Source organism: Microcoleus sp. N9_A1 (assembly GCF_036701795.1).
GTDB lineage: Bacteria > Cyanobacteriota > Cyanobacteriia > Cyanobacteriales > Microcoleaceae > Microcoleus.
In genome coordinates, this window is sequence record NZ_JAUBRI010000015.1 from 1 (window position 1) to 57,671 (window position 57,671).

Annotated in this window: 38 protein-coding genes and 1 pseudogene; 23 read left to right on the plus strand and 16 right to left on the minus strand. The window is 45.7% G+C overall.

The annotated features are described in order from the left end of the window. Nucleotides 1-157: 157 nt before the first annotated feature. Nucleotides 158-370 (minus strand): annotated as a pseudogene (locus QUA58_RS09475) (IS4-like element ISSysp3 family transposase); the annotation flags it as partial. A gap of 514 nt (nt 371-884) precedes the next feature. Between QUA58_RS09475 and recO the strand changes: the two are divergent. The 5 genes from recO to QUA58_RS09500 all read left to right on the plus strand — a co-directional run bounded on the left by recO (nt 885) and on the right by QUA58_RS09500 (nt 6,471). Next, on the plus strand, nt 885-1,760 hold the full coding sequence (gene recO / locus QUA58_RS09480; RefSeq protein WP_333393804.1) for a DNA repair protein RecO: 876 nt from the start codon (nt 885-887) through the stop codon (nt 1,758-1,760). 231 nt (nt 1,761-1,991) lie between these two features. Further along, entirely contained in the window at nt 1,992-3,563 is a 1,572-nt protein-coding gene (locus tag QUA58_RS09485; protein WP_333393805.1) for an MFS transporter, read from the plus strand. Between the two features lie 25 nt (nt 3,564-3,588). Beyond that, nucleotides 3,589-4,815: a glycosyltransferase family 4 protein gene (locus tag QUA58_RS09490; protein ID WP_333393807.1), complete on the plus strand. Its 1,227-nt coding sequence runs from the start codon at nt 3,589-3,591 to the stop codon at nt 4,813-4,815. A 90-nt stretch (nt 4,816-4,905) separates the two neighbouring features. Next, complete coding sequence (locus QUA58_RS09495) at nt 4,906-5,334, plus strand: NUDIX hydrolase (protein WP_333076522.1); 429 nt, start codon at nt 4,906-4,908, stop codon at nt 5,332-5,334. A 225-nt stretch (nt 5,335-5,559) separates the two neighbouring features. Next, on the plus strand, nt 5,560-6,471 hold the full coding sequence (locus QUA58_RS09500; protein ID WP_333250697.1) for an NAD(P)H-dependent glycerol-3-phosphate dehydrogenase: 912 nt from the start codon (nt 5,560-5,562) through the stop codon (nt 6,469-6,471). 51 nt (nt 6,472-6,522) lie between these two features. Here the strand turns inward: QUA58_RS09500 and QUA58_RS09505 are convergent, their stop codons facing one another. From QUA58_RS09505 to QUA58_RS09550, 10 genes are all read right to left on the minus strand, one after another. Further along, nucleotides 6,523-6,801, minus strand: a complete 279-nt coding sequence (locus QUA58_RS09505) for a type II toxin-antitoxin system RelE family toxin (protein WP_015178374.1) — start codon at nt 6,799-6,801, stop codon at nt 6,523-6,525. Continuing rightward, the gene (locus QUA58_RS09510) at nt 6,788-7,057 is read right to left on the minus strand and encodes a type II toxin-antitoxin system Phd/YefM family antitoxin (RefSeq protein WP_333250698.1); all 270 of its coding nucleotides are present in this window, start codon (nt 7,055-7,057) and stop codon (nt 6,788-6,790) included. The genes QUA58_RS09505 and QUA58_RS09510 overlap by 14 nt, the downstream gene beginning before the upstream one ends. Before the next feature lie 161 nt (nt 7,058-7,218). Then, a complete protein-coding gene (locus QUA58_RS09515) occupies nt 7,219-7,524 on the minus strand; it encodes a small RNA NsiR4-regulated ssr1528 family protein (protein ID WP_333250700.1) in 306 nt (101 codons plus the stop codon). 271 nt (nt 7,525-7,795) lie between these two features. Then, complete coding sequence (locus tag QUA58_RS09520) at nt 7,796-11,020, minus strand: helicase-related protein (RefSeq protein ID WP_333393808.1); 3,225 nt, start codon at nt 11,018-11,020, stop codon at nt 7,796-7,798. A gap of 149 nt (nt 11,021-11,169) precedes the next feature. After that, on the minus strand, nt 11,170-13,995 hold the full coding sequence (locus tag QUA58_RS09525) for a DUF1156 domain-containing protein (protein ID WP_333393809.1): 2,826 nt from the start codon (nt 13,993-13,995) through the stop codon (nt 11,170-11,172). Nucleotides 13,996-14,456: 461 nt separating this feature from the next. Then, nucleotides 14,457-14,840, minus strand: a complete 384-nt coding sequence (locus QUA58_RS09530) for a hypothetical protein (RefSeq protein WP_333393810.1) — start codon at nt 14,838-14,840, stop codon at nt 14,457-14,459. A gap of 4 nt (nt 14,841-14,844) precedes the next feature. Continuing rightward, nucleotides 14,845-15,273 carry a DUF7680 family protein gene (locus QUA58_RS09535; RefSeq protein ID WP_333250707.1) on the minus strand — a complete coding sequence of 143 codons (429 nt, stop codon included), beginning with the start codon at nt 15,271-15,273 and terminating at the stop codon, nt 14,845-14,847. 312 nt (nt 15,274-15,585) lie between these two features. Next, nucleotides 15,586-18,897, minus strand: coding sequence for a DUF499 domain-containing protein (locus QUA58_RS09540; RefSeq protein WP_333393811.1), 3,312 nt, complete (start codon nt 18,895-18,897; stop codon nt 15,586-15,588). Between the two features lie 118 nt (nt 18,898-19,015). Then, the gene (locus QUA58_RS09545; RefSeq protein WP_333393813.1) at nt 19,016-19,981 is read right to left on the minus strand and encodes a threo-3-hydroxy-L-aspartate ammonia-lyase; all 966 of its coding nucleotides are present in this window, start codon (nt 19,979-19,981) and stop codon (nt 19,016-19,018) included. 618 nt (nt 19,982-20,599) lie between these two features. Continuing rightward, nucleotides 20,600-25,570 carry a cadherin-like domain-containing protein gene (locus QUA58_RS09550; protein ID WP_333393814.1) on the minus strand — a complete coding sequence of 1,657 codons (4,971 nt, stop codon included), beginning with the start codon at nt 25,568-25,570 and terminating at the stop codon, nt 20,600-20,602. Nucleotides 25,571-26,991: 1,421 nt separating this feature from the next. Here QUA58_RS09550 and QUA58_RS09555 point away from each other — a divergent pair. The 4 genes from QUA58_RS09555 to QUA58_RS09570 all read left to right on the plus strand — a co-directional run bounded on the left by QUA58_RS09555 (nt 26,992) and on the right by QUA58_RS09570 (nt 31,650). Next, a complete protein-coding gene (locus QUA58_RS09555; protein ID WP_333250716.1) occupies nt 26,992-27,246 on the plus strand; it encodes a hypothetical protein in 255 nt (84 codons plus the stop codon). A gap of 4 nt (nt 27,247-27,250) precedes the next feature. Further along, nucleotides 27,251-28,951 (plus strand): CHAT domain-containing protein, encoded by a 1,701-nt coding sequence (locus tag QUA58_RS09560; protein ID WP_333250718.1) that lies wholly within the window; start codon nt 27,251-27,253, stop codon nt 28,949-28,951. Between the two features lie 1,706 nt (nt 28,952-30,657). Further along, nucleotides 30,658-31,068, plus strand: a complete 411-nt coding sequence (locus tag QUA58_RS09565; protein ID WP_293126913.1) for an AbrB family transcriptional regulator — start codon at nt 30,658-30,660, stop codon at nt 31,066-31,068. A gap of 114 nt (nt 31,069-31,182) precedes the next feature. Further along, nucleotides 31,183-31,650, plus strand: a complete 468-nt coding sequence (locus QUA58_RS09570) for a regulatory protein RecX (protein ID WP_333250720.1) — start codon at nt 31,183-31,185, stop codon at nt 31,648-31,650. A gap of 101 nt (nt 31,651-31,751) precedes the next feature. Here QUA58_RS09570 and QUA58_RS09575 read toward each other — a convergent pair whose 3' ends face one another. The 3 genes from QUA58_RS09575 to QUA58_RS09585 all read right to left on the minus strand — a co-directional run bounded on the left by QUA58_RS09575 (nt 31,752) and on the right by QUA58_RS09585 (nt 33,103). After that, nucleotides 31,752-32,267 carry a DUF4385 domain-containing protein gene (locus QUA58_RS09575; protein WP_333250721.1) on the minus strand — a complete coding sequence of 172 codons (516 nt, stop codon included), beginning with the start codon at nt 32,265-32,267 and terminating at the stop codon, nt 31,752-31,754. Next, nucleotides 32,264-32,689 carry a DoxX family protein gene (locus QUA58_RS09580; RefSeq protein ID WP_333250723.1) on the minus strand — a complete coding sequence of 142 codons (426 nt, stop codon included), beginning with the start codon at nt 32,687-32,689 and terminating at the stop codon, nt 32,264-32,266. Before QUA58_RS09580 ends, QUA58_RS09575 begins: the two co-directional genes overlap by 4 nt. 291 nt (nt 32,690-32,980) lie before the next feature. Further along, nucleotides 32,981-33,103, minus strand: coding sequence for a hypothetical protein (locus tag QUA58_RS09585; protein WP_333250726.1), 123 nt, complete (start codon nt 33,101-33,103; stop codon nt 32,981-32,983). A gap of 453 nt (nt 33,104-33,556) precedes the next feature. Here QUA58_RS09585 and QUA58_RS09590 point away from each other — a divergent pair, with 453 nt between their 5' ends. The 6 genes from QUA58_RS09590 to QUA58_RS09615 all read left to right on the plus strand — a co-directional run bounded on the left by QUA58_RS09590 (nt 33,557) and on the right by QUA58_RS09615 (nt 37,319). Further along, complete coding sequence (locus QUA58_RS09590) at nt 33,557-34,048, plus strand: DUF4168 domain-containing protein (RefSeq protein ID WP_333250728.1); 492 nt, start codon at nt 33,557-33,559, stop codon at nt 34,046-34,048. A 261-nt stretch (nt 34,049-34,309) separates the two neighbouring features. Continuing rightward, the gene (gene ureE / locus QUA58_RS09595) at nt 34,310-34,747 is read left to right on the plus strand and encodes an urease accessory protein UreE (protein ID WP_333250730.1); all 438 of its coding nucleotides are present in this window, start codon (nt 34,310-34,312) and stop codon (nt 34,745-34,747) included. A gap of 260 nt (nt 34,748-35,007) precedes the next feature. Beyond that, nucleotides 35,008-35,721 carry an urease accessory protein UreF gene (locus QUA58_RS09600; protein WP_333393816.1) on the plus strand — a complete coding sequence of 238 codons (714 nt, stop codon included), beginning with the start codon at nt 35,008-35,010 and terminating at the stop codon, nt 35,719-35,721. A gap of 267 nt (nt 35,722-35,988) precedes the next feature. Continuing rightward, the gene (ureG, locus tag QUA58_RS09605) at nt 35,989-36,585 is read left to right on the plus strand and encodes an urease accessory protein UreG (RefSeq protein WP_333393817.1); all 597 of its coding nucleotides are present in this window, start codon (nt 35,989-35,991) and stop codon (nt 36,583-36,585) included. A gap of 55 nt (nt 36,586-36,640) precedes the next feature. Beyond that, entirely contained in the window at nt 36,641-37,090 is a 450-nt protein-coding gene (locus QUA58_RS09610) for a type II toxin-antitoxin system antitoxin SocA domain-containing protein (RefSeq protein ID WP_333393819.1), read from the plus strand. Next, nucleotides 37,074-37,319 carry a hypothetical protein gene (locus QUA58_RS09615; protein ID WP_333393821.1) on the plus strand — a complete coding sequence of 82 codons (246 nt, stop codon included), beginning with the start codon at nt 37,074-37,076 and terminating at the stop codon, nt 37,317-37,319. Before QUA58_RS09610 ends, QUA58_RS09615 begins: the two co-directional genes overlap by 17 nt. Before the next feature lie 207 nt (nt 37,320-37,526). Here QUA58_RS09615 and murG read toward each other — a convergent pair whose 3' ends face one another. Further along, complete coding sequence (gene murG, locus QUA58_RS09620) at nt 37,527-38,591, minus strand: undecaprenyldiphospho-muramoylpentapeptide beta-N-acetylglucosaminyltransferase (RefSeq protein WP_333393823.1); 1,065 nt, start codon at nt 38,589-38,591, stop codon at nt 37,527-37,529. 212 nt (nt 38,592-38,803) lie between these two features. Here murG and QUA58_RS09625 point away from each other — a divergent pair, with 212 nt between their 5' ends. From QUA58_RS09625 to QUA58_RS09660, 8 genes are all read left to right on the plus strand, one after another. Next, a complete protein-coding gene (locus QUA58_RS09625) occupies nt 38,804-39,751 on the plus strand; it encodes a nuclear transport factor 2 family protein (protein WP_333250740.1) in 948 nt (315 codons plus the stop codon). A gap of 310 nt (nt 39,752-40,061) precedes the next feature. Beyond that, nucleotides 40,062-40,844, plus strand: coding sequence for an SDR family oxidoreductase (locus QUA58_RS09630; protein ID WP_333250742.1), 783 nt, complete (start codon nt 40,062-40,064; stop codon nt 40,842-40,844). A gap of 201 nt (nt 40,845-41,045) precedes the next feature. Continuing rightward, a complete protein-coding gene (locus tag QUA58_RS09635; RefSeq protein ID WP_333250744.1) occupies nt 41,046-42,068 on the plus strand; it encodes a calcium-binding protein in 1,023 nt (340 codons plus the stop codon). Nucleotides 42,069-42,208: 140 nt separating this feature from the next. Continuing rightward, nucleotides 42,209-47,620, plus strand: coding sequence for a tetratricopeptide repeat protein (locus tag QUA58_RS09640; protein ID WP_333393825.1), 5,412 nt, complete (start codon nt 42,209-42,211; stop codon nt 47,618-47,620). A gap of 81 nt (nt 47,621-47,701) precedes the next feature. Further along, nucleotides 47,702-53,032 (plus strand): tetratricopeptide repeat protein, encoded by a 5,331-nt coding sequence (locus tag QUA58_RS09645; protein ID WP_333393827.1) that lies wholly within the window; start codon nt 47,702-47,704, stop codon nt 53,030-53,032. A 71-nt stretch (nt 53,033-53,103) separates the two neighbouring features. Further along, nucleotides 53,104-53,664 carry a hypothetical protein gene (locus QUA58_RS09650; RefSeq protein ID WP_333393828.1) on the plus strand — a complete coding sequence of 187 codons (561 nt, stop codon included), beginning with the start codon at nt 53,104-53,106 and terminating at the stop codon, nt 53,662-53,664. A gap of 139 nt (nt 53,665-53,803) precedes the next feature. Next, the gene (locus tag QUA58_RS09655) at nt 53,804-55,006 is read left to right on the plus strand and encodes a class I SAM-dependent methyltransferase (protein WP_333393829.1); all 1,203 of its coding nucleotides are present in this window, start codon (nt 53,804-53,806) and stop codon (nt 55,004-55,006) included. A 49-nt stretch (nt 55,007-55,055) separates the two neighbouring features. Beyond that, a complete protein-coding gene (locus QUA58_RS09660; protein WP_333393830.1) occupies nt 55,056-55,985 on the plus strand; it encodes a class I SAM-dependent methyltransferase in 930 nt (309 codons plus the stop codon). A 45-nt stretch (nt 55,986-56,030) separates the two neighbouring features. Here QUA58_RS09660 and QUA58_RS09665 read toward each other — a convergent pair whose 3' ends face one another. Next, nucleotides 56,031-57,011, minus strand: a complete 981-nt coding sequence (locus QUA58_RS09665; protein ID WP_333393831.1) for a glycosyltransferase family A protein — start codon at nt 57,009-57,011, stop codon at nt 56,031-56,033. Between the last annotated feature and the right edge of the window lie 660 nt (nt 57,012-57,671).

Consider the following 57,671-nt stretch of genomic DNA (forward strand, 5'->3'; position numbering starts at 1 on the left):
ATATTTGCTTGGCATTAAATCCATCAAGGTATAGACTAATGCTTGGGCGTAATTAAGGATGGTTAACATTAACTTATCACATTGTTTATACGCCCTTTATTTCACATTTGGGTACACAATGCAAGGGCTAATTGAGAATGGTGCAAGATCTCAGTTTTAACCTACCTTGATGAGACTGTAAGTTAATCTCACTCGTATCACTTATTGCCAGTACATGCTTCCGGGCCACCTGCTCTTGACAATGATCTGCTAAACTCCGCACTAGCTCTGATAATGTCACCTGCTCATTCTCCAAATAGCGATAGTAAGCAATTTGCTCGGCACGATTTCGGCTCATCTGCCGAATTATCACTGTCTGGTGTTGTTTCATTGACTCATACAATGCCGCCCCCTTTTTACCAACCTTGGATCTCCAAAGGCTGTTCTTCCGATTTGTTTTGCATGAATTAGGATGGGATTTTCCATGATTTATTTTGTTTCTAACTTCTCAAACCCAGTCTAGCTGGACTTGTGTGTACACGGTAGCCCTTATTAAGGGGGGCTAGGGGGGATCGGATTCTATGCAGCCTCATAAAAAATTGGTATAAGCTGTTCGGCATTTAAAGGAGGATAGTAGGGTGCGGAGCGTACATAAGCGTTTCCCATGTATAGTCAGTGTTCGCTTCGGGACGCACCTTACCTGGATCGTTAATGGTTTAAATGCTCCACAGCTTAATCTTTTAACTCAAGAACAGAGCGATCGATTGCATCCGTTATTGAATGAACTTTCACCACAACTTAATGCCTATCTTAACTTACTAAAACAAAAAGCTAAAGGTTAACAGTCAACGCTCAACAGCTAACAGTCAACAGTCAACAGTCAACAGTCAACAGTCAACTAACAAATGATTAGAACTTACAAAGCAACTGGAATCAATCTCAAGAGTGTGGCCATGGGCGAATCCGATCGCGTGCTGACAGTTTTGACGCGGGAATTCGGCTTAATTCGAGCTGTAGCACCGGGTGTTCGCAAACAACGATCGACCATTGGCGGTAGAAGCGAATTATTTGTCGTTAACGAATTGCTAATTGCCAAAGGCCGATCGCTCGATAAAATTACCCAAGCCGACACGGTACAATCCCATCCGGGTTTGAGCCGCAACCTCGGGAAACTAGCAGCCGCGCAATATCTGGCCGAATTGGCGATCGCCAGCGCCCTTTCCGATGAGCCCCAAGAAGACCTGTTTTGGTTGCTGGGCGAACATTTGAGCCGTTTGGAGCGTTTGTCCGATCGCACAGAAATCCAATCCGCCGCCGTGCTTGTCGCCCACCTCGCCCACGGCATTTTTCACTTGCTAGCCTTAGCCGGCCTCGCGCCCCAAGTCCAAGTCTGCTGCGCCACCAGACACCCGCTCATCCCAAATTTCACCGATCCGAACTGGCAAACCGGGTTTAGTATACCCTCTGGGGGAACCTTCAGCTTGTCCGAGCTAGCTAACCTAGAGGCAGAACTCTCTTCAGAAATCGGTAGCTTGTACAAATCCGCCTCCCGTTCCCGCCAAACGAATAGCAGCAAACACTTGACAAATTTCGAGATTAATGCTAAGGAATTAGCAGCGCTGCAACAGTTGGCTAGTCCAGAACTAGGAGAGGGGATTGCCGATCGAACAACTTGGGTATCAGTAGAAAATATTTTGCGGCAATATGCCCAGTATCATTTAGGTTGCACGATTCGCTCGGGAAGCTCGATCGATACCTACTTAGAGAGTTTTGAGTTTTAAATTTTGACTGTTGACTTAAAGAGGTGAAGGAACGATCGAACATCGCACCCCCAGCCTGCCGGATACCCGAACCAGCGGGCCATTTCAGGTAAATTCTCAAGATTGTTGCGACATCAGATAATAGATAGAGATAAAGTTACGAGATTATTAATAAACTTAGGGGTTAACACCTCAATTTCAAATTCCCATCCCCCCAACCTCCACCATCCCAGGCGAGCCACCCCAAATCCTATGATGCGACTGTCCGATTCTGATTTGACAATATCTGTTTTAGCTGTTACCGACCACAAAATGGAAGAACGAGAAAATTTTCCCGATTTTCGCTCGGAGCCCGTCTTGGCAGATCGACAATGGAGCAACGTCCCAGACCCAGAAATGGATAAATATCCCACAACGCCAGAAACAGAGTCAAGCAACGGCAAAAGCCAAGAACCCGAAGCAATCGGGCCGCTGGCAACAGCAGACCCAGCAGCCGGGAACTCGGAAGCATTAGCCGAAATTCCCGAAAAAGAAACGGGATTTCTGCCAGTGCTCAAAAACCCAAATTTTCTAGCATTGTGGAGTGGGCAAGTTTTCTCCCAACTAGCAGATAAAGTTTATCTCGTACTGACGATCGCCCTAGTGGCCAGCCGCTTTCAAGCCCCAGATCAAACCATCAGCAGATGGGTATCAGCAATCATGATCGCCTTTACCATACCCGCAGTGCTGTTCGGGGCCGCCGCGGGGGTGTATGTTGATCGGTGGTCGAAAAAAGCAGTGCTCGTAGCCACAAACCTGCTGCGGGGAGCCTTCGTTTTAACATTGCCCGTGCTGCTGTGGCTCTCTGACGGGTGGGAACTCGGTCAACTGCCGCTCGGATTCTGCTTGCTGCTGCTAGTGACATTCCTCGTTTCGACTCTAACTCAATTTTTCGCCCCAGCAGAACAGTCAGTGATTCCCCTAATTGTGGAACGCCGCCACCTGCTATCAGCAAACTCCCTCTACACCACAACCATGATGGGGTCGGTGATTATTGGCTTCGCAGTCGGAGAGCCCTTACTAGCTTTAGCCGACAACCTATTTACCAACCTGGGCGGCGGAATCGGAATCGGCAAAGAATTAGTAGTAGGCGGAAGTTACGCCTTTGCCGGAGTGCTGTTGCTGTCGATGAAAACAGGCGAAAAAAACGATGCCGAACACGAAGCGCCACACCCCCTAGCAGATTTAAAAGACGGGCTGCGTTACATCAACGACCAACCAAAAGTCCGCAATGCTTTAATTCAACTAATTATTCTATTTTCCATTTTTGCAGCCTTGGCAGTTCTAGCAGTTCGGCTGGCAGAAATCCTCCCCGGTATGAAAGCATCACAATTTGGCTTTTTACTGGCTGCGGTGGGCGTTGGCATGGCAGTTGGGGCGACGACAGTCGGCTATCTCGGCCACAAATTTTCTCATTCCCAACTGAGTTTAATCGGATCTATCGGCATGGCACTTGCTCTGATGGGCCTTTCTGCATTTACACACCATTTGTGGCTCTCGGTGCTGTTCATTACCCTGTTGGGTTTATTTGCCTCATTGGTGGGAGTGCCGATGCAGACTACAATTCAAGCAGAAACCCCAGAAGAAATGCGGGGAAAAGTCTTCGGGCTGCAAAACAATGCCACTAATATCGCTTTGAGTTTACCGTTGGCTTTGGCCGGTGTAGCCGAAACATTTCTGGGCTTGCCGACAGTATTTTTGGGTTTAGCAGGATTAGCGATGGCTGGGGGTGTCTTAACCTGGTATATTTTCCGTAGCAGTAATAGCAAAGTCGATCGAATCTAAAAATAACAAACTCTGATTTACTTGAATGCACATCGCTTGGCTAGGAAAAAAATCACCTTTTTGCGGTAACGTCACTTACTCCAGGGAAGTCACCAACGCACTATTAGACCGGGGATACCAGGTTAGTTTCCTGCACTTTGCCCAAGAAGCGGGCCCACTGGACAGGAACAATACGGGGTGGAGCATGGCAAATGGTTCGTGGGGAAAAGCAATTGCTCAAACCTCATATACCACTTCGCTCTCGCCCGCGAGTTGCAACGAAGTGTCTTTACCCTGTCACTACAAATCGCAAATTTATACGATTCCCACTCTCAAGTCCCGCACAGTGCTGATGAAATCTCTGCGGCGGCTCAAACCCGATGTTGTTCACGCTTCCCTGACGCTTTCGCCTCTAGACTTTTTGCTGCCGGAAATTTGTCAAGAATTGAATTTGCCTCTAGTGGCGACTTTTCACCCGCCGTTCGATCGCAAATTGCGAAATTTGACATCGGGAACCCAACACCTGATGTATCAACTGTACGCTCCGTTTTTGGCGAACTACGACTCGACGATCGTTTTTTCTCAGATTCAGCGGGATATATTGGTCAAGTTGGGAGTGCCGCAGGAACGGGTAGCCGTGATTCCCAACGGTGTGGATGCAGTTAAATATTCGCCCGGGCCTTCGGAGTTGAAGTCGGAATTAAAAGCAGATCGAATTTTTGTTTACCAAGGCCGCATTGCCCCGGAGAAAAATGTCGAAGCCCTGCTCAAGGCCTGGAAACAGTGCAATTTTGCCCCTGGGAACGTATTGGCGATCGTAGGCGACGGGCCCCTAGCCGCCTCGCTGCAACTGTCTTACGGCGAAGAGGATGGCATTGTGTGGCTCGGATTTGTCGCTGAGGAGGAACGCCGGATCGAAATTCTGCGGGGTGCAGACGTATTTATTTTGCCTTCTTTGGTGGAGGGACTGTCGCTGTCGTTGCTGGAGGCGATGGCTTGCGGTTTAGCTTGTTTGGCAACCGATGCCGGTGCTGACGGCGAGGCCTTGGAGGAAGGGGCGGGGATAGTTTTGAACACTCAGCGGGTACGGAGTCAGTTACAAACCTTGCTGCCGCTGTTTTGCGATCATCCTGAGTTGGGAATGCTGCTTGGTCAAAAAGCACGCCAACGGGCGATCGAGCGGTACACTCTCAGTCAGAATATTACTGAGTTGGAAAAGCTGTACTCTGAGGTTTTGCAAGGCCAGCGCGTACCACTTCGCGGTTTAGCATGATTCAGCAGGAAGAAGGAACTCCGAACCAGTTGAAATTAATCCGTGTATCCGTGTCAAAATCCGTGTCCTGCCTTCCTTCTTCCTTTGCAAATGACTTACAAAAATCCCGCTCCTACAGTTGATATTATCATCGAATTAGCCGATCGCCCGCATCGGCCGATCATACTCATCGAACGCCGCAATATTCCCTACGGCTGGGCAATTCCCGGCGGTTTTGTCGATTACGGGGAAGCGGTAGAAACGGCGGCAAAACGCGAAGCTTTAGAAGAAACAAGTTTGAATGTAGAATTAATTGAGCAATTTTACGTTTATTCCGACCCAAATCGCGACGCCCGCGAACACACTATCAGTATTGTATTTTTGGCTTCTGCAACGGGGGAACCTCAAGCTGCCGACGATGCTAAAAATTTACAGATTTTTGAATCTTGGCAGATTCCCCATCAATTATGTTTCGATCACGATCGCATTTTACGAGATTATTGGCGTTACCGTCATTATGGATTGCGTCCGCGTTTGTAGGAGGGGAGTTTTTGTTTCGTTCATCTCACATATTGCACCAATGTCACGAACAGGCAAGATGCCTGTTCCACAAAAAAAATTCAATCTTCTTGTGGAACGGGCTTCTAGCCCGTCACGAACAGGCAAGATGCCTGTTCCACAAAAAAAAATCAATCTTCTTGTGGAACGGGCTTCTAGCCCGTTCTTGAGAATGGTGTAACATCTGAGTTCATTAAACTAAATTCTATGGCAAGCTTGACAATATTAGGTGGAGGTGCTTGGGGTTCTGCCTTGGCTAATCTGGGAGGCAAAAAAGGCGATCGAGTTAATTGGTGGTCGCGTAGCAGTTCTTTTAGTCTAGAATCAGTTATAACTGGCGCAGATGTTGTTGTTTCGGCAGTTTCGATGAAAGGAGTTGGAGCAACGGTCGATCGGCTGCTGGCGTTAGAGTTAAGTCCCGGTACAATTATAGTTACTGTCACCAAAGGTTTAGATCCCGCGAGCACGCGCACTCCGTCTCAAATTTGGCAAAATGCCTTTCCTAACAATTCAATAGTCGTACTTTCCGGCCCCAATCTTTCCGAAGAAATTCAGCAGGGATTGCCGGCTGCAACGGTAGCGGCGAGTTTGGATTTAGCGGCGGCCAAGCAAGTGCAAAATATTTACAGTTCCGATATTTTTCGGGTTTATGTGAATGAAGATCCGCTGGGGACTGAGTTAGGTGGAACTTTGAAGAATGTATTTGCGATCGCCGCTGGTGTTTGCGACGGTTTACAATTAGGAACTAATGCTAAATCTGCTTTGCTGACTCGCGCTTTGCCGGAAATGATTCGGGTGGGAGTTCGTTTGGGAGCTCGCGCCGAAACTTTTTACGGTTTGTCTGGTTTGGGAGATTTACTCGCTACTTGCAACAGTCCTTTATCGCGCAATTATCGGGTTGGTTTCGGATTGGCTAAAGGCAAATCTTTGGAGCAAATTTTGCACGAATTGCAGAGCACTGCTGAGGGAGTAAATACTACCAATGTGTTGATTGATTTGGCTAATCGACGCGAGATAGAAGTTCCCGTTTCCCGTCAAGTTTACCGCTTGTTGAATGGGGAAATTACTCCCGAACAAGCAGTTTTGTCGCTGATGGAACGCACTTTGAAACCGGAGTAATATCAAAATAATTACCAGATATTTAGAGCAGCATCCCTGAGAAGGACTTTCTTAAAAAAGGCGCTCTAATTTTTTGTACACTTCATCATCGTTCCGCTTACCAACTAGAATAATTTCTACCAAATCTTCTTCGGGATTAAAGCTGTAAATAATCCGATATTCGCCACTATCTACCCGATAATAACCCGGATATCCGATTAATTGCTTGCTATCATTAGGTAAAGGATCGACATTCAGTGCTAACACTTTTTTAGCAATTTGAGCCGCTATTTTAGGTTGCAAACCCTTGAGAAAGTCGAGAACTGTTTGTAAACCATCAAGTTTCGCCATTTGCCAGTTGTGTTAGTGTTTCTACAAAGGTTTTAGTACCAACCATTTGAGACTGACTCAGGGCAGATTTTGCTGCTTTTCCTAAAAGCATATCTTCTAATTCCATCAGTCGCTCTATCAAGCGCTGATAGGCATCAGCGGACATAATTACGTGGCTGGGCTGCGATTTATCTGTGAGTAAAACTGGCTCCACAGCAGCTCGGTTAAAGACTGTCCCCTGTGGATTACATACTTCTGCGAGGGTGTAACTTTGCATGACAGATGTTATGAGCGTGGGTTATGTCTATTTTAGGCAAAATCGGCAGCAACAGGCAAGATGCCTGTTCCACAAAGAATTGATTTTCTTGTGAAACAGGTCAGAAAGCCGGTTCATAAAAGGCTTATTGAGAATGGTGCAAGATGTGGGATAAATACGATCTATTTACCGCCGTAGTAAAAAGCGATTTCTTTCTCTTTCAGCGGTGCAAAGTTTGCCGCAACCAGCATTTGATCGAGTTCCTCTTGTCCGATGTGTTTGACACCGATTCGGACAATGCGCGATCGCATGGTGTTTGATACGCCACTGCGCTGTCTCCCGGCTTCTAAGCCCATCACTTGCTCGTACAGGTCTAATTTTGCCTTGGGAATCGGAGTGCCGTCAAAATCGTTTCCAGAGGCGATCGCAACATCGATCGCATCTGCACCAGTTGTAGATTGAGCCGCTGAGTTTGTTTCTGAAGACATTGTGCAAATTAAATAAAAAGGACGATCTTGACAGTTGACAGTTGACAGTTGACAGTTGACAGTTGACTTCGGAGTGCGAAGTTTTTAGGCAGGGGATTTAAGCCCCTGCCTAAAAACAATCCACCTAAAGGTGGGGGCTTAAATCCCCTGTGCTTTGGTCATTAAAAGTAGTTTAGCCCTAAAAGTGTCAAAGTTGAGCACCAAACCCTAGCAATGCTCAAAAAAGGGTAAACTCGTGAAACAGGCTAAACAGTCCGCCCACAGTGTTCGATTAAGAACAGTTTGACATAAGGTCGATCGCACTTAGCATTTCTTCAAACAACGGATTCCCAAAACTCATAAATTGCAACGAAGCATTTTCCTCAAAGATATCCGGGTAAAATGTGAGACAATAATCGCGACTTTTATAGTTAAGCTGCCAAGTGCGATTTTCAGAGCGATCGAAGATAGCGCCAATCTGCTTTAAAATCAAAGAATTGACAAACAAATCTTCGATGGTTTCAGGAAACAGAGAAGTCGGCGGCAGAGGTTGACGGATTTCCTGCAAGTCTGATTCTACATCCATCGCGACCATTTCATCGAGGGCGGGACGCAAAGGCGGCGCGTCTAAAATGCGATCGAACTCTCGCAACAAAACACCCTCTTCTTCGGGATCTGCACTCATCACGGCCTGTTCGATGAAAGTTGGAACTGTTGCAAGAATTGGTTGCAAATTGCCGACAACGCTTTGAAAAGCATTGATGCGATCGCGCAATTTCCTATAAACCTTCGCCTCTACAGTGCCGTCGTAATAAAAATTGTGTATCCTGACTGTATCATAAATCTGTCCGATGCGATCGAGTCTGCCGATTCTCTGTTCCACTCGCATCGGATTCCAAGGCATATCATAATTGATTAAAACCCCGCAGGTTTGCAAATTTAGCCCTTCGGAAGCCGACTCGGTACAAAGTAAAATTTTGATGATTCCTTGAAGGAATTTGGCTTTGATTTGTTCCTTCGGAAAAGTTCGCCATTCCCCATTTTGGTACAACTCTCCCCCGCGCCCGGAATAGCAAGCAATTTGAGCACCATATAATTGTTGTAAAGCACTTCTGAGATAATCCATCGTGTCGGTGTATTGCGTAAACACGATCGCACTTTCGCGCTCATTCAGTTCTTGACGCAAGATTGTGATAAAGTGGGAAAGCTTGCTATCTTCCCCGGTATTCTCGAACCGATCGAGCAAATCGACTAAATATTTAATTTCTTCCGGGTCTGCTGGTGCAAAATAACCTTCCATACCTTCCAAAATCACATCATCCGCATCATCTAAATCCTGAAAATCATCCTCAGTAATGCTAATCCCTTCGAGGCGGCGCTGTAAGGATTCGCGGATGGCATAAAAGGAACTTGTCAGCCGTTTGCGGTAAAGAGTCATCAAAAATCCTAACGCCTTACGGTTGTCTTTTTGCGCTAAATTGTAAAAATGGCGGACGTAATTGCTGACGGCGAGATAAAGCGGCACTTCGCGGTTGTTTTCTAAAGTAATCGCATTATCTCTGACTTCGCGGTGGGGAATATCTCGTTCCAATAATCCCCGCTGATAGTATTGGCGTAAGGTGTCGCGGGTGTGGCGAAACATCAAATCTTTGAGGGGAGTATTCACTGTCAAATATTGGCGGGAGGCGGCGATAAAGGCTTCGTCATCAGCGATTTGTTGCGGGTTGACTCGCTGGTTTTTTTCCCAGACATCGCGCAACTTATAATATAACAATCGATCGCGCTTTTGGAGATATTCCTGCAACCGATCGCACGGCAAACCTCCTTCCTGGAAGTAACCGACAGACATCTGCTGCCAAAAACGTACATTCTGGCGATCGGGCTTTGCCGACAGCGTGCTAAAATAATTGCAGAAATTCTCACCATAAGACCAATGTCCGCGCAGTCCCAGAAGGTGCAATAAATCGAAAACTTCGATCGCATCAATCTGCATCGGCGTAGCGGATAATAACAAAAGCGATCCGCTTTTTTCCTTTAACTGCTGCATTAGCTGAAGCAGCCGGTTCGGCGTTTCCTTGCGGTTTTGCGGACTTTGACGGCGGGCGTGATGGGCTTCATCGAGTACCACCAAATCCCACGGTTGCGCGTCTAGGAGTTCTTTTGTGCGATCGCTCCGGCGGACTAAATGAGATGATGCTAAAATCAGATTCTGGGAATTCCAAATATTCTCTTCCCCAGACACACTTTTCTCCCCATACGGATTCTTTAACTCACCTTTGTTGTAACTCCAAAAGTGCAAATTAAATTTTTCGCGCAACTCTTCGTGCCACTGCGGCTGAATGCTGGCTGGTGCTAAAATTAACACGCGCTTGACTTTTTGGCTGACAAGCAAGTAACGCAAAATTAACCCAGTTTCGATAGTTTTTCCCAAGCCAACTTCATCCGCAATTAGGAAACTCTTCGGGAAACTAGCAGCCACTCGACGCAGAATTTTAATCTGATGCGGCCAAGGTTTGATGGGAATAGATTTCAAACAATAATCGAGACAAGTTGGTGAAGCATACAAATTGAAAAGCGGTTCAAACTTAGCATAATCTTGAGATAACTCAAAATCCCCAATAACTCCCCCTAAATCCCGACTCCCAACATCCGTTACATCCGCTAAATCCGCTACAAAATCCGTTGCCTCATCCGCTACATCCGCTACAAAATCCGCTGCCGAACCCTCCTCATCCGCTACATCCGCTACATCCGCTACATCCGTTACAAAATCCGCTGCCGAACTTTCTTCCCGATTCCACACAGGCTTACTACTGGGCGCGTAACTGAGTAGCTTATTTTTCACCGCTTCCGGCACTTCAAAAACGCGCACGTTTGGCGATAAATTGTTCCACAACTGTTCAAACCGAAAAATCTCTTCGTTCACTCGTTCTGCATCTCGGCCGCCTTCCCAAGCACAATAAACATGGAAAGATTCAACATTGCTTTCCCAACCGCTGAGAGATTCGTTATTAGAACCGCTAAAAGCTAATTGCGCGTCCTTGCTGTCGGTAAAAATGCCGACTTTTTCGTGAAATATATGCTGGCGATCGAGTAAACTTTCACTATCTACTGGTAAACCGTTAGATTTGAGGGGAACGGCGATTTTAATATCGAGATAACTGTTTTGAATCAGCCAACTGAGGATTTCAAAATGTTTGAGTTGGGCGAAGGTTTTGGGCGGCTGCAAATCCGTATCGAGGCGGATGGTAACAGCATCTCGCAGGGCGTAACCTTGTTGGATAGCTTGCAAATCTTGCGGGCTAAACTGACAGCCCATGATTAACCGCATCCGCCCGCAATTGTGCAGCATTGCGCCCAATCCCTGCGCGACTTTGCTGAGGATGGCGCTGTTGAAAAAGCCGGATTTGCGATCGTACTTAACAGCACATTCTAGCGCGGGAATGTAGAAATCGGCGATCGGGTTATTTTCATTGCTAGAATAACTAATCCGCCAGGGATAATCTTGTAAATTCATGTTATTAGATTATTTGTTATGTCCCACAATCTTCGCTCCCCCTAAATCCCGCTTAAGAAGGGGGCGGGCACGGGGGCACAGCCCCTACAGAATTAAACTCTTGTCCCCCCCTTCTTAAGGGGGGTTAGGGGGGATCTCTTCTCATTCTTTCAACCACCTACATTCAAATCCAAACTCAATTGTCCCTCAAAGGGAATATCCAATTGTTGATAAAAAACCTTCGCCTTAATCTCATCCATCACCAACCACAAATCCAACAAAGCCTTCTCCTCCGGTATCCGCTTCTTCTCATCGCCCAAACGCGGAATCACTTTCAGCGCCACCTCAATCGCCCGCATGAAATTATCATTATCCGTCAAATTAGCTTTCTTCATAAACTCGCGCACAATTTGAATATTTCCATCCTCCTGATACAGCGCAATAATTGCGTGCAATCCATCCACTAAATATGTCAGCGAAAAATCTTGCGGATTCACCGAAAAAGCACCTTTTTTCAGCCGCTGTTTCGGAGTCAAAAGCTTGCAAGTGCCGCTAACCGAGTCAATCAATTTGTATTTTTTGGCTAAATCAACGACATCGAAACCGCCCACGGCGAGGGCGAGTTGTCGCGCTTCATCGAAGGGGAATTCGACGGCGCGGAAGGCATCCCAGGCGAGGAAATACCACTGAGTTAGCGCGTCAAAACCCGCTGTATCGGTTTGTACGAGTTTGCGGAAACGGTAGTTTGCAATGGCTTTTCTGGCTTCAGCAAAAGCAACTTCCGGGCGCACTTCTTCGCCGCTGCTGTTGAGGATGGGATAGGAACGGCTGAACACGTTTAAAGCCGGGCCGAAGGCGCTTAAATAAAGGTCGATTCCCGTGATTTTGTTGGCTTCAAATTCCGGGGCTCGCTGTTCGACGAGATTGGCGACTTCCGGGCGCAAATCGTCCCACCAAGCTTGGGCGGCGTTGGTGTCGCGCTTGCGGCAAACTAAAAGGACTGTACTGGAAACTGAGTTTTTCTTGGCTTGGTGGAGGTTTTGGGGGTTTTCGGTACTGACGGCCCAGGATGCGGTAATCTCGAAACCGGCATCGATGAGGGATTTTGTGAGCACGTCCCACGCGCCGGATTCTTTGTGGTTGAATTGGACTGTCATCACGCCGTCATCGCGCAAAACTCGGTAATATTCGCTAAAAGCTAGGGCCATTTTTGCTTCGTAATCTTGGGCGGCGAGTTCGTCGGGGGATGTGCCCATGTTGCGGAAGCGCGACGGATTGGCCACGGCTTCTCTATCTTTGTCGGTGAGTTCTGAGTAGAATAAATCGGGGAAAATATCGCCTAATGTGCGCTTCATCCAAACATAGAAAAAGTCGGAAATTTCGGCATATTGAATGGTGGAATAGTAGGGCGGGTCGGTGATAATTGCATCGACAGATTTGTCGGGAATGTGGTAGAGGCTATCGGCGGATGCGGAATTGATTTGGATGGTTTTTGGGTCGTATTGTTCGATACCGGGTAAGCCGATTGAGTGGGGTTTTGTTCCGAATAAAGCGCAAAGCTTTATATATTGCTTGCTAGCAGTTTCATTACACCATATCCACAAATATGGATCGCCACTTGTTTCACCATAATTCCATAATAAATTTAGTGCGTGTTGAGCTGATGCTCTACGAAGAACTCCGACGCTTGAATCCCAACCTGAAAGACGACTATTGATATCAACACATCTATCTAATACTAAAGCTAGATAAGTAATAATCGCCTCTACCTTCTCCACTTCATACTCAGCCTGTAGCAGCGCCTTAGCTTCGTTGATAATTTCTACATAAGTGACAAGCGTTAGCAACTGGCGAGGATTAAAGAGTTTATCCCATGTATTCATTCCATAACGTAATAACTCATTTGTTTTTTCACCGGGAGTTACTTGAACTTCCCAAACGCCTGAAATTAAAAGTTTATCTAATTTATTTCTTATGTATAATTCAGACTTGGCAATTCCGTCTAAATCTGAATTTGTCGGAATTCTAAACTCTAAACTACCTTTGCCTTGTTTATAAGCAACTGCATAAAGTTGATACCCCAACTTTCCTGATTTCGCTTGAGATTTAATTACATCATCTTCAATCACAGTATCGCAATTCGGACATTTACCAACACTTCTGCTAATCGTGTTATAATCACTCGGATCGTACTCACCCGCATCGGTTTGAATCGTCGTATCCTTGCCTTTCTTCCCCTTCACCAACTCAAAATCAACCCGCTTCTGTGCCAAGTTAGGAATCGGTTTCACCGCACACCATTTATGTAAATTCTGCTTTTCCGGGCGCTTGTACAACCACCAATTCGGGCTCAAAGGCACAACCGACTGACAACTCGGACAAACTACCGTATGCGCCCACAAATAATTCTGCACAGTTTCCTCACCTTGACTTCCCCCCTTAGCAAGGGGGGATTGAGGGGGGTTAGAAGGGAAAAATTCCGCCAATCTTTTCTCGGCTTCATCCCCCACCCATTGCACCCATTTATCAATATCCTCCTGCAAATCCGGGCCAAATTTCAGCGGATATTCCATAGCCGCCTTCATCGTCACCACCGCCACCGGATTGAGATCCGACGCCAACACATTCAACCCGTACCGCGCCGCCTCAAAGGGAATGCTTCCCCCACCCGCAAACGCATCTAAAATAGTCGGCGTGCGATTCCCCCACACCTTCTCGCAATAATCGTGAACCTTCTTAATTCGCACCGAAGACGGGGGAGTTTTGTAGAGTTTAATTTCCTTCCCCGGTTCCAATCCCAGCAAATATTCAAACTCTTCTAAAGAAATCTCTGCGGGTAAAATCGACGCCAACACCGAAGCGCGAGAAAACGATAAAGGTTTGCGCGAATACCAGCGGTGCAAACCTTTAAATGGATTCCCGCCGTGTTCGTAATTAACCTGCTCGTTTAGCAGGTTGACGGGCATAATTTTCTCGATGAATAGGTGAGGGCGCATGATTTTTTTGGTTATTTGTTATTTGTTATTGGTTATTTGTTATTTGTTATTGGTTGTTGGTTATTTGTGAGGTGCCACAATCTTCGATCCCCCTAAATCCCCCTTAAGAAGGGGGACTTTGAGCGCGCTTGTGCCACAATTATCGATCCCCCTAAATCCCCCTTAAGAAGGGGGACTTTGAGCGCTCTTGTCCCCCCCTTCTTAAGGGCAGGGCTGTTTCATTCTCTTGTAGGGGCAGCCCCCCGTGGCTGCCCCAATCCATGAAATAACGAAAAATCGTCGGTGAGGAGGGTCGGCACGGGGGCACGACCCCTACAAAACACTGTTTTTGGTGAGAATGAAACAGCCCTGCCTTCTTAAGGGGGGTTAGGGGGGGATCGTTGGCCCTAGCTCCTAGCCAGCCCCCAAAAGGATTCATTCCAAACTGCAATTTGCATTGGTATTATCCAAAAAAATCTCGCTCAATCTTCAAATACCTCGGTCTTTTCAATGATAAACCATTCGTGGTACAATACTGCTAAGAAAAACTCTTGTCCTTTCGGGCGATCGCACACAGCCATATATCCAGACGAAGCCCAGTGGTCATCAAAAGTTGTATCCTTAAGAAACAGAGTCAGCGAGTTACCATCCGCACTCCAAATTGCCCGCAAAATCGTGATATTTTGGTGACGGGATGCTTCAACGGGCAACAACACCCACCGCCCTTCAATTTCGATAAATTCCGGTTCACCGTATCTAAACTCAGACTCCCATGTTTCCGGCCCTTCATGCTTCTCAATAATTCGATCCCACCGCACTGTTTTAATCTTGGCTAAAGTTTCGTTTGACAAATCAGCTACTTTCATCAGATTAATCTCCTAATAATATTCGCAAAGCTTTCAAAGCATTTGAACGATTGCCATTAGCAATTTTTCCAAACCAATAATGTGCCTCTTCATTACTCATCGCCATAATCCCTTCGGCAATATTAGCAATTCGTTCGGTTTTCGATAGCGGTTGCAGCGATTGAAATAAAATCGCCAAACTAACGCCAGATTCTTCTGATAATATATAAGGAGTTTGTCGCTGCTGAGATAAAGTTTTTGGATCGTAATTATTCGCTTTGAGAGTTGCATAAATTTTTTGTCTTGCCAAAACCAGCGCATTGCCTTTAAGTCGCCCCAATTTTTTAGCAGCAGGACGTTTTTTCTCTCCCGCTTTCTTGTAAGCACATTGGTAGAGTTCCAAGGCGAAGTTGTTATTATCTAAAGGCAAAACTCGTAACTGAAATTCTTGCATGAGCTCTGGGCGGGGCGGGTTTATGAGATATTTTATTTGAGGCGTAGATGGTTGGTAAAACCCGCCCCTACATGGCACTAATTATATAACAAATCAATCTACATATTCGATCGTCTCCGAGGGATCGCGATTCTTGTAGGGGCGGGTTCACCAACTATCTACGCAATCAACCAACCATCTCAAAAACCAGCCCCGACCTATGTATTATGCTGGTATGTTAAAAGAGGTAGATTGCGATTTACCGTGGGTGGGGGCGGGTTTTTGAGAGTGTTAATTTTTGCCAAATATTGTAGGTGAACCCGCCCCTACATTTCAATACATCACTCTTGCCATTAAATTTAAACGCTCTACTGGGTTGCGATCGAGCGTTTGTTTTATACTGCTAATATTCGAGGCATTTGCTGGCAAAGCTGGCTTGAATTCTAAGGTGATTTTCAAACTAACAGTTGCTTGCGCGTCGGGGCTGTTCAACAAACTGTTGATAGTCGAGAAAAAGCTCTGAAATCCCCGCATTTGTCCTTGATATTCCAGCCGCACAAATTGGTCGCCGGTTTGAATGGTTGCGGTTTGGTCGATTTGCGGTTGCCAGCGCTGCAATAGGGAAATTGCTGTTCCCAATTTGCGATAATCCATGACTTGATTCACAGACAATTCTAGCACTTCAATGCCTTGAATTTTGTTGTCGCTGATGCGATCGCCCAAACCAGCAAAAACCACATTCACCGTGCCGTCAAGTTCGATAGTCGGCGGTTTCGCCTCCCACAAACTCGGCTGTAGCCCTCCCACCACATAAACAGGATTGTCGCCCTCTCCCACGCTAGGAACTTGCGAATTTAGATTGACATTGGTTTCTTTTTGTGCTGTTTCTCCGTTGCCGTAATCGGCCACCACCCGAAAAATAGTGTTATTCACAATGGTGATTTCACACTCATCGGAAGGGAAGAAATTTCCCGGCACCAAAATACCATCTTGATACAAACTAACACTCAGTGCTCCTTTGGCTTTCCACTTGACACGCACGGGTTTTGCGGCTTCTGCACAGGGCATCAATTGAGCGCTGAGTTCCACTTCTTTGGGCGCTGGAGGTTGCAAAATGCCGCGTCTGTATAGGGAGGCGCGATCGCTAAACTCGATCGTCTCCGGGAGCGTCAGCGTAGTATCATCAGTTTTGATAAATAGCCTCTCCCCGACTTTCATATCCCAATTGCCCATTTTCAAACCTTCGCGAATCGTCTCCCGCAGCATCGAAACTTCCGCATCAAGGAGAATATTCAAACTCAAATCCTTAGCAAAAGCATCCCGCAGCGCCTTCACAGTCCAATTATCCAACCCCCCTGGCCAAACTTTTTGCAAGATAAAAGCCGGCGCGAAAGATTTAGCTTCCTGGGCGCGAATCTTGCCGCAATCTTTGAGGGCTTTGAGAATCACATCTTGCTGGTTATTGTTGCCTTTTACCGTACTCGAATCCTGGGTGGGAAGAGTGTAGTGCATCAATCCTTTCGGTGCTTTAGTCGCATCATTTGCAGGATAAAATAAATGGCGGTAGGCGTTTGTCAGAGACACTCTAACAGCTAAATTTTTCGCACCTTCCCGTTCCTTCAATTGCTTCTGTTGGCTTCCCGATAAATCTTCCATGCGGTTTTGACTTTTGAGAATATTTTGAATAGCTTTATATTCTCTGGCATTGTCGATCGCTCTTTCTAATTCTAGCTGATTTGCCACCAAAAATAACAAGCGATTGCGGTAGGTGCGAAACTTCCCAGACTCGCCAGTATTGTTAAAAATGCGATCGATTAATTCCGGGGCTGCGTCGGTAGAATCGCGCACTGTCGCTTCGTCAAAGTCAAGTACACACAGCGCCACATCCTCCGGGTTGTCGTCTACATCTCCGGGACTTTCGATATTAGAAACTAAGGTAAAGAATTTTTTGGCAAAAATGCTATCGCGGCGAATTCGCAAATCTTCTTTTGCTAACAAAACTCCGACTTGTTCTTTTTCTTCGGTAATAATTTTGTTAATCGAAGGTTCTTCTTTGAACCTGGCCAAAGATGTTACCGGATCGAAGTCTAAATACCATGCTACCTTAGTCAATGTTTGTAAAGCGCGATCGACAAAACCGCTATCAACCCCCGGAGTCAGCAGCGACAAATTCAACTCAGCGAGGCGAATTCCCGAAGAATTTCCCTGAGTCAAAGAATGCAAAAATATGGTTCTACTTATCCAAGTAGAAAACGGCGGTTTTCCGGCTGCTGTCCATTCCGCGTCTTGCAATTGTGCGTAAGCCGGCCTACCATCGGGATTGTAGATATCCGCGCCGATGGGATTCCGCATGGGCGATCGTTGCAACCGAGAGGTAAGATCGTTAGTAATTTCCTTATCCATCCCCACCGGAATGTGATGCGTGTGAATCATGGGCACAAACGACTCAGAATTCAGAATCCTGACTCCAGAATTGTCCCCCCTAAATTCTGCTTCATTCTTCATTCTTCCTTCTTCCTTCTTCCTTCTTCCTTCTTCCTCCCACAAATGTCGCACGACTTGCGCGAACAATCGCAAAGCCCCCCGCGTCTTCTGGAATTCAGGAATCGAAGCAATTTTTTTAGTCAGCAGATTGAACAATTCCGGGTGAAACGGATAACTTTGGGCGATCGCCTTTGAGTATGACGCATCTTTGCACCCGTCGGGCAAATTAGCGCGGCAATTCCGATAAGCAGCCAAATATTCCGACGCCGCTTTTTGGGCCGCTTCCTCGCTAACTTTAGCAAACACGCGCTGTTTGACAATGTTGTAAATTTCGATATCTGTAGAAGGGCTCAACACCCTTTCTTGTCTAGCCGAAGCCCGCATCGTTTCTTGCAATTCTGCGGTTTCTTCAGCAAAAGTATCTGCTGCGGAAGCGAGGGAATAAACCAATACTAAATTATCGCAGGCCGCCGCCAAATCCATCAAGGAAAACAGGAAAGCTACAACTTGTTTAGCTAAATCGCTTCTGCCAATTTGTTTCGCTTTTGCCGATCGCAAATACCGCGCAATTTCATCTAAAATAATCACAGTCGGCTGTCCGCCCGTCAATCTTTCTAGCACAGAAGTACCGGGACTGACACCGCTTTTGTCGCTACCTTGCACTAACTGATAGCCTTGAATCCCGCCAATTTGGTAAGCAATTTCGCCCCAAAGCGTATAAGTTGTCAAACCGCTGTCGGCATGATATACTCCTTGTTCTGGGTCTAAATCTCGACCATCGATCGCTGCAACTTGTAAAGGGCGATCGGGAATCACACTAATATCTGTAAAGCGTTCCAATCCGTGAATTTCTCGCCCTAGCTTGCAGATATGCCAGAGTGCAATTTCATCGTGAGTTTTGCCACCCCCAAAACTCGTTTCCAAACGAATCACCCCAGCCCCAGCGCTTTGCTTCATCAAGCGGCCAAAAACTTCGTTAATCAGGGTTTTGATGCCGTCTGTGGCGAAGGTATTAGCAAAGAAAGTATTTGGATCTTGATAAACTTGAGGTGCAGTTCCTTCAACTACCAACCGCAATTTTGCAGCAAATAAATCTAGAGACAAGTCTCCCGATAAAATTTCCTCTCTCGGTACGCAGGTATCAAAGATTAATTGCAACATCTCAAAGATCCTTAACTAATAATATCAATTCCGCTCTTCATCCGAATTATTCATCTCTCTCTTCTCTCCCTCTGTGTTCTCTGCGTTCTCTGCGGTTAAATCATTCCGATCTCCAATACTAATGACTAAAATCGACATTTCCCCCGCTGACAATTACCCCAATCCTCGCATTCTCAGCCTGCACAACACCTGACAACAAAGCCGCCACCGCTAACACTCCCGTCGGTTCAACAACTATCTTCATGCGTTCCCACATAAAAAACATTGTGCTGCGAATTGCCTCTTCAGAAACAGTTGCCATATCATCAACATAATGCAGCACCAAAGGAAAGGTTAATTTCCCCAAAGATGGTGTGCGCGCACCATCAGCAATCGTATCCGGGTTAGTAACAGTTTGCAGCGTTTTCGTGCGGAACGATCGCGCCGCATCGTCTGCTTGCTGGGGTTCTACTCCTATTACTTTACACTGCGGAGACAAAGTTTTTGTCGCGATCGCGCATCCCGAAAGCAAACCCCCGCCACCGCAACAAACTAACAGCAAATCCAACTCCCCAACTTCTGCGATTAATTCCAGCGCCGCCGTACCTTGTCCCGCAATCACCCGCGCGTCATCATAAGGAGGAATAATTGTCAAGTGCCGTTCTTGCCCAATTTGGGCGGCTAACTCTTCGCGGGAAACTTGAGTTCGATCGTACAAAATAATCTCTGCACCATAGCCACGAGTCGCCTCTTGCTTGACTTTGGGCGCATCTGCCGGCATGACAACAGTAGCAGGAATATGTAATAACTGGGCCGCAAGGGCGATCGCCTGCGCGTGATTTCCCGAAGAAAAAGTCAGCACTCCGTTTTGTTTTTCGGCTTCAGATAGCTGCATCAAAGCATTGCAAGCACCCCGAAATTTAAACGAACCCGTGCGCTGAAAGTTCTCGCACTTGAAAAATACCTGAGAATTCGTCTGTTTGTTGAAAGTTTCCGAAGTCAGCACCGGCGTCTTGAAAGCTATGCCCTGCAAGCGCTTTGCCGCCGCCTCCACATCCGCGAAACAGACTGACAAGGAATTTTGGGTACAGAAGTCGGCACTCATAGATTGTATATTGGGGCGATAGATAACTCTATTTGTAGGGTGGGCAATGCCCGCTTCACTCCTACCATTAAACTATAAATTCTTATCATAAGCTGATTAATAATTATCATTAGCGGTTGCGCTTAATGGTAAAAAAAGCTGTTGACTAAAATCAAAAAGTAAAGGGGCGTTTGTACTTGCACACTAGAGGGATTAATGAATACAAATTTAACCACCGCCCGATTAATTGTAGAGAAACGGCACGGCGCCGTGTGCTGATTTTGGGTAATATCAAATCCGTTGGCATCGGAATTATTCAACTCTCTCTTCCCTGTCTCTGTATCCTCTGTGTCCTCTGCGGTTTAATCATTCCGATACAACCGGAATCGATATAACGGGTAAAATCAACCGGATTGGATGCTGAAATTGCCCTCGCAAGTGCGATCGACTCCAACCATCGACAACAACGCAAAAGAGGACACGGCAATGCCATTTCCCTACCCAAAAAAGAGCGGCTAAATTGTTTAACAACTACCAAAAAAAAGACACAGCATGGCTGTGTCCTTACCCGTATCTTGTAGGGACACAGCCATGCTGTGTCCCTAACCGTACCGATATCCCGATTAGGATTCTTGCCGTTTAGAACAAGAACAATTCAGAATTACCGGAAACTCCCAAATCGACATTGACAGTAGCAAACAAACTGTTGCCACCAACCGTAGAACCGTTGCTATCGTAATACAGTTTAGTAGACAAACCGTCGTAGATAGCCATGATGGACGGCCCAGTTAAAGTTGCTTCAAACAGAGTTACATCAGACACTGTGCTGCTGTAAGCGTAGAAACTCGAACCCAAAGGCCCAGATCCGGTTGTAAAGGCTGCAAAACCAGTGCTGTCGAGGTTAATTACATCATCAACAATGCTGTAATCGGTAATGATATCGCCGCCGTCAGCAGTAGTTCCGCTGAACACAAACACATCCAAACCAGCACCACCGCTGAGAACATTGGTTCCCACACCACCGATTAAAGTGTCATTCCCGATGCCACCGTTGAGAGTATCGCTACCGCCACCGCCGAAGAGGCTGTCATTACCATCGTCGCCGGAAATGCTGTCGTTACCCAAACCGCCGTCGAAAATGTCGGCACCAGAACCGCCGCTGAGGATGTCAGCAAACTCAGTACCCGTGACGCTGTTAGCAGTCGCATCTCCGGTAAACAAGACAGGAGTGGTGAAGTTGTAACCGCCAACACCAGAACCGAAATTGTTAACTCCGCTCGTGTAAGTACCGGGATTAGTGATTAAATCCACAACGCTACCTGAGTTGGTAGTAGTACCAGTATCCGAAGAGGCGATCGTACCTGTAAATACAAAGTCCGCCGTTCCCAGATTGCTAGCAGCAGTACCCAGATTCGCAATCAAGGTAGAACCAGCCGCTTCGGTACCGTTCGAGTCAAAATACAACACAGTCTCGTTCGAGGCATTCGTAAATGCGAAGAAACCAGCAGTTGTAGAATTGCCCACGGCTGTAGCTTGTGCAGCTTCCAAAGAGGCATAACTGCCACCTGTGAAAATCACCAACTCTTTGCCAGTAATGTCAGGAGTTGAACCCGTAACACCGTCAAAGTTAGTCGTAGTCAAATTGCCGAAAGCGCTCGCGCTAAAGTCGAATTTGTCACTTCCAGAGGTAAAGTCGGTAATTGTATCACCGCCTTCGCCTGCTGCTTTGTAAACAAACAGATCCGCACCAGCACCGCCAGTCAGAACATCTGCACCAGAACCGCCGCTGAAGATGTCAGCAAACTCAGTACCAGTGACGCTGTTAGCCTTCGCATCTCCGGTAAACAAGACAGGAGTAGTGAAGTTGTAACCGCCAACACCTGAACCGAAATTGTTAAAGTCGCTTGGGAAAGTGTTCCCAGCAGCAGTTAAATCGGCAACGCTACCTGAGTTGGTAGTAGTACCAGTATCCGAAGAGGCGATCGTACCTGTAAATACAAAGTCCGCCGTTCCCAGATTGCTAGCAGCAGTACCCAGATTCGCAATCAAGGTAGAACCAGCCGCTTCGGTACCGTTCGAGTCAAAATACAACACAGTCTCGTTCGAGGCATTCGTAAATGCGAAGAAACCAGCAGTTGTAGAATTGCCTACGACCTTAGCTTGTGCAGCTTCCAGAGAGGCATAACTGCCGCCTGTGAAAATCACCAACTCTTTGCCAGTAATGTCAGGAGAAACCCCGCTAACACCGTCAAAGTTAGTCGTAGTCAAATTGCCGAAAGCGCTCGCGCTAAACTCGAATTTGTCTACCCCAACAGTAAAGTCGGAAATTTTATCGCCGCCTTCTTTAGTTGTCCTGTAAACAAACAGATCCGCACCACTGCCACCGCTTATGACATCCAAACCAAGGCCGCCGGTGATGGTATCGTTGCCGTCGCCGCCCTTGAGGCTATCGTTAAAGTTGCTGCCGACAATGTTGTCATCGCCTGCTAAACCATCGAAATTAACGGCAGCCGGATAAGTGCCGAAATCGAAATTGTCAGGGCCAGCAGTACCGACAGGAATATTTAGTGGCGTGCCGGTGAAGACAAAGTTACTGATTTGCAGGCGAATGTCTACTGAGAAACTGGTCAGAACTTCAAAGCGCGCCCCAACAGCAAATACCAGTACAGCACGGCCGGTAGTGGCATCTGTAAACTGACAGAAAGTAGGCGCGTCTGAGTTGCCGCCCAAAGCTACAAACCGCGCTTGCAAAGTCGCGATGCTGTTAACAGTGATATCAGCACTGAAGTCGAGCAAATTAGAGCTGCCGATAGAACCAACAGCAGAAGTAGCAGTAATCTCCAGTCGGGTCAAACTAGAAACGCTGAGATTAGCAAAAGCTGCCGTAGAAAGCTCTAAAACATCGTCAGTGACACTAAAGTCAGTAATGAAGTCAGCTTCTACAACTGTTTGAATGTCTTGGCGGGAAGTCCGGTAAATAAAGCGATCCTTTCCAGCACCCCCAATTAGAGTATTGGTTCCTAGGCCGCCGTCGATCTCGTCATCATCATCGCCGCCTTGAATTTTGTCGTTGCCAAAGCCTCCTTTTAGTGTGTTTTTGCCTTTACCACCGTCGATATCGTCATCGTCATCGCCGCCGTCGATATCGTCATCGTCATCGCCGGCTTTAACTTTGTCCTTGCCTTTGCCTGCTTTGATTTTGTTTTTGCCTTTACCGACTTCGATATCGTCATCGTCATCGCCGCCGTCGATATCGTTATCGCCATCGCCGGCTTTAATTTTGTCCTTGCCCAAACCGCCGATGATTTTGTTTTTGCCTTTACCGACTTCGATATCATCATCGTCATCGCCGCCGTCGATATCGTTATCGCCATCGCCGGCTTTAATTTTGTCCTTGCCCAAACCGCCGATGATTTTGTTTTTGCCTTTACCGACTTCGATATCATCGTCGTCATCGCCGCCGTCGATATCGTTATCGCCATCGCCGCCTTTAATTTTGTCCTTGCCTTTGCCGCCGATGATTTTGTCTTTGCCTGTGCCGGCTGTAATGTCATCGTCACCATCGCTGCCTTCGATGTCGTTATCCAGCGTCGCAGAACCGACAATAACTTGAGGTGCTGTAGTGCCACCAAACTTAAAGGAATCTTGCTCGATGTTCAAGCTAAAACGCTGGCCCGTGAGAGATCTTTTGCCGTTGCTAACTTCAAAACCAAAACTAAGCGCACCGATAAAACCTACTGTCGCCTTGAAACTTAACGAGCCTGCGTTAATGTCTGCTTGAGAGAAGGTAAAACCGACTTGTGTTACAGCGACTCCCTTAAAGAATAGTTGGCCGGTTGTAGTAGCATCGGGCAGCTCGGTTAGCTTGAAGACTGTGCCGCTAGGACCTTGCTCGTCATCGACAAACCGCAACAAATCAGAAGTAATAGTTTGCTCGCCGCCGCTGGAACCAGCAGTCAAGCTCTTATTAGCTTCCACTTTCGGAGGGTTGAAAATCGGGTTCGGAGTTGGAGTTTGAGTTTGAGTTTGAGTTGGACTTAGAGTTGGAGTTTGAGGATCAACTCCCAAAAAGTCCCCAGCATCGATCAGCGTTGCGTTGACATTCAACAAGAGCGCCAGCGCGAAGTTATTGACCCGAATTTCGGTATTGCCACCGACTTGTATAAACGTCAAGCTGCTAAAGTTCAATTCGGCAAACAACAGAAACTTGTCTTTGCCGTCTTCGTAGTCAGTGATGACTGCACTTGCCCCAGAGCTACTGTTACTCATGCCATAAACGTCATCTCCAGCACCGCCTACACAGGTATGGTTGCCAGTACCGCCCATCAGCGTATCGTTGCCGTCGCCGCCCATCAGCGTATCGTTGCCGTCGCCGCCGCCGCTAACGCTGTCGTTGCCGTCGCCGCCGTTGGCCATGTCATTGCCGTCGCCAGTAACGAGGGTATCGTTGCCGGCACCGCCCATCACGCTGTCGTCGCCGGCACCGCCCATCACGCTGTCGTCGCCCTCGTCGCCTGCACAGTTGTCGCTGCCGTCGCCGCCCATCACGGTATCGTTACCGGCACCGCCCATCACGCTGTCGTCGCCCTCGTCACCTGCACAGTTGTCGCTGCCGTCGCCGCCCATCACGGTATCGTTACCGGCACCGCCCATCACGCTGTCGTCGCCCTCGTCACCTGCACAGTTGTCGCTGCCGTCGCCGCCCATCACGGTATCGTTACCGATGCCGCCATTTACGGTATCGTTGCCGTCGTCGCCTGCACAGTTGTCGCTGTCGGCACCGCCGCTCACGGTATCGTTATCTTTGCCGCCATTTACGGTATCGTTGCCGTCGCCACCGCTAACGTTGTCGTTGCCTGTGTCGCCTCTGACGGCATCGTTGCCTTCCCCGCCCTCGCAATCGTCGTTGTCTTTGCCACCGTAGATGCTATCGTTGCCGGCGCCGCCGTCAACGTCATCATCTCCTTCGTTGCCGTGGGCCCAGTCATCGCCGTCATCGCCTTCGCAGGTGTCGTTGCCGGTACCGCCCATCACGGTATCGTTGTCTTTACCGCCGTTAAGCTTGTCGTTGCCTTTGCCGCCCTTAACGTTGTCTTTATCGCGATCGCCTCTTATTTCATCGTCGTCATCGCCGCCTTCGCAATCGTCGTCACCTTTACCACCGTAGATTTTATTTTTTTTGCCACGGTTTCCTTTGATTTTGTCCTTGCCTTTTTTGCCGTATATCTCCTCGTTAGCGCCCGTGGCGACAATTACGTCATCGTCATCAGTACCGAAGAGAGTTCGGCGGCGATCGATGCCGTTGCCATCATCGTCTAAGTTATCGTCATCTTTGTTGTCGCCTGCACCTTCTTCTACTACGCCGTTAAATTCCGCAATTTGGCTGTTATCAGCAGCACCTGTTTCGGATGCACCGTTAGACTGCTCGGGAAATTGGTCCTTAACGCCGTCGGGGTTTTCGGCGAGTGCTTGCTCAATTAACTTGGCTAACTCCTCATCGGAAAGTGCAGGCCTGTTGTTGCCTAAACCCCCGACAGGATTTTGTGTTTCATCTTGAACTCGAAAAAGTGTTCCCTGTCCTTCTTCTAACAACATTGTTTCTGGTTCCATCGTTGATATTTCCCAAAAAATGGTAAGCTTCTTAGAATCAATTTATCAGCAAACAGGAGGCTGCAGAAGAATTTTTTTTAACTTCATGTTTTCGCCTGCTAGAGGAGCTGGTCTCCTTATCTTTGCTATTATAGATGCCACTTAAACTGCAAGGTTTTTTTTTCGCTCTGTTGCGAGCTTTATATTCTGCAATTGCGTACCAAAATTAATTGATCCGCAACCTACACTGTAAGTGCTGCGCCGAAGCGCCGAGCATTTAGGATGTTCTCGGTAATTTCTACAGTAAGCTGCGCCGAAGGGCCTCTGATTGTAGATTTTCTACGTAATTTCTACAGTGAATTAGCTGAATTTAAACTCGCAACTGACAACTCCTAAATAACTACCCAAAACCTGTATCCCCCAAATTTTACCCTTGCTTTTTTTCCGATCTCCGCTGGGTGTATTGAAGTTCTGTAACACTCCCAGCTTTGACAAATCCTTCCCTGACTTAGGATTTGAATCTCTTGACTAAACGACTGCACGCTTCTAATTTTAGTTCCCGATGAGTAATTAGAAATTTAGATAATTCACTCGGGCAAATATTTGTTCTAATTTTTAGTTGCACAATTTTTTCTCGATTCGAGGAAACCTCGCCAACTGAGAAAAAGTTTTTTTTTCGGCTCAATACTCAGAGTTCGGCCAAAATATATCTATCTTAAGACGGATTGCAATATTTACAATAAAATAGTATAGACGCAGAATTCGTTTTTGGTGATAGTTGCAAGCTCGATCGGCATTTTGAGCGGGAATAACCCACGGCGAGGCTGCGAAACTCTATTGTTTTGTAGAAGCTTCGCTACCAAATCCAATAATTCTCGGAGAAACCGGCCTGATGAGGCGTAATCCTCTAGATGCCAAAAATGATGGTTGCTTGAGAGTACCGGAATAATTTGATTGCCGTTGTATTGTTGAGAGTTCTTGGCTACTTAGGTTTATTTTTGCTGCTTAACTTTAACTAGATTAAGAGAGTTAAATTAAAAGTTTTCTATATCATAAAAGCGGTAAATTAGCAATCAGTTATTAGCAATTATCGATGGTCAACTATGGATTACCGATCGCCACTGAGGTCTTAAGGATGAGGGCGGAGGGCTTACGGATGAGAACCCAGGGCTGACCAATTAATTAATTGACACAAAATCAAGATTTCAGATGGGGGGTTGGTGGTAGAGGATAAGCGGTGAAGACCGATCGACCGCTCGCCAAAAAAAATAAAATACTCAACTTTCCCTGCGATATTGCCCTGAAACCGGTTGGCGAGAGCAGAAGTAATTTTAATAAGAACTAGAGATCCGCCTGGTAAAGTGCCTCCAATTTAACTTTACTCAGCAATGAGAAACTCAAGTTCACGACGAATCTAAAGGGGTCTGCGGTAGAGGTGCAAAATGTTAAAGATAGCAAGATTGGAGAAAATTCGGCTTTCACCGAGCCACAGGGCAATCAAAACTAATAAACTGTTATTAAAGTACAACTTTTATATCCTCAAAGTGTTTGAACAAATATATATGACCCTAGCGATCGCCCGATCGGGGGAAGCGCATTCAGAAACTTTGATTGGAAGAGTAAAAATTATTTTGCCGATCGCTATTGCTAGCCGCAAAAACGCAGGCAAATTCAGAATTAAGGCGGGAGGGCGCTAAACCGGTGAGCCAGGAATTTCAACTCTCAGTCACCCCTGTTGGGGACGACGAATATCTAGTGAGGACAGAAAGGGTTGCACCCGGTGTACCCTTAGCCGAAGAACAAGTCCGCTGGCCGATCGACGAATGGCTTGCACTGTCTGCTCAACTGATGAACGACCCGCTGGTGGGCTTGCTCCAGGGAAAAGCAGTACAGGGAAACAATTTTGCTGGTCGCGGCCTCTCCCGTTCGGGAAACAACTCAGCGCCGAATTTAGTAGCCCTGGGGCAACAATTATACAGCGGGTTGTTTCAAGGAAACTTGCGCGATAGCTGGACTTGCGCTCAAGGCATCGCCCAGCACCGCCGAGAAGTGCTGCAACTGCGACTCGGACTCAAAGGCCGGCGCTTGCCGCGGCTGCCGTGGGAAGTTCTGCACGCCGGCGATCGCCCTTTGGCAACCGGCACCGATGTCGTGTTTTCCCGCTACCAACCAGGTACAAGTTTGTTCAAACAAACCCGGATACTGCCTAGCAGCGGGCCACTAAAAATTTTAATGGCGATCGCCTCTCCGAGCGATCGAGACAGCTTGCAGCTCAAGCGAGAAGTGCTCCACCTGCAACAAGAACTCCAAAACCGCACCGCTAATCCTCTCAAAAACAGCCCCCATTCCCCGGAAATTCAACTGACTATTCTCGAACAGCCCGATCGAGAACAACTTACCCAAGCCCTAGAACAAGGGCACTACCAAGTCCTGCACTACGCAGGCCACAGCAACTTAGGTTCCAGAGGTGGCGAACTCTACCTAGTCAGCAGCCGCACCGGCTTAACCGAAACCCTCAGTGGCGACGACTTAGCTGGATTGCTTGTTAACAACGGCATTCAGATGGCCGTGTTCAACTCCTGCCGCGGCGCCTACGGCGACCCCTCAGACCTCGCGGACGACAGCCCGGAACGAAACTTAACCGAAGCTCTAGTGAAGCGGGGCATTCCGGCAGTGCTAGCAATGGCAGAAAGCATCCCCGACGATGTAGCGCTAACTCTGACGCGGTTGTTTTACCGCAACCTCAATCAAGGCTATCCAGTCGATCTCAGCCTGAGCCGGGCCAGAGCTGGGTTAATTTCTGCCTACGGTTCTCACCAGCTATACTGGGCTTTACCGATTCTCTACCAGCACCCGGACTTTGACGGCTATTTGACCGGGGGCCCAGCCCACAGCGCGACATCCGGTTCTATGGTGCACATAATCGCGTCGGGAACGCAACCGGCGCTCGTGGGTACAGAATGGAAGGCCCCGTCTTCGGTTTCGGCGATCGCCCAATACCCGCCAATGCCAGCCAATCGATCGCATGAGTCAGACAGTTCTGACGGCGAAGTCTGGGAATACTTTCCCGAGCAATTAAAAGATCGTAGGGATTGGGTTCACCAGAACGATCGAGCCGATGCTACTAATTCACCGAACTCACCGACGGCTTCGCAGTCCTCTATTCCTAATTCTGAGTGTTCGGCGCTCCAAGCAACTCGCGCGGCTGCACCGACTCAAAAACCGTTAAAAAAACCGGGCTTGAAAAAATCTGTGGCCCTGATGCTTTGCTTATTGCCCGTTGCTTTGAGTGCTGGCTTTTTTGGGTGGCGGTACTCGCACCAGCGAGGTACGAAACCTGAAGAGTTACTGCCGGCGGTACGGACTCCCCTGTCGCAAAATTACCTGCAACAACGTCACTAAAAGCGATCGCCCACTGCGATGCTGAATTTAGACCCTCTTGGCCTGGCTCCAAACTGGGTGTGGTTTTTGGTGGCCATTCGCGATCGGGTGCCGCTGGCAAAGTGATCAACAGTATGCTGCTCGATCGAATCTCGGACTTACGTTCATCAAGCCGGTTTTTACCGAAAATAAGCAGCTTCATATAGAATTCGTCAGTCGATTGTAGATTTTAGACCAATACGGTTTACTTAAGGCTTTTTGACGAATTTCTTAAGTCAACCATATTGCGGTAGGGGCGGCTTGGGCGAGCGAATTTATGAAATAATTGACTGTATCAAGGCAAAACCCGCCTCTTAAGTAAACCGTATTGGATTTTAGACTTCGGCTTGAGCCCCGAGTCGAACGATTTGAGATTTGAGATTTACTCCACAGATAAATCTGGAAACTGGAACAAAACTCTAAAATTTTGATCTCTCCACGACAGGAGTCGGTGGCTTGGATGCGTTTTTGGGCGGGCTGATTCGGCAGCAGGAGCATTCGTCATTCGGCACAAGACAATAAAAGCCAGAGTTGCAACAATTAAGAACGTCCTCACCGTCAGTGCGGTTGGTATATCTCACAAAAATTAATTATGGAAGCGGCTGTGAGTTTGACGTGCCCCTCCAGTTGGTGCATAAATTTTGAGAGTATGGCAGTTTACAGGCCACGAGTGGAAACCAATACATTTCCATCGAAACTCCATGTCGGGAACCGCTGCTAATTTGTAGTGCATCAAACATTTAAGCGGTTGTGCATTTAACTCGGTCTTTTTCAATTCCCCTGTGGAAATAACCTCAAATTCTCTGGCTTGGAGCCGGAGGAGGAAGATTTTCCCGAGTTACGCCTAGACATCTACTGATTCCTGGCGAAGTGTTAAGAGTCGCGAAGCAATCTCGCCCGATCAAAACTATTCCCCTCTTAGTGGCTGCCCGATGTTTCTGCCGCCGCGCCCATTAAGTCGGGTTTTAGCTTAAACCCGTTCAACGAAGAGGTGAAATTTCCTTCAATTTTTACCGGATTGCCTTCCCCAGACTGCGTTCTGTGGAAGTTATATGCCCAACACCTTAATAGAAGATTGCTCGTTGGTATTTAGGGTTTTGAGGGGATTTCCCGCCCGAAAAATAGGGTTTATACCGTTTGAGATTTGAGATTTGAGATTTGAGATTGAAGAATTGGGAATGACTTATTCCATAAGGGTTTGGAGCACGGCCCTACAGTTGGATTATTTTTGTAAACTGGTTTTGCAAGTAGCTGGCAGGGGCATAGAGAACAAGTGCTGCCTCCCCTTGTTGAGTAAAAAGTTAACCCCGGCCAGTAAATGCTTTTGGCAGATTTGCAGCGGCCGCACTCTAGGTATTTCGATTCATGGCTGTCTTGTTTTTACCTTGACCACAGACTTGATCGGGGATTGGTGAATGCAGGGAACAGACTTTACTGTAAAAAAGTAAAGCATTTAATTTGCCACAATAATTCCCCGCGCGATCGCAAGAGAGGCTTACGCAAGCATTTGGGCCGCAAGCAGCAAATTGATCGCCCTTCGAGCATCCTTACTTGCACCCCCGGTCTTGAGGCCGCAGAAATTTATCCAGAATCTTAATATTCAGAATTATTAGTATTGACAGTGAAACAAAGTTAATCTAATGTGTTGTAATTGATATAAGTAAAGTCCAATAAGCGAGGTACGGTCAATGGCAGAAACAGCTACAGCACCCTTAACAGGAAAAGGTCTGCTTCAAAAAATCAAAGGCAGTGATTTGCCGCGCAGAGAACTTGCAAAGCTTTGCGGCTACTTCACGGTCAGCAAAAGTGGAGAAACCCGGATTAATCTGGCTGAGTTTTACGATGCAGTGTTGGCTGCTAAGGGCATTGAGCTTGAGAAGTCGAAAGCAGACGGACGCGGACGAGAAGCGAGTTATCGAGCTAGCGTTCACAAGAATGGTTCGATCGTGATCGGGGCAAATTATACCCAAGAAATGGGATTAAAGCCGGGAGACGAGTTTGAAATTAAGCTAGGATACAAGCACATTCGCTTGATTCAGATCGATGTGGACAGACCGGATGTGGAAGTGGATGATGAAGAGGAGGATACAGAAGAATAGAGGCGATTCCCTGCGGGATAGCTTCGCTTCACGCGATGCAGTCAGCCGATAGCAAGGCGGCTGGATTTGGCATTCGCTACACGAGTATTTGCGCGCCACCCTTCGATTTAACTGATGAGCTGTCTTGACTATTTCTATTTTCTCTTGTCCCGCAAAGACTACAGTGCCTCTGAACTTCGCAAAAAGGGGCAAGAGAAAGGTTTTGGCAATGAGGAAATATTGGAGGCGATCGCGCAAATTCAAGACCGCGGCTATCAGTCCGACACTCGCTTGGTGGCAAACTCGATCGCCTCTTCAGCAGGCAAATACGGGAAGTCTGCCATCAAGCGCAAGTGCCTGCAAAAAGGAATTACCAACGATTTGTTCGAGCAAGTCTGGGAAGAAGAAATTCCCGAAAATCAGGACTCCGAAGCAGAAAAACTGGCTGAATTAAAAGCCAAAGTCATGCGAAAATACAAGATCGATACTTGGGGTAAAGCAGATCCGAAAACCAAGGGTAAAGTCTTGAATTACCTGCAATACAGGGGCTTTAATGCCTTTGAAATTTGGCGACAGTGGCAAACAGAAGAAGATGACGAGTAAATATTAGGGCTAAGCGAATAGATGCGGCCCAGATAGGCAAGCACAACTGCAATGCTGCCGACGGGGCTAAAGTGTAAGTTCTAAGTTTTTGTAAATGTATGTCAATCCTCAGCGTTGACTAAATAAGATTCGTACATCTGCCGATGTCTGGCTAAAAGCTCGAGATATTTCTCGTTGATTTTGGCCAGCATCCATTTTTCTTGAAAAATGGCGGCGGATTCTGCTTTCACCGGATCTGCTTCTAGCGGTAAAATATCTTTGCGAGCTGCGGTTTGCTCTGCAACAGACTCCATTTTCTGAGGGTTGTGCTGGTATTTTCTACCGCTTTTGTGGTTGGCGTAGCGGCGCGATCGAGTATACCCCATTTGCAAGAACTTGCGCGCCATGTCCGCTCCCACAAAATCTTCGCGATCGAGATACTCTAAAAATAACGAGTAAATTTTGCTGCTGGACTCCCTGGCAATTTCAGGAGTCTTAAATCTCCAGAAAGGCAGAATTTCTCCTTTGTAAGGTTCCACCAACAGCACTCCTTGTTCTCCTTTCCCTACGCAATAAAGTTCCGGGTGCTGTCGAAAGTCGGTGTTCTTAAAATCCAAAGAGTAGTCGAATTGCTTCATGGGGCGTTTTTTGTCGTATCTGGGATTAGAGAAGCCCGTGGTTTACCTTCGTCTGGTTTGGTATAAACCCAGGCCCAAGCAATCAAAACGGCTTGAAAAGGCAGCCTGAACCAATACACTAATGGGTTGTGGGGAATCCCTTCTATCGGAATGCTGTTGACGGCTTGATTGATATTAGCTGGAAACACGGCAATAAACAGGGCAATTAACCCCCACGCCGCCGCCCTGCTGACGGGCGGAACTAACAGCCCAATCCCGCCCAAAATCTCGAAAAAACCGCTGATATAAACCAATGCTTCCGGGTAAGGAAGCTGGGGCGGCATGATTCTGATAAAAGGTGCGGGCACTGCAAAGTGCAGCACGCCTACAATACTGATAGCTACTGCGAGAATAACTCGCCAAATTTCTTTTTGACTTTTCATGGGCAATGGGTAATTAATAATTGTTAAGTTGCTGGGATAATGCTTGCAAAAAATCGCTATTCGCGATCGAGATGACAAGAAAACTGAGGCCCAAAAATTCCAGCTTTCCGGGTTTGTCTGCTCTTGCTGGTGGCTGTAACGATTTTATTTCGTAGAAAAACCAGGTTTCTGGGTAACTCCCAGACAAGTTTTGGCAGCCCCAAACAGGAGGAAGCGAGAACTGGAATCGAAGGCCTGCGCGTTGACTGCCGAAAACAGATAGGGCGCATTTTGATAACAAGATTTTAATGTCTAGTTCCCCGTTGCTGCCTCTATCTTCCGGTAGTAAAACCTGATTTTTGTTCCGGCTCTGGCTCCGTCAGCAGCCAAACCTGGGGGATTTTCTCGATCGACAAATGCGCCACCGCTTAACATTAAATAAATCCTCGCGGGAATTGATGAGTGCGATTACGGCTAAATTTGACGCCTTGCAGGCGATTCCCGATCCTTCACCAAAGGCAAACGCATTCGGGATAGCATCGCTCCCGCCTATCTTGATTAGACTCAATAATGCGAGTAATTTGTCAATAACTTTTAGAATTATTTAATATTTGCGCTTTGAGAATTATTGGGAGAGGCAATTCGGGAACACTCTGTAATTAAAATTAATATCTAAAGTTTGAATTTTGTCAACTTCCGACAGATGTTATAATGAATGATTATTGAATTTGCTAAAAAGTCGATCGTCATAGCAACTCGCCAACCATCCTGCTGGAATTCAAAATAGTCACCAACGGCAGGAACTTTTTACCCACCACATTATTCAAAAAGATTGAGCCTCCCAGCGCTGTGTCATTTTTATCTACACGCAAGCAATCACCGACCACCATGAACACCTTAACCAACACCTCTAAATTTCGCCTAAACCGGATACTGCGACAATCCCTATTCACAGGGATCATTTCTGCAGCAGCTTTGGCTAGCGGATGGGCGCCCGGTTTGTACGGACAATCCCCAAGCCTCGTTTTCGGAGCAGCAGTCCAAGCTCAAGAAATTAGCAACGAGGAAATTACTAGCTACGCTCGCGCTGTGTTGGCAATAGAACCAAGACGGGTGGAAGCTTATAACGAAATTAAAGGAATGGCTGGAGGCTCTGTCCCCAGAGTAGTGTGCAACGAAACTCAGGAAATTAATAGGCTGTCGGGAGGTGTCCGCGGCATCGCGGTGAATTACTGCCAACAAGCTAAAAAAGTTATCGAAACCAATGGTTTGACAGTTAGTCGCTTCAACCAGCTCACTTTGCTCCAGCAAGCGAATCCGAAAGTCAAACAGCAAATTCAAGCTGAGCTGCTGCGACTGCAACAAGCAGGCAATCAATAAAATCGATGCGTTTGAGTCTTTCTTCCTCTCCCGTTCTATTGTTTGAGTTACTGGACGGCATGCAATCATTTTTGAGAAAATGGCGATCGTCTGTAAAGAAGTGCTTGACAAAATAACCTAAATATGGTATCCAAACAAGAACGGGAGCGGTTCAGAGAGATGACAATTTGGCAACTCGCTGTCAATCGCAATTAGAAATAAAAAATATCTTCCTCAAAAACTAGATGTGAAGTCAATTCCTTTGAGGAATAGAATAGACAAATGCTAACTTTCACAAAACATTTGCCTGGAAATCCCGATGCTGTTGTCAACTTTAGTTTACCGATGACAGCGGACGATCGCACTCGCAGCCGCCACCAATTCGCGACAGATAGCGGAGAAGTGCTAAACTTGCGTTTGCCTAGAGGTACGGTATTGCGCGATCGAGATTTATTGCAGTCGGAAGACGGTAGCTGTTTGGTACAGGTAAGTGCAAAACCCGAACCGGTAATCACAGCGCGAGCCTCGACTAAGCTGCTACTGCTGCGGGCGGCTTATCATTTAGGAAACCGTCACGTAGCTTTAGAAGTTACCGATAATTATTTAAGGCTTTCTCCCGACTCTGTTTTGCAGGGAATGCTCGAAAAAATGGGTTTGGAAGTTATAGAAGAAATTGTACCGTTTCAGCCGGAAACGGGCGCTTACGGCCACAGCCATTAGGTATTGGGAATGGGGAATGGGGAATGGGGAATGGGGAATGGGGAATGGGGAATGGGGAATGGGGAATGGGGAATTGCAAACAACAAATAACAAACAACAAATAACAAACAACAAATAACAAATAACAAATAACAAATAACAAATAACAACAGTCAACAGTCAACAGTCAACAGTCAACATTCAACATTCAGTAGGGGCGGTGCCCCCGTGCCCGCCCTCTTAACAGTCAACAGTCAACAGTCAACAGTCAACAGTCAACAGTGAACAATCAACTTTTATGTTTGTTGCAGCTAGCTTTTGCACCTGTGGGAGCTTATAGTTATTCTGAGGGAATCGAAAGTCTGGTAGAAGCCGGTGCGATCGACAGCGAGATTAGTTTGAGGAATTGGTTAGAAAATTCGTTGGAATTCGGGGCGGTGCGAGTAGAGGCTGCTGTGGCGATACGGGCTTTGAGGGCGGCAAAAATTGGGGATTTGAGGGCTTTGAGTTACTGGAATGCTTGGGCGACTGCTGCTAAGGAAAGTGAAGAGTTGCGCTTGCAAAGTTGGCAGATGGGACGGACTTTGACGCGGTTGTTGCTGGATTTGCGTGAAGCGAAGCTATCCCGCAGGGAATCGCCCGTTGTTTCGGGTTTAACAACTATTGTAAAAGATTTGGTGGAAGTTGGCGGCAATCAGTGCAATTTTGCGATCGGCTTTGGGATAGCGGCGGCTTGTTGGCAGATTGAAGAGGAAGCGGCCGTGGTAGGATATTTGTACAGTTGGGCTGCAAATTTGGCGGGTGCGGGCGTGAAACTGATTCCCCTCGGTCAAACTGCGGGCCAGCAGTTGTTGTTAGATTTACAGTTTCAAATTAACTCTACGGCGCGAGAAGTTTTACAATTAGAAGATGATGATCTTGCTAGTTGCAGTTGGGGATTGGGACTGGCTAGCATGGCCCATGAAACTCAGTACACTCGGTTGTTTCGGAGTTGAAAATCTGAAGGAAGTTCGGCAACGGATTATTTCAGTTGACAGTTGACAGTTGACAGTTGACCTGGGATAGCAACCTTTACCTGGAAGGAAGAGGATTGGAGTAATGAATAGTCTTCTTTTAATTTCTCCCGCTTATGGGTTCCGGCTTTAAACCAATTTTTTTGGTAACGGATTTAACGGATGTAAGGAAGCAGTCAGTTGTTACTAATAACCTTCCAGGATATGCTTTTAAGGCCCCATGCCCCATGCCCCATGCCCAAAATAATTATGAGTGCTTTTCGTGTAGGAATTGCTGGCCCGGTTGGTTCGGGAAAAACTGCTTTGCTTGATGCTTTGTGTAAGGCGCTGCGTCAAGAGTATCAGATTGCTGTGGTTACTAATGATATCTATACTCAGGAAGATGCACAGTTTTTGGTTCGGAGTCAAGCTTTGGAGAGCGATCGCATTTTGGGCGTAGAAACCGGCGGCTGTCCCCATACAGCCATCCGCGAAGATGCTTCGATCAACTTGGTAGCTATAGAAGAGTTAGAACACAAATTCACTGATTTAGATTTAGTCTTTGTCGAAAGCGGCGGCGACAATTTGGCGGCAACTTTTAGCCCAGAGTTAGTAGATTTGACAATTTATGTAATCGATGTCGCTGCGGGGGATAAAATTCCGCGCAAGGGCGGGCCGGGAATTACTAAATCGGATTTATTAGTGATTAATAAGATAGACCTCGCGCCTTTTGTGGGTGCAGATTTGGCAGTGATGGAACGGGATGCTAAAAAGATGCGCGGGGAGAAACCTTTGGTTTTTACTAACTTGAAGACGAAGGATGGCTTAGCGTCGGTGGTTGATTTTGTGAAGCTGAATGTCGCCTAGGGCGATCGCATCTAGTATCATGGAAATAAGCCGTTTAATGATAACTAAGTAAGTTATGCTGAGTTGTGATGATGCAGCCAAATACTTTTTGGCTCAGGTAAGTGAAGATGCTGGCGATCTGATATCTAATCTCAAACTTCAGAAATTGCTTTACTATGCTCAAGGCTTTCATTTAGCTTTGTACGACGAACCGCTATTTCCTGAAGCGATAGAAGCATGGACTCACGGGCCGGTTGTTCCTGATTTATACCGTCACTATAAAAAGTATGGTGCTGGTGCAATTCCATGTCCTGAAGATATAGACTTTTCGATTTATGACGAAGAAACTAAGAGCCTGCTTGATGAAGTTTACTCCGTGTTTGGGCAGTTTGCTGCATGGAAGTTACGCAACATGACGCAAGAAGAATATCCCTGGAAACTTGCCGCTCAAAATAGCGGTACAATTACTCATCAATCGCTTCAGGAATACTTCCAGACTCAACTCAATTGTGAAGAAGCAGTTTAAGGCAAATCAGCGCCAAGAAAAAGGGAAAAGGATTTCACCTAGAGAAATTGTTGATTTACCGCCAGAGCAGCAGTCACCTCTATTTTCTTTGCGATACATGAATAAAGATTACTCTCTTTCTCAGTGTACAAAAGATGAAAAGGCAGCTTTTGCAGATACTCTCTACAAGTTAAGTCAGCTTACTTGGAGCCAGATTAATCCTTCTGGCCGTCACGGCTCTGGCTATTAGAAGATTGCTAAAAGTTCCATGAGAGTGGCTATTCCTAGCCATCTTAAGGATGATGTAAATTTTATTGCTTTTCGGTTTTGCGGGATGGCTCCGATGGTTGGTTATCGAGATGGGGCTGTGCTTTATATTATTTGGCTGGATAGAGATTTTACGCTTTATCCTCATTAAAAAATATCTCGTTAAATTAGTAGCGATGTCAAATTTGCGCTACCGACTCAACAATTCTCTGACCAAATTTGCCAAACGTTCCGTACTGTCTGTCACCGCTAAGTGAGCAGCAGCTTGAGACATTTTGGCCAAATATTCGGAATCTTTTAACAGATACAGCACTTTGCTTTGCAATACTTCTGTTGTGAGTTCGCTTTGACGGAATACTGCGGCTGCTCCTGATGCGGCAAATACTTCGGCATTAAATCTTTGGTGGTCGTCAGCGGCGTAAGGAAAAGGAATTAAAATAGAAGGTACTCCAGTAACAGCTAATTCTGTCAGAGCACTAGCGCCCGATCGACTAATTGCTAAATTTGCCCGCTGCAACAAACTCGCCACATTGTCGTAAAATGGCATTGACAAATATTGCTCGTGCTTCAAACTATCAGCATCCGGGTCATTATTTCCGGTGAGGTGAACTACCCAAGCACCGGCCTCAAACCAAGCCGGTGCACACTCGCGCACTAACTGATTGACTGCGACAGCACCTTGAGAGCCGCCCATGACTAAAATTACAGGTACGCTGTCAGGAATTGGTAACTTTAGAGGTTGAGGGGCGAGGAATTGCGATCGCACCGGCGTACCAGCAACCACGGTTTTCGCGCGGGGTAAATGCTTGGCTGCTGCTGCAAATCCGATCGCCACAGCAGTGCAAAAAGGACTAAACCACCGCGTCACCTTCCCAGGAATTGCGTTAGATTCGTGGAGAATTACCGGCAAACCTAAAGAACGGGCTGCCAAAATTGCCGGTGCTGCGATGTAACCGCCGGTAGTAAACACTCCCTGAAAATTTCCTTCTTTGAGCAACTTTCGCACCTTGAGGATGGAGCCGACGAGTCCGCCCAAAATGCGCGCTGTACCGAGTCCAAATCGCTGCTGAAAGCCTTCGACGGCGATCGTGTGGAGGGGATAAAGCGATGAAACTAACTGCGTTTCCATGCGGTCTGGGACTCCCAGCCATTCGATGTGACAGTCGGCCAACTCGGCGGCGGTGGCGATCGCCGGAAATAGATGTCCTCCAGTGCCGCTAGCTGCAATCAACAACCGGACGGGGTTTTTTGTCAAGGTATTTGTCTCTTTTACAAGTTCCACAGGTCGATCGATTTTAGATTAGAGGTTTTAGATTATTATGCTTATTATTCCGGCAGTTTCAGCCAATTTTCAATCAGCCATCTAAAATTAGATTGTGCCGTGTCCCTCCTTCCGTTGTCAGTTTTCGTTGCAGGCGAACAATTGCCCGTGCCGCGACCCCTGACAAATAACCAAAGTATCATCTAATGCGTAATTTGTTGAATTTAGTGCCAAGTGTATCTCAGTATTTTTGCAGCCGTCGGAACGAAAAAGCCGATCCTCTTCGTTGGCGCAGCCCCCGTAGGGGCGGGCTGCGCCAACGCCCGATCGTATTTGGCTTTAACGGCGGGCAGTCGATCGCTCAAATGTTGTTATGTTTAACAGCCGTAAGTGCTGGCGTGCTGCATCCGAGTGCAGTAAGAGCGATCAGTGCGATCGCAGCGACTCCCCAGGCGATCGTCCAAACCCCAGCCAATGCCCCAGCCCCACTCACCAAACTGCTAACAGAAATTGACGCAGCAGCCAACCGGCGCGATGTCAAAGCAGTAATGGCATTTTACAGCCAGAATTTTACTCATTCTGACGGCTTAAACAGCCAAAGCATGGAAAAAGCCCTCACCCAACTCTGGGATCGATATCCGAGTTTAAATTACCGCACCGAGATCAAATCTTGGAAAACCGAAGGTAGCGCGATTCTCGCAGAAACCATAACTACAATTGCCGGCACTCAAAAAAAGGATGGCAGAGAATTAACTCTCAAAGCTACCATCCGTTCCCAGCAGCGTTTTGAAGGTGAAAAAATAGTTAAGCAAGAGATTTTAGCAGAACAAACTCAGCTTACTTCTGGTCAAAATCCTCCCACAATTCAAGTAAATTTTCCGGAGCAAGTGAAAGTGGGGGAAGAGTACCATTTTGATGCCATTGTGCGAGAGCCGATCGGGGATGATATTTTAATAGGGACTGTTTTGGAGGAACCCATTACCGAAAAAACCTTTTTTAATCCCTCAGAAGTCGAGCTGGAGTTGCTAAATTCCGGGGGAATTTTTAAAGTAGGTAAAGCTCCGGCTACGCCCGAAAATCGGTGGGTTTCCGCAGTTTTGATGCGACAAGGCGGAATTGCAACGGTTAGTGTGCGATTGCGGGTTGTCAAGTAATAAAATAGGTGTTATGGGCATGGGGCATGGGGCATGGGGCATGGGCAATGGGTGATTGGTGATTGGTGATTAGTAAGTGGTGATTAGTAAGTGGTATAGCGGTTATTAGTCACACGAGATACATATTTGAAGATAAAAAAATCTCATTAAAGGAATTAAACATACCTCACTATAGCGATAAAGGATCTAGCAAATAACAACTAACAAATAACAAAACTAACAAATAAACAATGACAACAGTCAACAGTCAACAGTCAACAGTCAACAGCCAACAGTCAACAGCCAACTGACAACTGACAACGGACAAAAAATGATTTCTCTCCAAAACCAAATTGTTTTCATTACAGGTGCGAGTAGCGGTATCGGAGCAGCCTGTGCCAAGATATTCGCCAAAGGTGGAGCCAAACTAATTTTAGCAGCCCGCCGTCTTGAAAAGCTCGATCGACTGGCAAAGGAACTTGTAGAAACAAAATCCGTCGCATCGATGAACGAGATTTACTTGCTAGAATTGGACGTGCGCGATCGCCCTGAAGTCGAATCGGCGATAACTGCGCTTCCCGATGCGTGGAAAAACATCGATATTCTGATTAACAATGCCGGATTGAGCCGCGGTTTAGACAAACTGCACGAAGGCAACTTTCAAGATTGGGAAGAAATGATTGATACCAATGTGAAAGGCTTGCTTTACATGACTCGCTACATCGTACCGGGAATGGTGAGCCGAGGCCGCGGCCACGTAGTGAATATCGGCTCAATAGCAGGCCGCCAAGCTTACCCGAAAGGTAGTGTTTATTGCGCTTCTAAAGCAGCGGTGAGAGCGATTTCTGATGGGTTGAAACAAGACCTTTTGGGAACAGCGGTGCGGGTAACGGAAATAGAACCCGGTTTGGTGGAAACAGAATTTAGTAATGTCCGGTTTCACGGCGATTCAGACAAGGCGAAGAATGTCTATCAAGGACTTACACCTTTGACGGCGGATGATGTAGCCGATGTAGTATATTTTTGCGCCACGCGATCGCCCCACGTCAATATTAGCGAAGTCTTGCTAGTTCCGACAGACCAAGCTAGTGCAACTCTGGTTCACCGAAAATAGTTGGGAATTAAAGACGTATGGATAGTTAAATAGTTCCGGTTAAATAAGTATTTTACAAAAAAATAAAAATCAAACAAATTATTTGTTTTTTTTTGATTAATTTCATAGACAACCATTCCGGAAATTAGGATTTTAGCTAGTAAATTTCACCAGATATCTAAAGACTCCCGATAGATATCCCCCCATTCGAGATAACTGGCTATGTCCCAAATAACAAATCCCACTCAACCCCTAAGCGTTCAACCGAACGCTCTTGGCGGTCTAATTATCCAAGGCTCGCCGGATACACCAAACAAGATTAACGGCGGCACCGGTTCGGATGAAATCATTCTAGGTTCTGGTAACGATGAAGTTGCCGGTCTTGGCGGCAATGACATCATGTTTGCTCGAGATGGCAATGACACCTTGAGAGGCGGCGACGGAAATGATACTGTCTTCGCCGGTAAAGGCGATGATTTGGTTGAAGGTGGCCCTGGCGAGGACGTTCTTTTTGGCAATCAAGGAGGCGATACCATCAGCAGTGGCGACAGCCCCGATACTGTGTTTGCAGGTAAAGGTGATGATTTCGTTGACGGCGGTGCTGATGATGACTTCCTGTTTGGCGACCTTGGCAACGACACCATAAACGGCGGCCTGGGCAAGGACAACCTTTTCGGCGGTGAGGGCAACGATCTTGTCTCCGGCGGCGAAGGAAATGATGCTTTGTTCGGCGGTAAAGGCGATGATGTGGCTGAGGGCGGCCCCGGAGATGACTTTGTAAGTGGCAACTTAGGAAATGACACCGTGAGGGGCGGCGAAGGAAACGATATTTTGTTCGGCGGTAAAGGCAATGACATCGTAGAAGGCGGTGCCGGCAACGATATTCTTTCTGGCAACAGAGGAAATGACACCCTCACAGGTGGTGCAGGGGCGGATACATTCCGCTTTGAGTTTGTCGGAGCCGATAATATGGATACCCTGACAGATTTTAATCCTACAGAAGATAAAATTCAGCTTGATGGAGCTGTGTTTAATGCTTTGATACCGGGCAATCTAGCTGGCAACCAATTTATTACCGACCCCAATTTCAATCCCAACGTTCCGGGGGCAGCCGGCGCGGCTAATGTCGTCTACAACCCGGTTGACGGTTCGCTGTACTACCGCAATCAAAACGGTCAAATATCGATCGTCGCCCAAGTCGGTTCTAACCTGAATATTGGGTCAAACAACTTTGAAATTATATAAATTTTAACCAGATCTACGGTATATCTACCATTCCTATAATTTAAACATTACGAGAAGGGTGCTCGGCTGCCCGACAACAAAAATTCACCGCGCGAAACGGCTCAGAAAGACTGTTTCCGATCGAAATTAGTAATTTAACTATGATCAGCACCGAAGCTATCGAACAAAATGCCAATTTAAATGTTAAAAGTCTCTACAATACAGGCACTGTTTTTCAAGAGCAAGGAAAAATAGAAGCCGCAATTGACAGTTACCAGCAAGCGATATCCTGCTGCAAAAAAAGCTCTGAAAAAGCACTTTTGCCCTACGCGGTAAATGCCTATAGCAATTGGGGCTGCATTCTGGCCCAGGAGGGCAAATTTGATCGAGCAATTGCAGTTTTTCAAGCGGGAATAGCTGTTGCGCCCGATGATGCGGCTCTGTACAATAATTTAGGTATTGTTCTATTAGAGATCCGGAAGCCAGAGGAAGCGATCGCCCTTTACCGCCGGGCGATCGAGTTGCAGCCAGAGTTAGTTGTTACCCGTTACAATTTGGGGAAAGCATTCCAACAATTGGGGCTGCATACTTTTGCTGGAGAATGTTTTGAGCTGGTAATTAGCAAACAGCCCGATCGGGTTTCGGCATACGGCGATCGGGCTGTTTCTCTGATGGCACAAGGCAAATTAGCTGAGGCAATGCTATGTTTCCAAAATGCTATTGCTCTGCAAAGCGAGTTTGTTGAGGGTTTTTGCCGGCACGTAGAGATGCGGTTGACTTCCGTACAAGAACTCAATGAACTCGATCAATCTCAAATAGCCTGTGTCCGATTTCTCAGGCAGCTTCAAGGAAACAATGGCTCTGGTTATGACATTTCTAGCCTTGCTAAAAATCTGCTTCATCCTTCATCATTGCTCCTGAATTTAGCAGATACTTACTTTAATCTGGGAAATGTCTTGGCTGAGTACGGCGGATACAAACAGGCGGAACAATATTACCAAAAAGCTTTACAAATTCAACCTAAGAATCCCGATATTTACTTGCGACTGGCTCATTGTTTGAGTCAGCAGCAACGATTTTCGGCAGCGATTGTAGTTTACCACATTGTGCTGGTAATTGCGGGCGATCGCTCTGATGTTTCCGAGCCGTTGCAGGCTGTAGTGAAACAACAGCAGAAGTTGATTCATTCTCCCTCAGCCCGCCAGGAGTTTCAACCCCTGTCGGACTCCGACTCTGACTTAAAAAGCATAAAATACCCCTCCGTTGTTAATAGGAATGAACAGCCGAAATTGGAATGTCAGGGTTTAGATTGTCAGCGGTGTCTCAGGCGGATTTTCAGACAGTTTGAGCCTGTGCATTTAGGTGATGGCGTATATTCTTGCGATGGGCCTCGGAAAACTGGTGTTGAGTCGCCGGAAACCTTTGTGACTTCGCTCCCAAACGGGCGGGCTTGGATTGTACCGCAGAAAAATTCTTGGATGATTTGCAATGCTATTGCTATTATCGATTCTGGCGATCGGCTTTTAGCCGAACTTTCCCGCGAATATCCGGGCGATTTGCCGGGATGCGAAAATCCACATTCTACTGAGCACAGGTTTTTGAAGTTACAACCGGAAGAATTGCCGCCTTTAGAAAAGATAGACGGTACGGTGGCGGTATTGGCCGGACTTTCGGGAAATGTCTATTTTCACTGGATGGTGGATATCTTGCCCCGGATTGAAATTCTGCACCGTTGGGGGGTAAATCTGGAAGAGATAGATTGGTTTTTGGTTAATAGCTGCCAGCAGCCTTTTCAGCGAGAAACCCTGAAAGCATTGGGGATTCCTGAATATAAAATTATCGAGAGCGATCGCCATCCTTACATTCAAGCCAAAAAGTTAATTGTTCCCTCTTTTGCCGGATATTTGGGCTGGCTGTCAACCCAGGGGCTTGAGTTTTTGAGGCGAGTTTTTTCAAGGAAAAAATCTCATACACTCCAAAAAACCTTCGCCAGCGATCGCAAAAATTCTTACCCAGAACGCATTTATATCAGCCGCAGCAAATGCAGCTACCGACGAGTCATCAATGAAGAGAAAGTAATAGATTTTTTAAGCGGATTTGGCTTTGTGCCAGTGCTACTAGAATCTATGACTTTTCAGGAGCAAATATCTTTATTTGCTCGTGCCAAAGTAATTGTTGCGCCGCACGGCAGTGGTCTAACAAATATTATCTTCTGTTCTCCCGGAACCAAGGTAATTGAGCTGACATCTCCGAATTATATCAGGCATTACTATTGGGCGATCGGTCAGCAGCTAAATTTAGAACATTATTACGTAACAGGAGAGAGTTTTGAGTGCCAGCCAATCCGAGAGTTAATGTATCAAAATCCATTGACTGAAGATATTTTAGTAAATTTGAATTGTCTCAAAAAAATGATGGGGAAGATTAATCTCATCCCCTCAAAAAATGCAGTAAATTTCATTTCGCTCGACAACTTTAAAAAACCTAGCGCTATTATGAACCAAGAATCAGCAGATTATTTCCAAAAACGGGCAGAATTTTATTTAGAACAAGGCAAGTTAGGTGATGCTGTAGCTGCTTGCGAGCAAGCCCTGAAACACACACCTGATTTTGCACCAGCTTACAAAACTTTGGGCAAGATCAGTGAAGTACAAGGAAATTTAGCTAAGGCAAAGCAGTGGTACACAAAAGCTCTGGAACTTCAGCCAAATTTTCCCGAAGTTTATACTAACCTTGCAACTCTGTACGCTCAAGAAAAAAATTGGAATCTGGCTTTAGTTTGTTACCAAAAGTCAACATTTGTGCCGATGAAAAATACAGTAATTACTCACAATAACATTCCAGGTGTTTTAGCTTTAAACCCTGATGATATTGAAGTCTACATTCAAGGTGCAGAATCGTTTTATGCTCAAAGGAAATTTGAGCAGGCGGCGACTGCTTGCCAGCGAGTTATCCAAGTTAAACCAGATGCGAGGGTTTATAAAATTTGGGGTAATGCTAGGCAAGCTCAAGGCAAGGTAGATGAAGCAAAAAACTGCTACGCTAAGGCTATTGAAATCGATCCTGATTTTGCTGAAGCTTATACTAATTTGGGGACGCTTTATGCTCAGGAACAGCAGTGGCAATCGGCGATCGCATTTTACCAAAAGGCGATCGCCCTTCAGCCGAATTTAGCATCAACTTACCGAAATTTAGCTCGGGTGTGGGCACAAATGGGGCAGCTACCGGAGGCTGACGAGTGCTGGTTTAAAGCGTATTCTCTGGAACCTGCCAAAGCAACACCTGAAGAACACATCCAATTGGGCGATAATTTTTTGAGGCAGAATCAGGTAACGCAGGCTATACGCTGTTACTGCCACGCGATCGAGCTAAACCCCAATTTTAACCAGGCTTACCAACAGTTAGGAAATGCTCTAAAAGCTCAAAGAAAGTTGCAGGAAGAAGTTGCTAACTATCGCATAAACCGAGAGAATCAGGCTGATATTTCGGCGGATTTGTCTAAGACAGTTGTGATGAGTTTGAACCAAAGAACTGAGTTAGCTCATAATCCCCAAACATCTACTTTCCCGGCAAATATTCCAGCTAATTCCTTGCAACTCGATTCCACAATCTCCGCTGAAAAACCTCGCGTACAGTTGCAGCAGCAGCCAACAATTCCTGGTGTACCGCAACTGTTAAATACGATCGCCCATCCGGCAAATTCTGCACCGACTGTTCCAAACTCGGCTGATATTTCGCCGCAGGTGACGGTTGTTGACAGCGGTTTTGCGACAGATTTTCGGAGGCAGGATACGGCGGATAACTGCATTCAGCGGGCAGAATCTTATTGCGCTCAAAAACAATTCGATCTGGCTATTGCTGAGTGCAAGCGAACTATTGGAATTAAACCGGATGCCCTGGCTGCTTACAAACTGTGGGGCAAGATTTTGCAAGTGCAAGGGAATATAGAAGAGGCGATCGAGTGCTATAAAAAAGCCGTCCAAATTAATTCTAACGAGGCAGATATTTACGTAAATCTTGGCACTTTGTATGCTATGGAAAAACAGCTATTGCCGGCAATTGCTTGCTACCAAAGAGCGATTGCTATTCAACCGAATTTAGCACCAGCTTACCGGAATTTGGCTAGGGTGTGGAGGCAGCAGGGCAAACAGGAAGAGGCAAACGAGTGCTGGTACGAGGCTTATTCTTTGGAACCGGAAAAGGTATCGCCAGATCAGCATTTTAAATTGGGCAACCTTTTGTTTAAGCAAGGTCAAATTACTTATGCGATCGCGTGTTACCGCCGCGCGATCGAGTTAAATCCAAACTTAACTGCTGCTTACCAAAATCTGGCGATAGGGTTAAAAAAGCAAGGAAAATTACATGAAGCTGCTGTCTGTTTGGAGAAAGCCGCGGCACTTAACAATAGTGGTTTGGTAGCCGACCATTTAGCAAGTGATACTGTTGCCCCTGCGACGCGGGCAAAGGGCGATCGAAACACTCACAAACCTGCTGCCGCTGTGGAAGTTGGGGATGCGATCGCTTCTGCGGCACCAGCAAATAATCTGAATAACGGTCATTCAAAATCTGCCGAAAGTTTAACATTATCCGTACTTGATAGCGGTAGTAGTAACAGCGGCAAACCTGTGACGAGCTTCAATTCTGTCAGTGCAGAAACATACATTAAACAAGCCGAAGCTTATTATGCCCAGGGGAAATTTGAAGAGGCGATCGCGGAGTGCAAGCGAGCTATTGAAATCCAACCGAATGCAGCATTTGCCTACAAGATTGCGGGGAATGCTACCCAAGCTATGGGCAAAGCAGAGGCGGCGAGGTATTGGTACGCTCAAGCCCTGGAAATCGAGCCAGATTTTGCTGAAGTTTATGCTAATTTAGGCAGTATTTATGCTCAGCAGAAACAGTGGCAAAAGTCAATTGAGTGTTACCAAAAAGCAATTAAAATTAAACCAAATTTAGCATCGCCTTACCGAAATTTAGCGAGGGTATTTTTGCAGTCTGGTCAGCCGCAAGCAGGGGCAGAATGCTGGTATGAAGCTCTCACTCTTGATATCAATTGGGCAAAGCCTGATGAACACTTTACTCTGGGCAATACTTTGTTAGAACTGGGTCAGTTGGATCGGGCTATTTCGTGTTACCGGCGGGCGATTCAGTTGCAGCCGAGTTATGCGGATGCTTATCACAATTTAGGGGAGGTTTTGAGCGTGATGGGACAGTGCGAAGAGGCGATCGCGGCTTACCAAAAAGCGATCGATCTGAACCCGAGTTTCGATGCACCTCATTACGGTTTGGGGAAAGCTTGGGCAAGTCTCGATCGGCGCGAAGATGCGATCGCCTGTTATCGGAGAGCGATCGAGTTAAATCCCAATTTGGCTCAAGCTTATCAAAGTTTGGGGGATGCTTTGGACAGTTGGGGTCAGTTGGATGAGGCGATCGGATGTTATGAAAAAACTATTGAATTGAAACCGGATATCTGGGAGGTTCACCAAAAGTTAGGGGATGCTTTACAAGAAAAAGGCGAGATTGATGAGGCGATCGAGGCTTACAATCGCGCCATTGAACTAGCAAAAGTTTAGAATTTTTCCGGATACCTCGCTAGGTAGATGAAAAATAAATGAAACTGATTCAATGAACTCAATTTACAACAGGTACAGGGTATGAGCAACCAATCCAAGATTATTGCATTTCCAGTAAAGAATCATTCAGATTCCTCCGCATTATCGCAGGAAGATCGTGAACTTTTACATCCTCAATTAGTTAGCTTAAAAAAGGTTGACTCGGAATCTGGGGAACAGGAGAGGAAGCGAGAAAAGCATTCTTACGGGAGTGTGGGAGATAATTTCAACGCTGCTAAACCTCACTACAGCTTAGGGAAAGCTTTGGCTAAAAAGGGGGAGTGCGATAAAGCTATTTATTCCTATCGTAAAGCCTTAGAGATCGACTCTCATTCAGCAGAAATTTATCAGAGTTTAGGGGATGCTCTTGTTAAAAATTGTGAGTTGGATGAAGCAGTAATAGTTTATAAGAAAGCTATCGAACTTCAGCCTAGTTTGTGGAAAGTCCACCACAATTTGGGGGATATTTTGCAAGAACAAGGAATGTTAGATGAGGCGGTTGCTGCATATCGTCTGGCTATTAAGTTGAATCCTGATTTTTGTTGGTCGCACAATAATTTAGGGGATGTGCTGATTAAGCAGGAGAAATGGGAAGAGGCGGCGGTGGCTTATGGGCGTGCGATCGAGCTAAATCCAGACTTCCATTGGTCTCACTATAATTTGGGCGAAGCTTTAGTGGAGTTGGAGAGGTGGGAAGAGGCGATCGGGGCTTATCGAAGGGCGATCGAGTTAAAGTCGGATCTGCCTTGCGTGTATGAAAAATTGGGGGAGGCGCTGCAAAAGCAATCTGGGCCATTTGCCGATAAAGCGATCGATTTTTATCGTCAAGCACTTCATGAAAATCCTGATGATGTTCAGCTTTACCATCAAGCCTTAGCCCTTCAATCCAATAATCCTGAATTATATTTAGGCTTGGGGCAAGCTTTAGAAAAACAAGGTGAAATCGAGCAATCAATTATTTTTCAAAATATCGGTTTGCAGCAAGAACAGGAAAGTGATATTACTGAAAATACTACGGTGTTTTTATTCCCTGACTATCGCAAAACAAATCCCTACCAAACATTACTCTATTCTCACAAACCTGAAAACTGTGTTATTAAAACTGGAAACATTGATGAGGCAATCCAAGAATTAAAATCTCAAGAAAATTCCAGCGAACCAAGGAAACTCATTTTTCATTTGCACTGGACAAGTTTCGTTCTCGCACCTGCGAACACTCCAGAAACAGCCGAGGCATTAAAAAATGATTTTCTCCAAAAGCTATTAGAGTTTTTATTAAAAGGCGGAATTTTAATGTGGACTGTCCATAACATACTGCCACATGACTGCCATTATCAACAGCAGGAAATTGCCTTGCGGACTGCCATTGCTGCTATGGCTAGTAAAATCCATATTCACTCCGAAAAATCACTGCCAGAAATCGAAGAAGTCTTTCCCATTCCGCGAGAAAAAGTCCAGATTATTCATCACGGTCATTATCTAGGCTTCTATCAAAACCATGTCAGTCGAGATACCGCCCGCAAACGCTTCGGATTCCAGCCTAAAGACATAGTTTTTCTATTTCTCGGTCAAATTCGCCCTTACAAAGGAATTGATGATTTACTATCAGCATTTGTTGAAATTCAAAAAGATTTTCCTAATGCCCATTTGTTAATTGCAGGAAAGCCCGTCCACCCAATTAAAAAAGGAGCAATCGCAGCTAAAGCCAAATTATTTCCGAACATCACCGTCATCGAAGAATCCCTACCAGATGACGAGCTGCAATGGTTCTTTAATGCTGCGGATGCTGTGGTTTTTCCCTACCGCAAAATTTTGACCTCTGGCTCAGTCCTAACTGCTTTATCTTTTAATCGCCCTGTTATAGCCCCTAATGTCGGCATGATTGCCGAGATAGTTCGGGACGAATACAACGGGTTTATCTACCAATTAGGAAATGTTAAATCTCTGGCTAAAGCGATGTCTAAAATGGCTCAAATTAACCCAGAAATACAAGAGAACTTATTCAAACAATCTTTAGAGGGCATTAAGTTTTTAACATGGAATTGCACAGTTAAAAGTCTTTTATCTAAAATAACTTCCGGTATTAAATCAGAGGAAATTGCGATTGAAACAGAAGTTGTTAAATGCCAAATATGGAATTTTTTAAAGACTAATACTCCGCGAAATGGTCAAGTAGCAATTTTAATACTTAACTACAATTGTACGGAGGATGTGGTCAAATTAATCGTATCTATCGAGCAGTCTCAATTCCAACAATTCCAGATTTGTATCGTTGATAATCAATCCCCTAATATCGACCTCAATGAGTTAGTGAGTCTGTTCAACAAGCACACAATTATTCGGACATCAAAGAATCTAGGATATGCAGGCGGTAACAATGTAGGGATTCAATATGTGAAACAGTTTGGCTTTGATTTTGTCTGGATTCTAAATCCAGATACTATTGTTAAGCCCGATACGCTGGCAAGTCTGGTTCGCGCAGCAGAAACGCACAAAGATATTAGTATTTACGGCTCTGTAATCTGCTGGACTCAGAATCCAGAAATAGTTTGGTTTGGAGGCGGTGTAGTTAAATTAAGCAATCAAGAATTTCAAACTTATCACCTATACAATGGACAGCATAAAAATTTAATTCCTGACCAAATTTACGACGTGGATTATGTAACGGGTGCTAGTATCTTTTGTCGCACCAAAATTTTTGATGAAGTCGGTCTAATTCCCGAACGCTATTTTCTCTATTTCGAGGAGACAGATTGGTGCTTGAGAGCGAGGGAAAAGGGACACCGAATTGCCATTATTCCTTCTAGCCAGCTCTACCACTCTAAAAAATCTCAAGTCGGTGTATTGCCAACTAAGATTTATTTTTACTACTACATACGCGGTTCTGTTTTGTTCATGTTGAAATACTTTTCGCAGAACCATTCGTTGATTGAAAGTAGCATTCAAAACAAATTCATTCAGCCTTGGCTGGAGAAGATTGGGAAAAGCGCTCCCAAACAAGTTGCGTATTTTACCGCCCTCGCTCAACAAGCACTAGAAGATGGTTTGGCAGATGTTACTGGCCCTGTGGACTTGCTGTGCATATTTAAGAAACAGAAGACACTAACAGAAATCAATCATCCGTTAGATGGCTGTCTTGAAATTATCAACGAGCAGAAAATTACTGGCTGGGTATGGAACAAGAGTCAACCATTAGAACATTTAGAGATAACAATTCGGATTGATGGTAAGGCTTATATTAATGCCTTAGCCGATCGATATGTAGAGGAACTAAAACAACGGGGATGCGGGGATGGAAACTACGGTTTTGAAGTAAAGACTCCTAACAGTTTATTTGATTCACATCTTCATACTATAGAGGTATTTGTTGATAATTTCCCGATCGGCAGCAATGCACCAAACACCGTCCAATTTGAACCCCGTCCGTTTAAATATAAAGGTCGGATAGATGGCATTGAAGATAAGAAATTAAAAGGCTGGGCTTTGGATGAGAATAACCCTCATCAAACTATTGCAGTCCAAATTCTCGATGGCACACAAGTTATTCTGGAAGCAGAATGCAATGTAGAGCGTATAGATCTCCGAAAAGCAGGCTATGAGAATGATCGTGCAGGATTCCTACTTCCCCTTCCGGTTGCCTACTGCGATGGTAAAAATTATTCCCTAAGTTTGAAAATCTTGGGTACCGAGGAAGTAATCTGTACTCGCTCTGTCAAAATGCCAACGGATAAATATCCTTTGATGTCCGCTGATTCAATGGAGAAAATGTTTGAATGGCTGTACCATTACCGAGAAATTTCTATGGTACATCCAGAAAACAGAAATTCTATTTATTTGCAGCAAATTGAAGCTTGGACGCATCAATTGGTTAAAGGATTCGCAAAGCGACCTCAGAATCATTTAGTTTCAATTATTATGCCTGCATACAATCGAGCTAAGACAATTCAGACGGCAATGGAGTCGGTTGTAGCTCAGAGCTATGGGAATTGGGAACTAATCATTGCTGACGATGGTAGTAGCGATAATACTGTAGAAGTCGTTCAAAAATTTATTGAGAAACATCAAGCTGACGGAATCATTTTAATCCAACTCAGGTCAAACGGTGGGGTTTCTAAGGCAAGGAATGAGGCGATGAAAAGAGCCAGAGGTGATATCTTTGCTTATCTAGACTCCGACAATACATGGGAGCCTGATTTTTTACTCATTATGATGAATGCGCTAGTTGATGCTCAGTGGGCAAAAGTGGCTTATTGTGGCGATCGCATTTGGCAGCATTACCCAGGCAATACGACCCTTAACGGTGCTTTAGAGATTAGTGCTATTCGCCTCGGACATTTCAATAAATCACTGATTGAAAATCGGAATTATATAGACTTAAACGTGTTTGTTCATTGGCGAGATATTTACGACCAATTAGGAGGTTTTCGAGAAGATATGCGAAGGCTAGTGGATTGGGAGTTGATTGTTCGTTACACGGCTGTTGCAGTTCCCAAGTTTGTCCCAGCTTTGCTGGCAAATTATCATATGGGCTTGTGTGAAAATCAAATCACAAAAGTAGAGAATTACAACAATAATTTGCATAAAATGCAGGAAACACTGTCTAGAATAGGGCAGATAGAATGTTCTAGTAACGCGAGCTCTCTTGAGAATAAAAATCATAGAAATTCGCTATCTTTAGAGGTTCAGACACAAATTATCATCATTGGGGGCGATCGCGATATTGATTCCCTGATGTTGTGCTTGCAGGCGATCGCAGTCAATACTGCTCTCGAAGGCATAAAAATAGTCGTTTACCTCTCTGGTAGTAACAGGCTTCGCGCTAATCAAATTACTGAACACTTTCAAGAAAAAGCCGACATTGAGGTTCGCTATTCCGCTTCTTGTCTATTTTCAGATGTTGTAGCCAGTGCAACTCAACAATTGCCAGAAAACTCAACAATGGTTTTGCTTAGTTGCGAGGCGATCGCTTCAGCAGGCTGGCTCCCTTCTCTCAGAAATGCCGCCATGAGCCGGGACGATATAGCCTTAGTTGTTCCCAGGGATATTCGGCCCAAAAATGATGCTTTAGCTCATAAACTCGTTCCCTACGCCAACAATCTTAATGATATCGACATCGCTCTGTCGCCAGCAGCAAAAATCCTGACTAATCCTGATTTTGATGCAACTCAGTTGTTGATAGAAGTATCCCAATTTCAATCCTTTTGCTTGTATTTTAACCAACAATTTATCGAGCGATTGGATTGGGAAAGATTAGCTGGCATGGAAAACACAGATTGGCAAAAATGCGTCGCCACGATTGCAACAAGTCTGAACAAACTGCGAATTGTATATACTCCTATGTCAAGGGTATTTCATGCTAGTTACTTCCGCTAAGTCTGAGTAGGATTTTGCTAATAATTTCACCAGTTCAGTTGAATCAATAAATTTCTAGAGGGTTACTGAGTATGTCAATTTGTAACATTTGTGGATGTCAAAGCTTTGTGGCAGGACCAGGGGGAAGAATGAGTTCTACAGGTAAACCTCCTAAATGTCAAACCTGCTTTTCGCTAGAGCGTCATCGAAGCCTGCGCCAAGTCTACCTTAAATTGAATGAATTTATCCCTTTTAAATCGATATCGGCTTTGCAAATTTCCCCAGACAAAGCTATCCAACCTGAATGGTTTGCTTCTCTAGAAGTTTCTAGTTATGGCAGTTCTAACTCGATAGACATCCAAAGGATAGATCGAGGTGATAAGAGTTACGATGTCGTTGTTTGCAATCACGTACCCGATCCTTGTCGCTTGCAGAAAACTAAAGATTGGGGGTATCCAGATGAAAGGCAACATGGTCATTTCAGGCTTTATGGTAGCGACATACAAGATAAGTTTCATCAGGTATTTTCTCCTGAAATCCATCAACTTAAAGTTTTTATGGATGATCCCGCTACTGGTATGACAGATCTATATTTTTTCTTCACTCGCTCGGAGTTTATTGCATCGGTTATCCGGGAAGATTTGAATCAGTAATTCTCTGTTTGATCCGGTATTTTTTCAGTAACAAGATTAGGATGACAAAATTATGTTAACGATTGAATTGCCAAATAAAATTTCCCCTGTAAAACTTAACTTACCCAGAGTTAACTATGGGAGTTTATCCAATCCCGAATTGTTTCAAGCTTACATCTGCGAAGGCGGCAGAAAATCCGTTCAAGGTTGGTTGCTAGATGGGGCCGCGACAGCCACCGCTTTACTGTCAGATTTTCAGCATAAATTAGGAATTGAGGGCGGAATGTGCGAGATCGGTGTCCATCATGGACTATTTTTTATTGGCCTATCTTTGCTGAGGTCTACGAAAGAAACATCTTTGGCGATTGATGTCTTTGAAAACCAAGATTTAAACATTGACAATTCGGGTTGTGGAGATTTTGAAATTATGATTGATAATCTCAAAAAGCATATTGGTTGTCTGGACAAAATTGAAATATTAAAATCCGATAGCACCAAGGTCAAACCGCAAGACATCCTCTCAAGAATGAACGGTCAAAAAGTCAGGATTTTTAGCGTAGATGGATGCCACACTAAGGAACATACCCTCAGTGATTTAAAACTCGCCCAATCTGTCCTTTCTCCAGCAGGGATTATAATTCTTGATGATTTTTACAATCCCTGGTGGCCGGGAGTTGACGAAGCTGCACACGATCTGTTTAATAGTTTTCCTGAACTGAATCTTAAAGCAATTGGATACGGCGACAATAAGCTATTTTTAACAACGGGGGACTACTACGAGACTTACTATCAATATATGCAAGACGTGGTATTCAAAGCTGCTAGTCGCTGGAAACCTGTAATGCTTTGGGGTCATCAAACTTTTGCCTTTTCTTTGTTTCCACCACAGCAATTATTTAAAAGAGTACCTTATTTGGTAGGTGAAGTCGTTAGCTTCAAAACAGGAGGAAATGCTAAAAATTATCAAACGCTTGGCTGGTATGGTTCGGAGAAGTCAGGAACTTGGACTCACAGCGGTGATGCGGTTCTCACAATGAATCTATCTTCTTCCAAGGGTTTAGACTTGCTGGGCAAGGATTTGCGTCTATCAGTTACAGGTATACCGTTTTTCAGCAATGATCTTCCTCAAATATCTATTCAAGTGATTTGTAATGAAAAAATAGTAGGAGAGTGGTTTTTTGCCAATGGAGATTCTCTCAAAGAGCTAGAGACTTTGATTCCCAAAGAAATTATTGCTGACAATGAAGTGCTTGAAATTGTTTTTCGTTCTCCAGTTTCACTATCACTAAAAGAGTTGGGAGTGTCCGAAGACACACGACAATTAGGTTTTTTTATAAAAGACATTAGACTGTCTGTAATTTGACCAATTTTCCGGTTATGTTTACAGCTTCGCTTTCAAATTAGGAAAAATCATGCCCAACGTACAACAGACAGAACAACAAAAGCAAATTGGTAACTATTGGTCAAAGCAATCTCAAAAACCTCGACGTACTCAAACTAGGTGGTGGCAAATTCCTGATGTAATTCGCTATATTAATAAAAGAGTATCAGGTGAAAGCGTTGATGGGTTTTCGCAGGGATTGACAAACACGGCAATTAAGCTGGCAGGAAATAAAGCACCTTTTTTAAAAGGTGTGTCAGTTGGTTGCGGTGCTGGTGCAAAGGAAATGAGTTTGATAAAAGCTGGACTCGTTGAGCAATTTGACTTATTTGATCTTTCTGCCGAACGAATAAAACAAGGTAAAGATATAGCCCAAAAACTCTCCCTTGCTGACAGGGTAAATTTCTACTGTACTGATGCGTTTCAAACCGCAATATCGCCTAGCACTTATGACTTTGTGCATTGGAATAATTCTCTACATCATATGCCTAATGTTGTTGAGGCGGTATCTTGGAGTTATTATGTACTCCAAACTGGCGGAATGTTTTACATGGATGATTACATTGGAGCGAACCGCTTTCAATGGTCTTCACAAGAGGTTGAAATTGCTTCTAAGGCGCGGGAAAATTTGCCAAAACAGTATTTATTACACTCACAATCTGAAGATAGATGTCTGCCCACAAAAATATTGGTACCAAATCGCGAGGCGCTGATTGCACAAGATCCATCTGAAGCTGGTGATTCAGAAAGGATAATTGAAGCAGTTAGATTATTTTTTCAGGAAGCAAAAATTACTTTTACAGGCGGTATTATCTATCATCTTGCTTTATCAGATGTTTTTCAAAACTTTAACTTTGATAACGAAGGTGATGTCAAGCTATTATCTGCTCTTTTGCTCTTGGATGAAATAGTTTCCGATTTTGGATTCAATCACTACGCTACTGCCCTTGCTATTAAATAGAGCATTATGCTAAATACTAATCTGGCGATTCCGCTCCTTTTTCGCTCAGTTCAATACGTACCTCATTAGCTGCTGCCACTCTGCTGATTTGCTCAAAGCGTCAGCATTAATTTTGCACCCGTATTCTGAAGCATACCTGATAAAACTTGTTATCCAATCTGATATCATTTTTGTGCGCGAATAGGGTGCGTAACTGATAGATTTCTCTAAATAATTTACCATTTCGGAAATATAACCGGTGTGATAGAGTCGCCACGCCGCCCAAACAAGAGTTTGATAAAAAGACTGATTCCTTAATTGGCGGGCTTGTTCTGGTAAGTTGGGTCTGGAAAAAAACTGTTCCAACACGACCCAAGTTTCCTCAGCTTGTTGAGGTGTATTTCTAGAATGATTGTCCGAATGTTCCCGATAGGAGACGGTTGTCTGACATACCCAGTCAGCTTGACAACCTATGAGTGCCAAACGTAAAACTAGGTCTATATCAGGCGCTTGATAAAATTGAGGATCGAAACCTCCCACTTGTTCCAACCAGTTTCGCTGGAACATCAGCGTACTTGGCAATACTGGTTTCCACAACACCCAAGCTTCTAAATTTAAATTGGGTAATTGATGCCACGGTTCCACATTGCCCAGTACATTACCGTGCTGATTGACAATTTGCCAGCCACTATTCACCATTCCCAAGTTGGGTTGCGCTTCAAAACAAGCTACCTGTAAAGCTAACTTAGGAGGCGACCATAAATCATCTTGATCCAGAAAAGCAATCAACTCACCTTTCGCTATTTGGATACCCCGATTCCGCGCCACAGCGACTCCCTGATTTTCTTGAAAGACATAGCGAACACTATCATAATAAGGCTGCAAAACAGCACGACTGTTATCTGTAGAACCATCGTCGATAACAATAATTTCATAATTAGTGAAGTTTTGATTTAGGACGCTTTCTACCGCTTCGGCAAGGAAGCGATCGCCCTGATATACGGGAATAATTACACTAACTCTCGGTGTTGCAGTGTTAGTTGACATAATTGCGGGGATAGTCAGGCTCAACCGCGATGTCTCGCTGGCAATTTACATGAAATCGCCACTTGTTGACCTCAATTACCTTTACCTAATACACAACATAAGGCAGCAGAGCCGGAAAAAAGATGTTGATTTTGAGATTCAGTAAATCGATCGCCCTACTCAATCCCGGATCAGACTCCCCTTGGTCAATTCATCCGAAATGCGATCGCCCCCCTAACTCTGTACTTCTGATTTTGCCTATCCTCAAACGATCGCCCTGTCGAAAAATTCGATGCAACTGTCCGGATGGCGCTCGAATTCTCAGGAAGCTTAATTGGTAGATGCACCCTGATTAATTAACTCCCGACCAATTTTGGTTTGGGGTTTTTTTTGTCGATCGCACTCCCTCGCCACAAATTCTCGCAAATTCTGCCAAAGTGTCCTGAAAGAGGTGCGGTGAGGCGGGAGATTAAATTAGTAGATGCACCCTGATTAATTAACTCCCGACCACTTTTGGTTTGGGGTTTTTTTTTGCGGTATCGAGGCTGATGCTGAAAAAGTTTGAGGTTGTCCGGATGGCGCTCGAATTCTCAGGAAGCTTAATTGGTAGATGCACCCTGATTAATTAACTCCCCGCCAATTCTGGTTTGGGGTTTTTTTTGCGGTATCGACGGTGATGCT

Excerpts from the sequence above, each read along its gene's own strand:
- recO (WP_333393804.1), top strand. The coding sequence starts at position 885 with ATGATTAGAACTTACAAAGCAACTGGAATCAATCTCAAGAGTGTGGCC.
- QUA58_RS09485 (WP_333393805.1), top strand. The coding sequence starts at position 1,992 with ATGATGCGACTGTCCGATTCTGATTTGACAATATCTGTTTTAGCTGTT.
- QUA58_RS09490 (WP_333393807.1), top strand. The coding sequence starts at position 3,589 with ATGCACATCGCTTGGCTAGGAAAAAAATCACCTTTTTGCGGTAACGTC.
- QUA58_RS09495 (WP_333076522.1), top strand. The coding sequence starts at position 4,906 with ATGACTTACAAAAATCCCGCTCCTACAGTTGATATTATCATCGAATTA.
- QUA58_RS09500 (WP_333250697.1), top strand. The coding sequence starts at position 5,560 with ATGGCAAGCTTGACAATATTAGGTGGAGGTGCTTGGGGTTCTGCCTTG.
- QUA58_RS09505 (WP_015178374.1), bottom strand. The coding sequence starts at position 6,801 with ATGGCGAAACTTGATGGTTTACAAACAGTTCTCGACTTTCTCAAGGGT.
- QUA58_RS09510 (WP_333250698.1), bottom strand. The coding sequence starts at position 7,057 with ATGCAAAGTTACACCCTCGCAGAAGTATGTAATCCACAGGGGACAGTC.
- QUA58_RS09515 (WP_333250700.1), bottom strand. The coding sequence starts at position 7,524 with ATGTCTTCAGAAACAAACTCAGCGGCTCAATCTACAACTGGTGCAGAT.
- QUA58_RS09520 (WP_333393808.1), bottom strand. The coding sequence starts at position 11,020 with ATGAATTTACAAGATTATCCCTGGCGGATTAGTTATTCTAGCAATGAA.
- QUA58_RS09525 (WP_333393809.1), bottom strand. The coding sequence starts at position 13,995 with ATGCGCCCTCACCTATTCATCGAGAAAATTATGCCCGTCAACCTGCTA.
- QUA58_RS09530 (WP_333393810.1), bottom strand. The coding sequence starts at position 14,840 with ATGAAAGTAGCTGATTTGTCAAACGAAACTTTAGCCAAGATTAAAACA.
- QUA58_RS09535 (WP_333250707.1), bottom strand. The coding sequence starts at position 15,273 with ATGCAAGAATTTCAGTTACGAGTTTTGCCTTTAGATAATAACAACTTC.
- QUA58_RS09540 (WP_333393811.1), bottom strand. The coding sequence starts at position 18,897 with ATGTTGCAATTAATCTTTGATACCTGCGTACCGAGAGAGGAAATTTTA.
- QUA58_RS09545 (WP_333393813.1), bottom strand. The coding sequence starts at position 19,981 with ATGAGTGCCGACTTCTGTACCCAAAATTCCTTGTCAGTCTGTTTCGCG.
- QUA58_RS09550 (WP_333393814.1), bottom strand. The coding sequence starts at position 25,570 with ATGGAACCAGAAACAATGTTGTTAGAAGAAGGACAGGGAACACTTTTT.
- QUA58_RS09555 (WP_333250716.1), top strand. The coding sequence starts at position 26,992 with ATGTTAAAGATAGCAAGATTGGAGAAAATTCGGCTTTCACCGAGCCAC.
- QUA58_RS09565 (WP_293126913.1), top strand. The coding sequence starts at position 30,658 with ATGGCAGAAACAGCTACAGCACCCTTAACAGGAAAAGGTCTGCTTCAA.
- QUA58_RS09570 (WP_333250720.1), top strand. The coding sequence starts at position 31,183 with ATGAGCTGTCTTGACTATTTCTATTTTCTCTTGTCCCGCAAAGACTAC.
- QUA58_RS09575 (WP_333250721.1), bottom strand. The coding sequence starts at position 32,267 with ATGAAGCAATTCGACTACTCTTTGGATTTTAAGAACACCGACTTTCGA.
- QUA58_RS09580 (WP_333250723.1), bottom strand. The coding sequence starts at position 32,689 with ATGAAAAGTCAAAAAGAAATTTGGCGAGTTATTCTCGCAGTAGCTATC.
- QUA58_RS09585 (WP_333250726.1), bottom strand. The coding sequence starts at position 33,103 with ATGTTAAGCGGTGGCGCATTTGTCGATCGAGAAAATCCCCCAGGTTTG.
- QUA58_RS09590 (WP_333250728.1), top strand. The coding sequence starts at position 33,557 with ATGAACACCTTAACCAACACCTCTAAATTTCGCCTAAACCGGATACTG.
- ureE (WP_333250730.1), top strand. The coding sequence starts at position 34,310 with ATGCTAACTTTCACAAAACATTTGCCTGGAAATCCCGATGCTGTTGTC.
- ureG (WP_333393817.1), top strand. The coding sequence starts at position 35,989 with ATGAGTGCTTTTCGTGTAGGAATTGCTGGCCCGGTTGGTTCGGGAAAA.
- QUA58_RS09610 (WP_333393819.1), top strand. The coding sequence starts at position 36,641 with ATGCTGAGTTGTGATGATGCAGCCAAATACTTTTTGGCTCAGGTAAGT.
- QUA58_RS09625 (WP_333250740.1), top strand. The coding sequence starts at position 38,804 with ATGCGTAATTTGTTGAATTTAGTGCCAAGTGTATCTCAGTATTTTTGC.
- QUA58_RS09630 (WP_333250742.1), top strand. The coding sequence starts at position 40,062 with ATGATTTCTCTCCAAAACCAAATTGTTTTCATTACAGGTGCGAGTAGC.
- QUA58_RS09635 (WP_333250744.1), top strand. The coding sequence starts at position 41,046 with ATGTCCCAAATAACAAATCCCACTCAACCCCTAAGCGTTCAACCGAAC.
- QUA58_RS09640 (WP_333393825.1), top strand. The coding sequence starts at position 42,209 with ATGATCAGCACCGAAGCTATCGAACAAAATGCCAATTTAAATGTTAAA.
- QUA58_RS09645 (WP_333393827.1), top strand. The coding sequence starts at position 47,702 with ATGAGCAACCAATCCAAGATTATTGCATTTCCAGTAAAGAATCATTCA.
- QUA58_RS09650 (WP_333393828.1), top strand. The coding sequence starts at position 53,104 with ATGTCAATTTGTAACATTTGTGGATGTCAAAGCTTTGTGGCAGGACCA.
- QUA58_RS09660 (WP_333393830.1), top strand. The coding sequence starts at position 55,056 with ATGCCCAACGTACAACAGACAGAACAACAAAAGCAAATTGGTAACTAT.
- QUA58_RS09665 (WP_333393831.1), bottom strand. The coding sequence starts at position 57,011 with ATGTCAACTAACACTGCAACACCGAGAGTTAGTGTAATTATTCCCGTA.